General features: G+C 64.7%; 41 protein-coding genes, 4 tRNA genes, 1 pseudogene and 1 riboswitch. Of the genes and pseudogenes, 8 read left to right on the forward strand and 38 right to left on the reverse strand.

The genetic code is table 11. The features are described 5' to 3' along the window. Nucleotides 1-793 precede the first annotated feature (793 nt). Nucleotides 794-924, forward strand: a riboswitch (glycine riboswitch). Between the two features lie 111 nt (nt 925-1035). Beyond that, nucleotides 1036-2634 (forward strand): sodium:alanine symporter family protein, encoded by a 1599-nt coding sequence (locus G7Y50_RS10100; RefSeq protein ID WP_255464149.1) that lies wholly within the window; start codon nt 1036-1038, stop codon nt 2632-2634. Nucleotides 2635-2869: 235 nt separating this feature from the next. Here G7Y50_RS10100 and G7Y50_RS10105 read toward each other — a convergent pair whose 3' ends face one another. The 3 genes from G7Y50_RS10105 to G7Y50_RS10115 form a co-directional block, all read right to left on the reverse strand. Beyond that, on the reverse strand, nt 2870-3397 hold the full coding sequence (locus G7Y50_RS10105) for a shikimate kinase (protein ID WP_165056549.1): 528 nt from the start codon (nt 3395-3397) through the stop codon (nt 2870-2872). Nucleotides 3398-3406: 9 nt separating this feature from the next. Then, nucleotides 3407-4345 (reverse strand): DMT family transporter, encoded by a 939-nt coding sequence (locus G7Y50_RS10110; protein WP_165056550.1) that lies wholly within the window; start codon nt 4343-4345, stop codon nt 3407-3409. 349 nt (nt 4346-4694) lie between these two features. Beyond that, nucleotides 4695-6686, reverse strand: a complete 1992-nt coding sequence (locus G7Y50_RS10115) for a DUF2207 domain-containing protein (protein ID WP_165056551.1) — start codon at nt 6684-6686, stop codon at nt 4695-4697. Nucleotides 6687-6815: 129 nt separating this feature from the next. Here G7Y50_RS10115 and G7Y50_RS10120 point away from each other — a divergent pair. Beyond that, nucleotides 6816-6906, forward strand: a tRNA-Ser gene (locus tag G7Y50_RS10120). A 245-nt stretch (nt 6907-7151) separates the two neighbouring features. Here the strand turns inward: G7Y50_RS10120 and G7Y50_RS10125 are convergent. The 3 genes from G7Y50_RS10125 to G7Y50_RS10135 form a co-directional block, all read right to left on the reverse strand. After that, nucleotides 7152-7517, reverse strand: a complete 366-nt coding sequence (locus G7Y50_RS10125) for a guanylate cyclase (protein ID WP_241156611.1) — start codon at nt 7515-7517, stop codon at nt 7152-7154. Between the two features lie 136 nt (nt 7518-7653). Beyond that, the gene (locus tag G7Y50_RS10130; RefSeq protein ID WP_241156612.1) at nt 7654-8706 is read right to left on the reverse strand and encodes a 4-(cytidine 5'-diphospho)-2-C-methyl-D-erythritol kinase; all 1053 of its coding nucleotides are present in this window, start codon (nt 8704-8706) and stop codon (nt 7654-7656) included. Next, a complete protein-coding gene (locus tag G7Y50_RS10135) occupies nt 8703-9230 on the reverse strand; it encodes a nucleoside deaminase (protein WP_241156613.1) in 528 nt (175 codons plus the stop codon). Before G7Y50_RS10135 ends, G7Y50_RS10130 begins: the two co-directional genes overlap by 4 nt. A 201-nt stretch (nt 9231-9431) precedes the next feature. On the opposite strand from G7Y50_RS10135, the gene G7Y50_RS10140 reads away from it, so the two are divergent. Then, a tRNA-Ser gene (locus G7Y50_RS10140) sits at nt 9432-9519 on the forward strand. A 71-nt stretch (nt 9520-9590) separates the two neighbouring features. On the opposite strand, the gene G7Y50_RS10145 is transcribed toward G7Y50_RS10140, so the two are convergent. The 4 genes from G7Y50_RS10145 to G7Y50_RS10160 all read right to left on the reverse strand — a co-directional run bounded on the left by G7Y50_RS10145 (nt 9591) and on the right by G7Y50_RS10160 (nt 13010). Continuing rightward, the gene (locus G7Y50_RS10145) at nt 9591-10364 is read right to left on the reverse strand and encodes a zeta toxin family protein (RefSeq protein ID WP_165056568.1); all 774 of its coding nucleotides are present in this window, start codon (nt 10362-10364) and stop codon (nt 9591-9593) included. Beyond that, entirely contained in the window at nt 10364-10933 is a 570-nt protein-coding gene (locus G7Y50_RS10150; protein WP_165056552.1) for a helix-turn-helix domain-containing protein, read from the reverse strand. The genes G7Y50_RS10145 and G7Y50_RS10150 overlap by 1 nt, the downstream gene beginning before the upstream one ends. A 274-nt stretch (nt 10934-11207) precedes the next feature. Further along, a complete protein-coding gene (locus G7Y50_RS10155; RefSeq protein ID WP_165056553.1) occupies nt 11208-11456 on the reverse strand; it encodes a hypothetical protein in 249 nt (82 codons plus the stop codon). 201 nt (nt 11457-11657) lie between these two features. Continuing rightward, nucleotides 11658-13010: a citrate/2-methylcitrate synthase gene (locus G7Y50_RS10160; RefSeq protein WP_165056569.1), complete on the reverse strand. Its 1353-nt coding sequence runs from the start codon at nt 13008-13010 to the stop codon at nt 11658-11660. Between the two features lie 324 nt (nt 13011-13334). Between G7Y50_RS10160 and G7Y50_RS10165 the strand changes: the two genes are divergently transcribed. From G7Y50_RS10165 to G7Y50_RS10175, 3 genes are all read left to right on the forward strand, one after another. Continuing rightward, nucleotides 13335-13411: transfer RNA gene (locus G7Y50_RS10165), tRNA-Arg, on the forward strand. Between the two features lie 231 nt (nt 13412-13642). Beyond that, nucleotides 13643-15010, forward strand: a complete 1368-nt coding sequence (locus G7Y50_RS10170) for a magnesium transporter (RefSeq protein ID WP_165056554.1) — start codon at nt 13643-13645, stop codon at nt 15008-15010. A gap of 4 nt (nt 15011-15014) precedes the next feature. Next, on the forward strand, nt 15015-16427 hold the full coding sequence (locus G7Y50_RS10175; protein ID WP_165056555.1) for an NRAMP family divalent metal transporter: 1413 nt from the start codon (nt 15015-15017) through the stop codon (nt 16425-16427). 132 nt (nt 16428-16559) lie between these two features. On the opposite strand, the gene G7Y50_RS10180 is transcribed toward G7Y50_RS10175, so the two are convergent. From G7Y50_RS10180 to G7Y50_RS10290, 23 genes are all read right to left on the reverse strand, one after another. Continuing rightward, entirely contained in the window at nt 16560-17213 is a 654-nt protein-coding gene (locus tag G7Y50_RS10180) for a molecular chaperone (RefSeq protein WP_165056556.1), read from the reverse strand. Between the two features lie 51 nt (nt 17214-17264). Next, entirely contained in the window at nt 17265-18305 is a 1041-nt protein-coding gene (locus G7Y50_RS10185; RefSeq protein WP_165056557.1) for an alcohol dehydrogenase catalytic domain-containing protein, read from the reverse strand. Nucleotides 18306-18434: 129 nt separating this feature from the next. Then, entirely contained in the window at nt 18435-19175 is a 741-nt protein-coding gene (locus G7Y50_RS10190; protein WP_165056558.1) for a 4Fe-4S dicluster domain-containing protein, read from the reverse strand. After that, nucleotides 19175-21727, reverse strand: coding sequence for a molybdopterin-dependent oxidoreductase (locus tag G7Y50_RS10195; RefSeq protein ID WP_165056559.1), 2553 nt, complete (start codon nt 21725-21727; stop codon nt 19175-19177). The genes G7Y50_RS10190 and G7Y50_RS10195 overlap by 1 nt, the downstream gene beginning before the upstream one ends. A 186-nt stretch (nt 21728-21913) precedes the next feature. Beyond that, nucleotides 21914-23962, reverse strand: coding sequence for an NADH-ubiquinone oxidoreductase-F iron-sulfur binding region domain-containing protein (locus G7Y50_RS12205; RefSeq protein WP_165056560.1), 2049 nt, complete (start codon nt 23960-23962; stop codon nt 21914-21916). Then, entirely contained in the window at nt 23952-24527 is a 576-nt protein-coding gene (locus tag G7Y50_RS10205; protein ID WP_165056561.1) for an NAD(P)H-dependent oxidoreductase subunit E, read from the reverse strand. The genes G7Y50_RS12205 and G7Y50_RS10205 overlap by 11 nt, the downstream gene beginning before the upstream one ends. Then, nucleotides 24511-25785, reverse strand: a complete 1275-nt coding sequence (locus G7Y50_RS10210; protein ID WP_165056562.1) for a CdaR family transcriptional regulator — start codon at nt 25783-25785, stop codon at nt 24511-24513. Before G7Y50_RS10210 ends, G7Y50_RS10205 begins: the two co-directional genes overlap by 17 nt. Before the next feature lie 262 nt (nt 25786-26047). After that, nucleotides 26048-26440 (reverse strand): Rrf2 family transcriptional regulator, encoded by a 393-nt coding sequence (locus tag G7Y50_RS10215; RefSeq protein WP_165056563.1) that lies wholly within the window; start codon nt 26438-26440, stop codon nt 26048-26050. Nucleotides 26441-26677: 237 nt separating this feature from the next. Continuing rightward, the gene (locus G7Y50_RS10220) at nt 26678-28228 is read right to left on the reverse strand and encodes a sodium:solute symporter (RefSeq protein WP_165056786.1); all 1551 of its coding nucleotides are present in this window, start codon (nt 28226-28228) and stop codon (nt 26678-26680) included. 126 nt (nt 28229-28354) lie between these two features. After that, nucleotides 28355-28528: a hypothetical protein gene (locus tag G7Y50_RS10225; RefSeq protein WP_165057053.1), complete on the reverse strand. Its 174-nt coding sequence runs from the start codon at nt 28526-28528 to the stop codon at nt 28355-28357. A 1322-nt stretch (nt 28529-29850) separates the two neighbouring features. After that, nucleotides 29851-31086, reverse strand: coding sequence for a phenylacetate--CoA ligase family protein (locus tag G7Y50_RS10230; protein ID WP_165056788.1), 1236 nt, complete (start codon nt 31084-31086; stop codon nt 29851-29853). 821 nt (nt 31087-31907) lie between these two features. Beyond that, nucleotides 31908-32186 (reverse strand): helix-turn-helix domain-containing protein, encoded by a 279-nt coding sequence (locus G7Y50_RS10235; RefSeq protein ID WP_165056789.1) that lies wholly within the window; start codon nt 32184-32186, stop codon nt 31908-31910. Nucleotides 32187-32678: 492 nt separating this feature from the next. Next, a complete protein-coding gene (locus G7Y50_RS10240) occupies nt 32679-33203 on the reverse strand; it encodes a signal peptidase I (protein WP_165056790.1) in 525 nt (174 codons plus the stop codon). Between the two features lie 22 nt (nt 33204-33225). Further along, complete coding sequence (locus tag G7Y50_RS10245; protein WP_165057056.1) at nt 33226-34182, reverse strand: MucBP domain-containing protein; 957 nt, start codon at nt 34180-34182, stop codon at nt 33226-33228. A gap of 55 nt (nt 34183-34237) precedes the next feature. After that, the gene (locus G7Y50_RS10250; protein ID WP_165056580.1) at nt 34238-35131 is read right to left on the reverse strand and encodes an LPXTG cell wall anchor domain-containing protein; all 894 of its coding nucleotides are present in this window, start codon (nt 35129-35131) and stop codon (nt 34238-34240) included. A gap of 13 nt (nt 35132-35144) precedes the next feature. Next, nucleotides 35145-35978, reverse strand: a complete 834-nt coding sequence (locus G7Y50_RS10255; RefSeq protein WP_165056579.1) for a hypothetical protein — start codon at nt 35976-35978, stop codon at nt 35145-35147. Further along, a complete protein-coding gene (locus tag G7Y50_RS10260; protein WP_165056578.1) occupies nt 35978-36592 on the reverse strand; it encodes a hypothetical protein in 615 nt (204 codons plus the stop codon). The genes G7Y50_RS10255 and G7Y50_RS10260 overlap by 1 nt, the downstream gene beginning before the upstream one ends. Nucleotides 36593-36610: 18 nt before the next feature. Beyond that, nucleotides 36611-37792, reverse strand: coding sequence for a DUF5979 domain-containing protein (locus tag G7Y50_RS10265; RefSeq protein ID WP_165056577.1), 1182 nt, complete (start codon nt 37790-37792; stop codon nt 36611-36613). Further along, nucleotides 37782-39119: a class C sortase gene (locus G7Y50_RS10270; protein ID WP_206214833.1), complete on the reverse strand. Its 1338-nt coding sequence runs from the start codon at nt 39117-39119 to the stop codon at nt 37782-37784. The genes G7Y50_RS10265 and G7Y50_RS10270 overlap by 11 nt, the downstream gene beginning before the upstream one ends. 193 nt (nt 39120-39312) lie before the next feature. Beyond that, nucleotides 39313-40890: a SpaH/EbpB family LPXTG-anchored major pilin gene (locus tag G7Y50_RS10275; protein WP_165056576.1), complete on the reverse strand. Its 1578-nt coding sequence runs from the start codon at nt 40888-40890 to the stop codon at nt 39313-39315. 327 nt (nt 40891-41217) lie between these two features. Next, the gene (gene lepB, locus G7Y50_RS10280) at nt 41218-41832 is read right to left on the reverse strand and encodes a signal peptidase I (protein ID WP_206214834.1); all 615 of its coding nucleotides are present in this window, start codon (nt 41830-41832) and stop codon (nt 41218-41220) included. Next, nucleotides 41829-42833: a hypothetical protein gene (locus tag G7Y50_RS10285; RefSeq protein ID WP_165056575.1), complete on the reverse strand. Its 1005-nt coding sequence runs from the start codon at nt 42831-42833 to the stop codon at nt 41829-41831. Before G7Y50_RS10285 ends, lepB begins: the two co-directional genes overlap by 4 nt. A gap of 114 nt (nt 42834-42947) precedes the next feature. After that, a complete protein-coding gene (locus G7Y50_RS10290) occupies nt 42948-48185 on the reverse strand; it encodes a SpaA isopeptide-forming pilin-related protein (protein WP_165056574.1) in 5238 nt (1745 codons plus the stop codon). Between the two features lie 1054 nt (nt 48186-49239). Here G7Y50_RS10290 and G7Y50_RS10295 point away from each other — a divergent pair. Together G7Y50_RS10295 and G7Y50_RS10300 are read left to right on the forward strand one after the other, a co-directional pair. Then, entirely contained in the window at nt 49240-49608 is a 369-nt protein-coding gene (locus tag G7Y50_RS10295) for a hypothetical protein (RefSeq protein ID WP_165056573.1), read from the forward strand. Continuing rightward, nucleotides 49605-49934, forward strand: coding sequence for a type II toxin-antitoxin system RelE/ParE family toxin (locus G7Y50_RS10300; protein ID WP_165056572.1), 330 nt, complete (start codon nt 49605-49607; stop codon nt 49932-49934). The genes G7Y50_RS10295 and G7Y50_RS10300 overlap by 4 nt, the downstream gene beginning before the upstream one ends. A 76-nt stretch (nt 49935-50010) precedes the next feature. On the opposite strand, the gene G7Y50_RS10305 is transcribed toward G7Y50_RS10300, so the two are convergent. From G7Y50_RS10305 to G7Y50_RS10320, 5 genes and pseudogenes are all read right to left on the reverse strand, one after another. Further along, entirely contained in the window at nt 50011-50610 is a 600-nt protein-coding gene (locus G7Y50_RS10305; RefSeq protein ID WP_165056571.1) for an indolepyruvate oxidoreductase subunit beta, read from the reverse strand. Then, entirely contained in the window at nt 50607-53105 is a 2499-nt protein-coding gene (locus tag G7Y50_RS10310) for a thiamine pyrophosphate-dependent enzyme (RefSeq protein WP_241156616.1), read from the reverse strand. The genes G7Y50_RS10305 and G7Y50_RS10310 overlap by 4 nt, the downstream gene beginning before the upstream one ends. A gap of 539 nt (nt 53106-53644) precedes the next feature. Beyond that, nucleotides 53645-54115, reverse strand: a complete 471-nt coding sequence (gene purE, locus G7Y50_RS10315) for a 5-(carboxyamino)imidazole ribonucleotide mutase (protein WP_165056570.1) — start codon at nt 54113-54115, stop codon at nt 53645-53647. Nucleotides 54116-54230: 115 nt separating this feature from the next. After that, nucleotides 54231-55892 (reverse strand): annotated as a pseudogene (locus G7Y50_RS12090) (DUF6020 family protein); the annotation flags it as partial. 138 nt (nt 55893-56030) lie between these two features. Continuing rightward, nucleotides 56031-56106 (reverse strand) — tRNA-Phe (locus tag G7Y50_RS10320). Nucleotides 56107-56315: the final 209 nt, after the last annotated feature.

The raw sequence follows: 56315 nt of genomic DNA on the forward strand, positions 1-56315 counted from the left end.
CCGTTCTTCATCATCTTGGCGCCGCAGACGCCGCATTTTGGGCTAGACACCGCTCACCCCCGACCCGGACTGACTTTTTTCTCGAAAAAGTGTCCCCGAACAGGGGTGTCAAGTGCTTTTGTTACACGCTTTCTTGCCTATAGGGAAGTTGGTCGGCAACAACTCCGGAGGCATGTATGTCTAGCTTGAACTGGGAAGATAGGGTAATTCTTTACACACTTTTCTGCCTATATCCCGCCAACTGGCGAGAAATGCGCGATCTGATACCCCCAAAAGCCTGCCAGCAGAAAGCTCCTTTCGACAAGGCCCGCAAAACCCCTGTTCAGAAGAAATCGCTCTTGCTCAGTCGGGTACTCGAGCGATCTGATACCCCCAAATGGGTATCAGATCGCGCATTTCTCGCCCTTCCCTAAGCAAAAGCGCGCATTCCCTTGTCCGCGCGGAATTGCCCGCGAGACTCCCGCACGCCGTCCTCCGCGCATTCCCGCGCGCCCGCGAACCCTCTGCGCTCCCGCGCGCCCATGTTCTCTCGCGTGGGCGACGTAAAGTGCACCGTCAACCACATCATCCTCCGCGTCCCCGCCCGCGCGCCCGCAACCCTTCCCGCAGCCCGCCGCCTCCCCGCGCCCCGCCCTTCCCACCCTTCGCACTCACGCCGAAACCGCCTCCTTCCCCATTGACAATCGCGATTCCCGCTATAGAATATGAGCACTTACATAGCGTTTCCCCGCTGAAGCGCTCTGGATCCCCTGGCTGACGGCACGTGCCGTCAGCCGAAGGGAAACAGGGCGTGGATGGGGTCTCTGGAGAATCCCGGCAACGGGTGCCGAAGGGGCAAGGCGCTTGGGGAGGCTGCCGCGCATCGCACGCCGCAGCCGCACCGCAAGCGTTGAAACTCTCAGGCCAAAGGACAGAGTGAAGCAATGAGCTTAATCGCGCATTTCTTTTCCCTTCTTCGGGTGTCCTCTGGAGGCTTCGCCGCACTCAACGCGGAGGACTCGCAGGTAACGAGGAACCGAAGGAAGGACAGTTCAATTGGAAAGCTTCTTTGAGTCGTTCAACGAGATCTTGGGCGTTATCGACGACTTCATCTGGGGCGTGCCGCTCATGGTGCTCATCCTGTTCGGCGGCCTGCTGCTCACCTGCCGCCTGAAGGGCCTGCAGTTCAGCCAGCTGCCGCGCGCGCTCCGCTACATGATCAAGAACGAGGAGGGCGGCAAGGGCGAGGTGTCGAGCTTCGCCGCGCTGTGCACCGCGCTGTCGGCCACCATCGGCACCGGCAACATCGTGGGCGTCGCCACCGCCATCGTGGCGGGCGGCCCGGGCGCGCTGTTCTGGATGTGGCTCGCCGCGCTGTTCGGCATGGCCACCAAGTACTCCGAGGGCCTGCTCGCCGTGAAGTACCGCTCCGTGAGCGCAAACGGCCACGTGCTCGGCGGCCCGTTCTACTACATCGAGCGCGGCATGGGCATGAACTGGCGCTGGCTCGCCAAGCTGTTCGCGTTCTTCGGCATGTGCGTGGGCCTGTTCGGCATCGGCACGTTCACGCAGGTCAACTCCATCTCCGGCGCCATCACGGGCTTCTTCGACCCCGAGGGCGCCCACACCGTGAGCCTGCTCGGCATGGACTATTCCATCGCCACCATCGCCGGCTCGCTGCTTCTGGCGCTGCTGGTGGGCCTCGTGCTCATCGGCGGCCTGCGCCGCATCGCCAGCGTGTCCGAGAAGGTCATCCCCGCCATGGTGGTCATCTACGTGGGCTTCTCGCTGGTCCTGATCGTCGCGAACATCACCGCGCTGCCCGCCGCGCTCGCGACCATCTTCCAGAGCGCGTTCGGCCTGCAGGCCGCTGCCGGCGGCGCGCTGGGGGCCATCATCATCGCCATGCAGAAGGGCATCGCGCGCGGCATCTTCTCGAACGAGGCCGGCCTGGGCTCGGCGCCCATCGCCGCCGCTGCCGCGCAGACCAAGGAGCCGGTGCGCCAGGGCCTCGTGTCCATGACCGGCACGTTTTTGGACACCATCATCGTGTGCTCCATGACGGGCCTGGCCATCGTGATGACCGGCGCCTACCAGCTGCCCGGCCTCGAGGGGTCGGCCGTGACCACCGCCGCGTTCCAGGCGGGCCTGCCGTTCATCCCTGGCGAGGCGGTGGCGTTCATCATGATGCTGTGCCTGGTCCTGTTCGGCTTCACCACCATCCTGGGCTGGGACTACTACGGCGAACGCTGCCTCGAGTACTTCTCCAACGGCTCCATGAAGGCCGTGAAGGCGTACCGCTGGCTCTACATCCTCGCCGTGTTCATCGGCCCCTACATGACAGTCTCCGCCGTGTGGACCATCGCCGACATCTTCAACGGCCTGATGGCGCTGCCCAACATGATCGCCCTGATCGCGCTCTCGGGCGTGGTGGCGAAGGAGACGCGCGGCTACTTCGCGCGCCTGAAGGCCGCGAACGGCGTGGAGGCCGCCATGGCGCCGCGTCCCGACGACTCCGAGGACTGGAAGGTGCCGAAGGACCGCTCCGGCGCGGGCGCGGGCGCGGGCACCGCGGGCGCGGGCGCGGGCACCGCGGACACCGCGGGCGCGGGCGCGGGCACCGCGGACTCGGAGCTGGAGCCTGCTACAGCCTAGTAGGCTCCAGCCTAACGCGTCGAAGGACCGCAGGTAGCGCAGCAGCACGGTCTTGAGCTTGAGCTAACTTCGATCTTCGTCGCTGCTTCGTGCGATTTGGCGCGTTCTAACGGCGAAAACTCGACGAAGATCGCCAGAGCGACGCCAACGCGCATGAAAGAGGGCCTGTCCCCAGAAAAAGGGCCTGCTCCCCATTGTGAATAGCAACGGGGAGCAGGCTCTTCGGCATCCTTTGCTACCTGAGCGCGTCGGCCACCTTGCGGGCCGCGGCGGTGATGGTGAGGTCGTTCACGTCCACCACGATGTCGGCGTAGCGCTCGTACAGCGGCTTGCGCTCGTCGTACAGGTCGCGCAGGCTCATGCCGATGCCGCCCTTCATCACCACGCCGCGCTCCGAGAAGTCGGTCAGGCGCGCGCGGAGCTCGTCGTAGCTGATCTGCAGGTACACAACGCGCCCGATCTCGCCGAGGTGCCTCATGGCCTCCTCCGAGTACACCGCCGAGCCGCCCGTGGAGATGATGGTGTGCTTGAAGCTCATCTTGGAGAGCACCTGGTTCTCCACGTCGATGAAGCCCTCGGGGCCGCACGCGTCGATGAGGCGCTGCAGCGTGTTGTCGCACTGCTGCTGGATGAGCAGGTCAGCGTCGACGAAATCGTAGTTCATGATCTTCGCCAGAACGACGCCGAGCGTGGACTTCCCTGCGCCGGGCATGCCGATGAGCACGATGTTGTCGCGTCCCGGCTCGTCAATCTTCTCCTTCATGGCCCTTCCTCACTCCTTCGCCGGCTCGGCGCCCTCGGGCGCCGCCGGCTCGTCTTTCCGCTTCCCGAACCTCTCGGGCAGAACCTCGCTTACCACAATAGCACCAAAGATGAGCGCGAAGCCCGCGATCAGGCGCGGCGTCATCTGCTCGCCGTAGAGCAGCACCGAGAACAACACGCCGAACACCGACTCCAGCGACAGGAGCAGCGAGCCCTGCGCGGGGGGCACGTGGGCCAGCGCCACGTTCTGGAACACGAGCGCCACGCATGACGCGAATACCACCAAGTAGAACAAGTTGAACAGGAACTCCGGCGTGAGCGCGGCCACGTTCGGCGGCGTCTCCGTGAGCGCGCCGATCGCGATGCCGCAGATGCCCCCGACCCAGAACTGGTACACCGTGAGGGCCAGCACGTCGCGGCCCTGCGCGAACTTCGACACGCACGCGATGTGCACCGCGAAGAACACCGCGCACAGCAGCGTCATGAAGTCGCCGAACTCCACCGTGAGCGCCCCCGATGAGAGCGACACCATCCCGACGCCCGCCACGCACATCACAGCCGCCACCAGGTTGAACGCGGTCGGCCGCCTCTTCGCGATCAGCCAGAACACGAACGGCACGATCACGCAGTACGTGGCCGTGAGGAACGCGTTCTTGCCGGGCGTGGTGTGGGCGAGCCCGATGGTCTGAACCCAGAAGGCGAGGAAGTTCAGCACGCCCAAGATGCCGCCCGCCACCAGGTACTCCCTGGTCAGCGCAACGCGCATATGGCGGAAAAACACCGCGGTGAGCACCACGGCCGTGAGCGCGAAACGCACGCCGATGAGCCAGGCGGGCTCGAGCACGCTCACGGCGTCCTTCATCACCACGAAGCTGAAGCCCCAGATGACGGTGGCCACGACGATCATGAGCTTGTACACGATGGCGGGGATGTTCCTCTTTGCGTTCATAGGCCGCCTATTATAGCGGACTTGCCGGCGAAGCCGCGCAGAGCATGAACGAATGTTTCACGTGAAACACTCGGGCAGCGCGCTTGGGATGGGCATGGGGAGGGCGGGCGCGGGAAGGGAGATACGCGGGGCAGGGCGCGACGGGGCGCGGTAGGCGAGACGGGCGGGCGGACGCGGAGCGGAAGATACGTGCGGCAGGCGAAGCGGCGCCCGTTAGGGCATGCGCGGGGCGGGACAGACGAAGCGACGTGCTCGAACGTGCGCGAAGCGAGTGCGAAAGGCCGCGTCCCGCCGCACGTCTCGCCACGCCCGCCGCACGTCTCGCCACGCCCGCCGCACGACCCACGCCCTAACGGGCGCCGCCGCCTGCGCCGAAGCCGCCGCCCCCACCGGCGGAGAAGCCGCCGCCGCACGCGCCGGCGCTGCTGCCCGTGGCGTTGAGGTTGACCGCCGCCGCACGCGCGCCCTCGTACGTCTCGTCGACCGAGGCGTTGATCGTCTCGCTCGCGCTGCGCGCCGCCACGCTGCTTGCGACGTACCACATGTACCACGGCATGAGGAATATGCCGCCGAAGTCGGGCGCGGAACGGAGGTCGGCGTGCGCAACGGCCGCCTCCCAGTCCTTCATCGCCGGCCCCGTCACGCCGAACAAGAAGGCGTACACCATGAGCTCGCTCATCTTCTCCTCGCTCTCAGGCGGGAAGTCCGCGCAGCTCGACGCGTCGCGCATCCAATTGCGCAGCGCCTTCGCGCGCGCCGCGATGTTGTTGCCGCGCTCAGTGCGGCGCGGCATGTAGTTGGCCAGCAGCCCGAGCACCACGAATGTGGGAACCGCGAGCGCCGCCGCGAGCAGCTCGTCTGTCACCGCGGTCATGAGCAGGCCGATCACCAGCACCACGACCGCCGCGGCCGCCAACGCCTTGCGCAGCGTGTAGCCCGCAGGCTCGAAGAACTCCTGCTTCGCGACCTCCTCGGACAGCGCCGCCTGCCACCCCTTCATGCTCTCCACGTAGGCTTCGGGGTTCCGGTCGGCGTGCTCGCGCAGGGACACGAGCCAGAGGGAGGGCTCGCCCGCGGCGACGTCCTCGAACAGCAGCTTCAACGTGGCGCGCTCGACGGGGTCGGTGACCTTGCGCGCCTGGTCGTCGACGCGCACGATGCGGTAGCCCTCGACCTCTTTGCCGAAGCTGTCAGGGTGGGTGCCCGCCTCGATGCGCAGCACGTCGCGGCGCGCGAGGTCGAGCAGCGTGGCGGTGAAGTCATCGGCGCTCTCGTGGTTCCAGCGCCACAGGCGGCCCACCACCGCCGGCCGCATGCCGTGCTCCGGCACGTCGCGCCAGTACTTCTCGGTGAAGTCGGGCGTGTGCTCGCGTCCGAAGCGCAAGAACAGGATCGCGCCGACCGCGAGGATCAGCGCGCACGCGACCACCAGGCCGATGCGGATCCGCAGGTCGTTGACGCGCTGGTTGTTGGCCTGGTCGGTCCACGCCTTCTCCTCGGCCAGCACGGTGTCGAGGCGCGTGGTTCCCTGGTTCGCCAGGCGCGCCTCGGCGTCGAGGTTCGTGAGCCACGACACGGGGAACACCACGCGCGCCTCGGCGTACTGCCCCGCGACCACGCGGGAGACGTCGTAGGTGACGGTGCCGTCCTCGTTGACGGATACCACGCCGTCGAGCGGCCCATGCCCCCACGCGCGCACGTTGCCGCCGGGCTCGACGGTCACGCCAGGGGGGACGGGCAGCACGATGGTAGCCGACACGTTCTCGGAGTCCACCTCACGGCCCTCGCCCACGTACTTCCAGTAGACCTCGGCGATGTCGTCATACGCCTGCACGCCGTTGGCCACGACGTAGTCGATCTCGAAGATCATCTGCGTGTCTTCCCGGTCGAAGAACGCGTAGAGCGTGTTCTGCGCCCGGTCGAACGACCAGGAGTCAGTGCCGGGGCCGCCCTCCTCGCGCCAGCCCACCTTGAACGGCACGGGGTCGAGCGCCAGCCACTCGCCCTCCACGCTGCCTGCGGCGTCGACGTGCGCCATGCGCACCGCGTTGACTGTGACCTCGGCGTTTTGCGGCAGGCCCTGGAACTCCCACCAGACCGCGGTGAACGCGCCGTCGAAGTCGAACGCGCGCTGCTCCACCACGTGGAGCGAGCCGTCGGTCTGGGCCTGAGCCGTGAGGTTCACGCTCGGGCAGCTGTAGGACTTCGCCAAGGCGGACGCGGGCGCCGCCAAGCAGGCCAAACACGCGAGAAACATACATGCGGCGAGCGCGAGGGCGATGCGCACCGCATGGGCGCGAGGTGCGGGCGCCGTCTGGGAGGCGCGAAGCGCAGCTTTCACCTCAGAACCTCCTTGGTCTTTCGTTCGAAAACCACCGTTTGGGGAAATTAGCCCCCATTATACGCCCCGCGGAGATGTGTTTTTCGTTGCATTGGCCGCAGAAGTCGGGTATGATTCTTTATTGCTTGCGGAGAAGTGACCGAGAGGCCGAAGGTGCTCGCCTGCTAAGTGAGTATGCCCCAAAAGGGCATCTAGGGTTCGAATCCCTACTTCTCCGCCATGTTTTTTCTACGCCCCACCTGGGGCGTTTTTCATATCTGGAAGACGGTCAGGGACTCACCCCGTGTGCCCAGAAAATCGTCTGGTCCCTGGTCGCAAGAAAAACCCTCGGGTGGATGAGCCCGGCGGAATATCGCTTATCGTTAGGGTATGCTGCCTAGGGTGTCCAGGAAATCGTCCAGCTCCTCAACCCTCGATTGTTCGCTGACGGTATTCAACCACTGCGTGGAACCCCCCCCTTGCTCGCTAGCGCTCCCAGGGCCAGCGGAGCTTGGTGGACGCCTTCTGCGACTTCTTCTTGTAATGCGGATTGTGCTTCAGGAACACGTGGTTGCACCAGCGCGTGACCAGAAGGCCCACGACGCCCACCATCACGCAGCTCACCGCCAGGTCAAACACGCCGCTGTTGCTCTCGAAGAGCGCGTAGAGCGACGCCAGGCCGAAGAACACCGTGATCGCGCCGCACAGCCACGTGAACGTCGTGACGAGGATCTCCTTCGCGCGCGCCGGCGAGTGGCGGTACGTGACCACCAGGTAGATCACCGCCGCGAGCGCCGCCAGAATCAGGAGAAGCGGAACTATGCGCGTCAGCCGCGCCATCAAACCCAGCATCTCGCCTCTCCTTCCACGCCTTATGCGTCGCCCACGCCGCGCTGACCGTTACCGCTCGAACATATCACACTCTTGCCGCTCGCCGCGCCACGCCGGAATGTTTCACGTGAAACATTCCCGCCGCGCGAGCCGCCCGTTACCGGCGGGGCAGCTTCGCGGAGCGCAGCGACGAGAACGTGGTGGCGCGCGCCCACCATCCGCGCGCCTGCGCGGCGGCGGCCACGGCGCAGGCCGCCGCGAAGTCCTTCATGACGGCAAACGTGGTGGCCCCGCTTCCGCACAGGAGCACCTCGCCCGCGCGCACACCAGGCTGCGCTTCGAGCCAGGCGCGCACCTCGGCGAGCTCGGGAGAGAGCTGCTCCGAGACGGGCGCCAGGTTGTTCACAAGCGGGACCTCTGCCGCGCCTGCGGCGGCGAGCGCCTGCTCGGAGAGGCGCGCGGAAACGAGCTGCGGGCTTTCGTCAAACGCACGGTACGCCGCCGCCGTGGAGACGCCCGCAGGCGGCTTCACCAGGACGACCGAGTCCTTTCGCGGGGAGAGCGCGCGGCCGAACACCTCGCCCGCGCCCGTGAACAGCGCGCATCCGCCGTAGAGGAAGAACGCCACGTCGGCGCCGAGGCTGCGCGCCACGCCCGCTACCGTATCGTCGTCAGACGCAAGCCCCCAGAAACCAGCCATCGCCACCAGCGCGGTGGCCGCGTTCGACGAGCCTCCGCCCAACCCGCCCTCGTGGGGGATGTTCTTCTCGACGCGAACGGAGACCTGCTCGCGCTGCGTGCGGCCAAGCGCGCAGGCCAGCGCGTCGATCGCCTTGAAGATGATGTTCTCGCGCGCGGGGATGCGCAGCGGCTTTAACCCCGCGGCCGCGGCCTTGTCGGCCAGGTCGATGCTCACGAGCACGTTCTGCCCGGGTCCGCCGACGGCAAGGTGGTCCTTTCCCTCCGCGCCCTCGAACGCCTCCGCTCCCGCGGGCGCGCAGCGCACGTACATCACGTCGTGCAGAGTCACTGCGTGCATGACGTTCGTCACGTCGTGGTAGCCGTCCGACCGGCGCGCGCCCACGCCCAAAAACAGGTTCACCTTCGCGGGCGAGACCAGCTTGATCGACCCCGCTCCCAAGAACGTGTCAGCCGACCACTGGGCGTCGCGGGCAATCGCGAGCATGTCAACTTTCGGAGCTTCGCTCACTTCTTCTTCCTCCTGCTTGCAAAGAAATCTCGCAGCATGCCGACGCACTCGTCTCGCATGACGCCCGGCGTTACCGCGAACTGGTGGTTGAGCCGCTCATCGGCGTGGACGGAGTACAGCGTGCCGAGCGCGCCGGCCTTCTGGTCAGGCGCTCCGTACACGCAGCGGCTGACGCGCGCCTGGTGCATGAGGCCCGCGCACATGATGCACGGCTCAAGCGTCACGTACACCGTGCAGTCGGTGAGCCGCCATGCGTCGAGCACGCGCGCCGCCTCGCGCAGGGCGAGGAACTCCGCGTGGCCGGCGGGGTCACGCATCGTCTCGCGCAGGTTGTGGGCGCGCGCGATGACACGCGGCTCGGCGGTGGGGCGACGTGTGCCGCGGTCGATGGGCCCGTACACCACCACTGCGCCGATGGGGACCTCGCCCGCGTCCGCCGCGGCGCGCGCCTCCTCGAGCGCGAGCCGCATGTAGGCCGCGTCCGCCGCTGCGTCGATCCTGCTTGTGTTCTCTTGGTTGTCCATGAGGTGATTATATCCGTTCGCGCGAGGCTTACAGGGCGCAACGCGAGGCGCAGCCGAAGACACCGCCGTTGCCCGAGGCGATCTGACTCAAGCGAGGCAAACGCTGCCCTTCGACGACGCGGCGACGCGGGTGGACGCGAAGGGCAGCGCGAGGCGCAGCATCTAAGGCGTCGCGAGAATGTGGTATCCTGTAACGCGCACGGAGGCGTGGCCGAGTGGTTGAAGGCGGCAGTCTTGAAAACTGTTGTGCCGCGAGGTACCGTGGGTTCGAATCCTACCGCCTCCGCCATGTGAAACTTCTGGGCCAGCAAAAGCCCTGGCAAGAAAAGCCCACCGCGACAGGCGATGGGCTTTCTGTTGTCAGGGGTGTTTCTTCAAACTCGCCAGCTTCTCCTCCAGGTGGGCGTAGTGCTCCTTCTCCTCCCTCGTCCAAGGGCCGAACAGCACCTCCTGCAACGCCTCGCTGGCCGTGCGCGTCTCGCCCTCCACGGGGTACAGGCGCTCGCGCGAGCGCGCATACAGGCAGATCTCGTCGAACAGACCCGTCTGCTCCAAGGCGCTGAGGTTGCCTACGATGTCTCGGACGATCTTGTCGTGGTGCTTCGGGTCGGTCGCGCGGGGAACCGTGCCCGCGATGCGCATGAGCTCGTAGCGCACCTGGCAGCTGACCAGCGATATCTCGGGCTTCACCGCCATGAGCGCCAGCGAGACGCCGTAGCCGCGTGCGCGGAGCAGCGTGGCCGTCTTGACGGGGACCTCCGCGGTGCGCAGCGTCCCCTCGATGATGAGGTTGTACCTCATGGCTGAGAGCGCGCCGATGAGCGCCTCGGTCATCCTGCCTGCCCACGGCGCGGTATGCGTCACCGCTTCGGGACCGTAGGCTTCGTTGAGCTCGTAGTAGCGCGGGTGGCTCGAGCGGTACTCGTCGCCGTTCACCACGATGGCCCCCTGGCCGAGCTTCTTCTTGTACACCATGTGGAGCGCAGTCTTGCCCGCGCCGCTCTGCCCCCCGAGCAGAACAGCCTGCGGATGCCGATACGGCTTGACGCACGGAGGAGCGATCAGCTTCTTCAACGTCGCGGTGAGCGCCGCCTCGAACTCCGCATCGGTGAAGCGCGCCAACTCGCCTTCCATCATGCGACCTTTGCGTGGTGAAGCTGCGCGAAACGGCCTATGGCCTCGATTTGCCCGCGCAGCTCCGCGAGCTTGATCTCGCTGGCGTATTCCTCCGTCGTGATGTTGTACTTCGCAAGGCTCACCTGGGTGGCGGCGTCTTCGTAGATGAGCGCGCTCGTCTCGTCACCCGCATCGCGAGCAGCGCGGCTCATCCGCCAGAGATCCGCCATAATCTCAGCCGCCTGCTCGTTCAGGATCTCCTGCGTGAGGGTGATCTCGTAGATGTCGTTGATGTCCATGACTTCACCTTCCTCGTCAAACATGACCTCGGAGTAGATGATCCGCTCGGTTCGCTCGCGCTGGTCCTGCGAGATGCGGCTGCCGTCACGCTCAAGGCAGTCGAGCATGAACGCCGGGATGTTGGCCGCGCGGATGAGGTTGGCGTTCGCGCGCGTGGGCTTCTGCCCGTTCTCATAGCGCACGATGCTAGCCTCGCCGATGCCGAGGACGCGCGCGAACGCCTTCTGGGTCAGGCCGTACCTGCCGCGAATGCGCTTGATGTCCTGCGGAGTGAGCTCGTCTCCCATGGCTTCCTTCTTTCTATCATTTGATAGTTTATGATAGGTCTTATGATAGCACCTTGAGGAACGAAAAAGGAGCCCGAAGGCTCCTCTTCAAAGTAATTTCGCGCCCACTTCACATACGGGCGGGCGCCAAAGCGGGGCGGGGCGGCGGGAGTACCGCGCCCTGCAGCTCGCCCGACGAGGCGGGACAGCAGGAACGCCGCACCGTCAGCTTGCCCAATGCCGCGCGGGCACCAGGCTTCGCCCTCGTCGCCTCCCGCGGGCCACCGGTCGCTCCCTACAGCTCCTCGACCAGCAGCGCGTCCGAGTACTCGACGCCGTCGCGCTCGCACTGGAGCTGCTTGCGCCGGCGCATGCACACCGACGCCACGCCGCCGGCCGGGTTCAGAAAGTAGCTCTTGTAGCCGCAGTTTCCGTAGCCGCTGCACGAAAGGCACTTGATGTCCTTGAGCTCGAAGCCGTCGAGCACCGCGTCCGTCAGCGTCCTGATCTTGCCTCCTGCCGGAGTCTTCGGCGCATCTGCCATGTCAATCCCCTCACCCTCGGGTCGTTTCTCGCTGCGGGGTATTATAGCGCGCTCGAGGAAGACGAGGGGGAACGCAGCGGCAAACGAACCCGCCGGCGCAGGTCAGGCGCCCGCGGGGAACCAGACGAGGGGCGGCGGGGAAAGCGGAACCACGGGCAGGGGCGGGAAGCCCGCCGGCGCATTCGAAGCCCCGCACGCCGCTTACCGCTCGGCGATGGGCTTGTACTCCCGGCGCGTCGAGTGGGTGTTCTTGTACGCGGGGCGGATGATGCGCTTGCCCGCGCTGATCTCCTCGAAACGGTGCGCCGCCCAGCCCGCCATGCGCGCGCAGGCGAACAGCGGCGTGTAGAGGTCCTCGGGAATGCCCATCATGGCGTACACGAAGCCCGAGTACATGTCCACGTTCGCGCACATCGTCTTCTTCGTGCCGCGCTCGCGCACGAGCACCTCGGGCGTCAAGCGCTCGATCGCGCACAGGAGCTCGTACTCGGCCTCGTACTCCGTGCCGCGAGCGAGCTGCTCGGCGAAGCGCTTGCAGATCACCGCGCGCGGGTCGGACAGCGTGTACACTGCGTGCCCCATGCCGTACACGAGGCCCGTCTTGTCGTACGCCTGCTTGTTCACGATGCGCGCGAGGTAGGCCGCCACCTCGTCGTCGTTGTCCCAGTGCTCGACGTTCTCCTTGATCTCGGCCTGCATGGCGCGCACCTGGTGGTTCGCGCCCCCGTGGCGGTGCCCCTTGAGCGAGCCGATGGCCGCCGCGTACGCCGAGTACGGGTCGGTGTCGGCCGAGGACAGCACGCGCGTGGTGAAGGTGGAGTTGTTGCCGCCGCCGTGCTCCGCGTGCAGGCACAGCATGATGTCGAGCATGCGCGCCTCCTCGCCGGTGAACTGTCGGTCGGGGCGCAGCATGGACAGGATGGTCTCGGCGCTCGACTGCCCCGGGATGAAGCGGTGCATGATCATGGACTCGTGCTCGTAGCGGGCGCGCTTGGAGTAGTACGTGAGCACCATGATGCGCGGCAGGCGGCTGATCAGCGACAACGCCGTGTGGATCTCGTGGCTCGGCGTGCGGTCCTCGGCGTGCTCGTCGTAGGCGTACAGCTGCAGCACCGAGCGCGCGAGCACGTTCATGATGTCGGGCGGCGTGTCGCGCATGAGCATGGAGCCCGTGAAGCCGTCGGGCAGCTCGCGCTGCGAGTCGATCACCTCGATGAAGCTCGCGAGCTGCGCCTGCGTGGGCAGCTCGCCCATGAGCAGCAGGTAGCACAGCTCCTCGTAGCGGAAGCGCTGACCGGAGATGTGCTCGCCCAGAAGGTCGTACAGCTCGTAGCCGCGCAGGCGCAGCGAGCCCTCGTCGGGACGGCGCTCGCCGTCGCTTATCACGTAGCCGTGCACGTTGGAGATGTTCGTCATGCCCACCAGCACGCCCGTGCCGTCGGCGTTGCGCAGGCCGCGCTTGACGTCGTAGCGCTCGTAGAAGCTCGGGTCGATGCGGTTGACGTCGCGGAAGTTGTCGTACAGGCGCACGCGGCGCGCCTCTTCCTCGCTGATCTCGATGGGCTCGACCTCGTCAACGCTCGCAGGGTTCACCACGCGAATGGGCGTCTCGTCAATAAGCAGCGCCACAGCAGCCTCCTTTCGTCTTTTCCCGCAATTCTACCGAAGCGCAGGGGAGCCTTGCGCCAACCCATAACTTGCGCAGCAAAAAACCAGCTCGGCGTAACGCGGCTGAAACGTTGCCGCAGGCAGGAGGGACGGGGCGCACCGCCCCGCATCCCTCGGCACCCAGCCGTAATGAATGCGGAGAAATCTACACAAATTAGCGGTTGACTTCCCTACGGGGGGATGTTTTAATACTCCTTGCTGTTCGGAAGTGCGCCGTTACCTCAGCTGGATAGAGGGACTGACTACGAATCAGTACGTCGGGGGTTCGAATCCCTCACGGCGCACCACTTTTTCAGCAAGCAGAACCCGCAACGACTGGCATTCAGCACGTGCGGTTTTTTTGTATCCGGAACAATGTAAGGAGAACGTACTTGAAGGTTCGAAAACCGAAGCCTCACAGTATGTAATCTTCCGACTTCCCTCCCTTCGCGTCGGCAGTCGGAAGACGACTGCGGCGACATGACCTGCACCACCGCGCACGCCAGGCTCATGCCATTCAACACGTAAGGGACTATCACATGCTCTATCTGTCGCAAATGGCGGGAAAGCCCGTCGTTGACCAGTCAGGCGAGAAGATCGGCACGATCTCCGACCTGGCCATCTCAACGGGCGAGGTGTTTCCGCGCATCACGAGCCTGGCCTTCCAGGGGCCGGGCAGAGTGCCGTTCATGATCTCGTGGCGCAAGTACGTCGACAAGTTCGACGACGACGGCATCACGCTCTCCGTCGACGCGCACGACATCCGCTTCAGCTACCTGCAGCCCAACGAGGTGCTGCTCGCGCGCGACCTGCTCGACCGCCAGATCGTGGACACGCAAGGCATGAAGGTCGTGCGCGTGAACGACCTCAAGCTGTCGCAGTCGGGCACGCAGCTGCGCCTGCTCGGCGCCGAGGTGGGCGTGCGCGGCATCCTGCGCGGCCTGCACCCGCTCGTCGAGCGCGGCGTGGTGGCGGTGGCGAAGCTGTTCAAGAAGCGCATCGACGAGCAGATCATCGCGTGGAACTACATGGACCTGCTCGACCGCGACCTCTCCAAGGTGCAGCTGTCCGTCACGCACCGCCGCCTCGACGAGCTGCACCCCGCCGACGTGGCCGACATCCTCGAGCAGCTCGACCCCCAGCAGCGCGCCGCCGTGTTCGAGCACCTCGACGACGCCCGCGCCACCGAGGCCATCTCCGAGATGGAGGACGAGCTGCAGGCCGAGTTCATCGACGACCTGGACGACGCCCGCGCCGCCCGCCTCATCGGCGACATGGACCCCGACGACGCAGCCGACATCGTGCGCGACCTCCCCTACGAGAAGGCCGAGACGCTGCTGCGCCTCATGGGCATGGAGGACGCCACCGAGATCCGCCGCCTGCTCGGCTACAAGGACGGCACCGCCGGCGGCATGATGACCACGCAGTACGTGGCCTGCCCCGCCGACACCACCGTGCGCGGCGCCATCGAGGCGCTGCGCGAGCTGCCCGACGACCACCCCACCGTGCACTACGTGTACGTGACCGACGACTACGACAAGCTCGTGGGCGTGCTGTCGCTGCGCACGCTCGTGCTCACCGACGACGACACGCTCCTGCGCGACGTCATGTACGACGAGATCATCTCGTGCAGCCCGAGCGAGACCGAGGAGGACGTCGCAGCCGACATCTTCAAGTACGACATCCCGGCCATGCCCGTGGTGGATGAGCGCGGCGCGCTGCTCGGCATCGTCACCACCGAGGACGCGTGGGACGCCATCGAGGACGACGTGTCGAGCGAGAAGACGCAGGCGAGCCTGCTCAAGGGAATGGGCATCGCGCTCGCGGCCCTTCTGTTCCTGACGCTCTACACGCTCACGCTCATCCAGATACTCGACGCGACCGGCTTCCGCGGCTTCGGGGCGTGATCGCATGACGTTCAGCGGGAAGAAGCTCGGGCGGCTCGCCGACATCGCGCGCAAGCCGAAGGCGACGTCAGCCGAGCTCAGCAAGGCAGCCGGTGCAGGCGCAGGCGCAAGCGATGCGGGCGCGGGCAGCGCGGGCGCGGGCGGCGCCAACGCGGGCATCACCGGCGCGGAGCAGGCGCCGACCGAGAAGCCCAAGAGCAAGCTCTGGCTCATCCTGGCGGCCATGGGTCCCGGCATCATCACGGCCATGGCCGGCAACGACGCCGGCGGCATCTCCACCTACTCCACGGCCGGCGCGACCTTCGGCTTCGGCACGCTGTGGGTCATACCCATCATGTGCGTGCTGCTCATCGTGGTGGAGGTCACCGCGGGGAAGATGGGCGCCGTCACGGGCAAGGGGTTCGCCGCGCTCATCCGCGAGCGCTTCGGCATCCGCCTGACCGCGCTCGCCATGCTGGCCCTGCTCGTGGGCAACGTGGCCACCACGTTCTCCGAGTTCGCGGGCATCGCGAGCGGCATGGAGATGTTCGGCGTGTCGAAGTACGTATCGGTGCCGGTGGCGGCGTTCGCCGTGTGGCTTTTGGTGGTGGGCGGCTCGTACAAGCGCGTGCAGAACGTGTTCCTGGCGCTGTCGCTCGTGTTCGTCACCTACATCGTGGCGGCGTTCATGGCGCAGCCGAACTGGGAGGAAGCCGCGCTGGCCACGGTCATCCCGCACCTGCAGGGCCAGACGAGCTTCATCTCGCTCGTCATCGCCATGGTCGGCACCACCATCGCGCCCTGGATGATGTTCTTCTCGCAGAGCAACGTGGTGGAGAAGGGCCTCACGCCGAAGGACCTGTTCTCGCAGCGCGTCGACGCGGTGTCGGGCACCATCGCGGCGTGCCTGGTGGCGTGGTTCATCATCGTGACCACGGGCGCGGTGCTCTTCCCCGCCGGCATCCAGATCGACAGCGCCGCCGACGCCGCCCGCGCGCTCGCGCCCTTCGCCGGCCAGTACGCCGAGGCGCTGTTCGCCATCGGGCTTGTGGCCGCGTCGTTCCTGGCGGCCTGCGTGCTGCCGCTCACCACGGCGTTCGTGATCTGCGAGGCGTTCGGCTGGGAGGCTGGCGTGTCGTTCAAGTGGAAGGAAGCGCCGCTGTTCAAGAGCATCTTCACGTTCGTGATCGCGTTCTCCGCGCTCGTGGTGCTCATCCCGAACATCAACCTGCTGTCGGTGATGCTCACCGCGCAGTTCGTCAACGGCGTGATCCTGCCGGTGTTGCTGGCGTTCATGGCGATCATCGCCGCCGACAAGCACGTCATGGGCGAGTTCCGCTCGAAGCTGGTGTCGAAGGTGCTGCTGTGGGCCACCGTCGCCGTCGTGGCCGCCCTCACCGTGGCCCTCTTCGTGATGCAGCTCCTGGGGATGGCGTAAAGGGGCTCGGACGCGGGAGCGCGGAGGAGCGCGGATGCGCCGAAGGGCACCGCGAGCTCCGCGGCGCGAAAGCACAGCGAGGGGCGCAGGACGGCTTGATTCCGCTCCCCTGCGCCCCGCGCCAGCGTCACCCTACAGAACCAGCAGGACCGCCTTCACCAGGTTGGCCATTCCGCTGTAGAAGCCGTTGCTGTCGTCGTGCGAAACCAGGTCGTCACACGCCTGGCCGACCCACTTGTCCAGGTGGTCCTCCTTGAGGACCTGGGCGAAGGCGAAGAGCTGCCGAGCCCCCTGCTCGTCTCCCCTCTTCGCAGCAGCGCCGGCGTCGCGGTTGAGCTTCACGTACAGGGCCAGCTCCATGGCGAGATGGTCCTCGGGCTCGGCGAAGTCCTGCGGCTTCGCGAAGCCGACCTCCTTCATCAGATCCGCGATGGCGAAGTACTGCTTGCTGTAGAGCGTCTTCTCCGTGCTGCGATACACCGACTCGAAGGGGGCGATGGGGTCAGTTGACACGCCGAGGAACAGCTCGGCGTACCCCGCGTCGAGGTAGTCCTTCCAAAGCGCCTGGTCCTCGGCTTCCTCGCGCGAGCGCAGGGCCTTCGTCAGCTGGCGCCGCGCGCGGTCAGCCAGCTTCTGCGCCTCTTCCGGCAAGCCCTCCAGGGGGCTCTCCGCATACGTCTCGATCGAGCCGAACAGAGCCTCGTCCGCCTCGCGCTCGAACGCGCGGGCAGCGATCGACAGCGCCTCGACGAGGCGCTCCCTCTCCTGCAAATCAAGTGACCCCATGAGCCTCTCCTCCTTGTTCGTCGTTCCTTCTCGCACCTGCCGCGCCGGGCATCAGTCCAGGATGCACACCGGCTTCAGGCAGTCACGCTGCTTCTTCGCCCACAGGCACTCCTCCATCTGCTCGAGGCCGTGGAAGACGTGCGTCGCCAGCGGCGTGGGGTCGAACTTGCCGAGCTCGATCATCCGCAGGTAGCGGTCGAACAGCACGCGGCCGCCCGTGCACTGCCAAGCGCGGATGTTCTGCGTCTTCATGCCCGAGTTCCACGCAGCGGGCGGGATGACCACGTCGTCGTAGTAGGCGTTGAGGCTGCACACCTCGCCGCCGCCGCGCGTGACGTCGAGGGCCTGCGCCACCACCGAGGCGGGTCCGCCGCCGATGATGCTCACGTCGACGTTGCCGCCGTTGAGCTCCCTGATCTGCGCGACCACGTCGCCTTCCTTGTAGCTCACCACGTCAGTCGCGCCCCAGAGCCGGGCGATCTCCGCGCCCTTCGGGTTGGTCCCCACCGCAAAGATGCGCCCCGCGCCCTTGAGCGCCGCGGCGGCTATCGCGCAGAGGCCGATGGGGCCGATGCCGAACACCACCACGGAGTCGCCGAGCATGATGGGCGTGTTCTCCACGCCGTGCCACGAGGTGGACACCATGTCAGTCACCATGACAGCCTGGATGTCTGTCACGTTGTCGGGGATCTTCGAGCAGTTCATGTCGACGTCGCGCACGCGGAAGAACTCGCCGTACACGCCGTCCCGGTCGAGGCACCAGTCGAAGGCCATGCCCCCGCGGCTGAACTGCGCCCATCCCTGCTGCGCCTCGACGGAGCGCCACGAGGGCGTCACCGGGGGCACGCACACGCGGTCCCCTGGCTTGAAGTACTCGACTTCGCTGCCCACGCGCTCCACAACGCCGACGCCCTCGTGCCCCACGAAGCGGCCGACCGCCGGGGGCATGATAAGATCCTCGATTATCTCGTAGTCCGTCTCGCACACCGAGACGGCCGTTGTGCGAACGATCGCCTCGTAGGGGCCGGGCTCCACGTCGGGACGCTCCCCCAAGGCGACCTTCCCCTTCTCAACAAGCTTCAAGCCCTTCATACCGCACTCCCTTCGTTGCCAAAGTCTCCATCAGGGCGGGGCCGCGCCGCCGCGCCGCATCGCCGCGCCGCATCGCCGCGCCACGTCGCCGTCGCGCCGCACGACGCGGCCCCGCCTTTCGCAAAGGGCCTAGCCTTCTTCGTTCTTGGAAAGGGCCAGCGCCTCCTGCACGCTCGCCGCCTTCATGACGAGCTTGCCGTAGCCGATGCGCTCCTCAGCGCTCTCGACGTCCTCGTACTCGAACTGGGGCGGCAGGTCTTCGCCGCGGTCGCGCAAAAGCTCCATGGCGCGGTCGACGTCGTAGGGCACGATGTCCTTGCGCGGGTTGACCGGCTTGAACACCACGGCGGGCTTCACGAAGGTGCCGTCGGGCATGTCAGGCAGCGCCTTGAGCGTGCCGTACTTGGCCTCCATGTCCTCGAGCGTGCCGAAGTCGAGCGCGCGGCCCGGGCACGACATGACGCACACGGGGAGCTCGCCCTGCTCGAGGCGGTCGTAGCACATGTCGCACTTGCTCATGGGCGTGCCGGCCGCGTCGTCCTCGTACTGGGGGGCGCCGTAGGGGCAGGCCTTCCAGCAGTTGCGGTCGCCTTCGCACAGGTCCTCGTCAAGGAGCACGGCGCCGTACTTGTCCTCCTTGAACAGAGCGTGGTGCGTGCACGCGTCAACGCACACGGGGTTCTCGCAGTGGTAGCACGTGGCGAACAGCGTGTTCATGCGCAGGGTGGGCCAAACGCCCTTCTCCCACTGAAGCAGGCGCAGCCACTTCACCGGACCCGGCTGGATGTCGTTCCAGTCACGGCAGGCGACAACGCACGCATGGCAGTTGTAGCAGCGGTTCTGGTCGAAGAAAAACGCGTACTGGGTCATTATTCCACTCCTTCGCACTCGATGCTGAAGCCCTTGCCCTCCACGTTCGTGATGTCGATCATGCCGGCGCACAGCAGGATGCCGCGGCGATGGTTGTAGTCCTCAGAGGGGATGAGGAAGTTGCAAGAGCCGGCGCGGTCGATGCCCTCGGGCATGATCTCGGTCTTGAGGTGGGACGGATCGTAGTTGCGCCCGAAGATCATGCAGGCGATGCCCGGGGTCAGGCGGCTCGTGACGTAAGCCGGCACCAGGCACTGGCCGACCTCGTTGTGGGCGAGCACCATGTCGCCGTCCTTGATGCCGCGCTTCGCCGCGTCGGCGGCGGAGATCCACACGTCCATGCGGTACTCGTCGCGGAACCAGGGGTTCTCGTCCTGGCAGAAGTGCTGGCGGTAGAACGCGTGCGGCGTGATCATGTACAGCGGGTGCTTGTTCACGAGCGCGCTCAAGGGGCTGACCTCGGTCTGCTTGTAGTGGCCGATGGGCTCCATGAAGCCCTGGCCCAGGCACTTGGTCTTGTAGGCGACGTCGTGGTAGTCGTGCTCCTCGATGAAGCGCGAGATGATCTCGATCTTGCCCGACTCCGTCTGGAACGGCTTCTTGCCCTCGCACTCGTCGCGCAGGCACACCCAGTAGTCACCCTCGACGGGTCTGATGAAGTAGGGCTCCTTGCGGAACTCCTCCCACGTGGGCGGGTCGAGCGGCTTGATCTCGTCCTTCTCGCGCCACGCCTCGAAGTTCTTGCGCGCCATGTCCTCCAGGACGCCGTCGAGGTCCTCCCACTTCACGCCCTTGATCTCCGGGCAGTAGTAGTCGGCCACGCACGCGCCGTCGGGATCGCCCGGGATCTGGATGCGCTCGGCGACCTCCTTCAGGATCCACAGGCGCGAGCGGCACTCTCCCGGCGGGTCGATGACCTTGCCCATGCCGATGAAGTAGTTGCCCGCCGCCGGGGAGAACGCGGTGTTGAACGAGTAGCCCTGCAGCACGAAGTTGTCGCCGCCGCCGCCCTCGAAGAACTGGTGGGCGAGCGGAAGCACGAGGTCGGAGTACCACGTCATGGTGGTGGCCCACGTGTAGGCCGAGTAGGCCACGAACGGGGTCATGAGGACCGCCTGCAGGCGGGCGCTCGAGTCGTAGTAGTTCGGGATCATGTTGCGCGGGTTGACCGTCTGCCAGATCATCTTGATGTTCGGGGCCGTCTCGTTCTGCGGGCAGCCGACGATGCGCTTGTAGTCGGCGAGGCTGATCTCGCCGTCCTCGTAGCGCTTGTGCTCGAGGATGGCGCGGTGCCAGATCTCGCCCTCGATGACGCAGTGCTCCTCCACCTTGTCGAAGCGCTCGCCGTAGAAGTTCATGTCGGGGACGGGGAAGTGCTTCTGCACGCCGAAGTCCATGCCCGTGCCGATGCAGCCGTTGCGTCCGAGGTTGCCCGTGAGGATGCGCAGGTAGTTGTCGAGGCGCGCCGGGTCCTCGCCGCCGAGGATGCGGGTTGCGGCCCACACCATGCGCATGTACACCGGGCCGTCAGCGCACAGGCGCGCGATGGCCGCGATGGTCTCGGCGGGCACGCCGCAGATGGCCTCGGCCCACTCGGGCGTCTTCGCCACGCCGTCGTAGTCGCCGAGGATGATCTTCTTCCAGCGCTCGAAGCCCTCGATGTCGACGTTCTTCTCGATGAACTCCTTGTTCTCGAGCCCCTCGGTTATGATGACGTAGGCCATGGCCTCGAGCATGGCGGAGTCAGTGGACGGACGGATGGGAATCCACTGGTCGGCCAGATGCGCGGTCCAGGTGTAGCGGGGGTCGATGTAGATCAGCGGAATGCCCTTGTCGCGCGCCAGGTTGAAGTAGTACGCGAACTCGGGGTAGTTGAGGTACACGTCGAAGCCCCACAGGACGATCGCCTTGGAGTCGAACAGGGTCATGGCCTCCGTGCCGCCGTCGAAGGTGGCCGCGTCCATGGTCAGCGGGCGGCCGAACTGGTACGTGTCGGCCAGGTCGTGCGGCTCGTAGGAGTCGACGCCCCAGATGGCCAGCGCGCCGCCGGGCATGAACTGGCCGATGTAGTCAGTGGACCCGCCCATGAGGCCGTCGCAGTACACGCTCATGGGGCCGTACTTCTCGCGGGTCTCGACGTACTTCTCGGCGATCATGCTGAGCGCCTCGTCCCAGCTGATGCGCTTGAACTTGCGCGACCCCTTCGGGCCGACGCGCAGCATGGGGTACTTGATGCGGTTGGGCGAGTACACGTCCTTCCTCCAGCCGCGGCCGCGCGTGCAGGCGCGGTGCTGGAACATGCCCTTGCGGAACTCCTCCTCGTCAAAGTAGGCGTCCTCGCGCGCCACGTTCGGGTGGACGATGTTGTCGGTCTCGATCGCCGTCAGCACCCCGTCCTTCTTGTGGCACTTGAGCAAGCACATGTCGAAGCAGCCGTTCTGGCAGCACGTGCAGTACTCGATCTCCTCGTCGACGTGCTTCTTCATCAGCTTCGCGCGCACTGCTTCAAGTTGTCCCTCGTCGGGACCGAAGTTGTTCTTGAGCTCCGTCATTGTTGCACTCCTCTCGTTTTCTCTCCTTGACTTCGCCTCGGGCCCGCAACCCCCTTCCGTCTCCCGCGGCCCGAAGCCCTTTCCTTCCCTTGCGCCAAGCCGCCAAGCGGCAGCTTTTTCTCATAGTTCCAATCGCCCGCCGGCCGCCTTCGGCCGCCGGGGCGTCCCTGCGCCTAACGAGGCTCGTCACCGCGCCGGCGTCACCTTGCGGACCGCGCCGTAGGGGCACGAGACCACGCACATCCCGCATCGCTGGCAGAGCCGCCCGACGATGTTGCCGGGCTTGCCGAACCGCCCCTTTATCGCGTTGCCGGGGCAGGTGAGCAGGCAGCAGCGCTCCCCCTGGCAGCGCACCTGGTCGATCTCGTACGAGACGAGGTCGCGGCACACCAGGCCGGGGCACGCGCCGCGCACATGCGCAGCGAACTCCTCGGGGAAGTAGCGCAGCGCCGACAGGACCACGTTGGCGGCGCTTCCGCACAGGCCGCACAGCGCGCTGCGCGCGATGGCCTGCGCGGCCGCACGCAGCTCCTCGACCTGGCTCTCGCAGGCGGATCCCTGCGTGAGGGCCTCGAGGATCTCGATGCAGCGGCCGGCGTGGGCGAGACACGAGCAGCATTGGCCGCAGGCCTCGTCGCGGGAGAACCGCATGAAGTACAGCGCCATGTCGACGACGCATTGGTCGTGCCCGATGACGACGAACCCTCCCGAGCCCATGATGGCGCCGAGCTCGACGAGCGACTCGTAGTCGATGGGCGCGTCGGCGAGGGACGCTGGCAGAAGGCCGCCCGAGGGCCCGCCGATCTGCACGGCCTTGAACTCCCCCGCGCGCCCGATCCCGCGCGCCAGCGCGCCGACCGACGTGCCGAGCGGCACCTCCGCCAGCCCGCAGCGCTCCACGTCTCCCACGACGCTGAAGAGCTTCGTCCCCGGGCACGCCGACGTGCCCACGCTCCGGTACGCCTGCGCGCCGCGCGCGACCACGAGCGGGACGCTTGCGAGCGTCTCGACGTTGTTGACGCAGGTGGGCCTTCCCTTCAGGCCCTTCTCGGCCGGATAGGGCGGGCGCTTGCGCGGGCGGCACACGCCGTCCTCGAGGACGCGCAAAAGCGCGGTCTCCTCGCCGTTGAGGTACGCGCCGGCGCCGCGCACCACCCGGACGTCCAGGCTGAAGCCCGAACCGAGGACGCGCTCCCCCAGCACGCCCGCGGCATACAGCTGGGCAACCGCCTCTTCGAGCGTGCGGCAGGCGAGCGGGTACTCGGCGCGCACGAACAGGTAGGCGCGCCGCGCGCGGACGGCGTAGGCGGCGATGATGACCCCTTCGAGCACCCGATGGGGGTTGCTCTCGAGCAGGCTCCGGTTCATGTACGCGCCCGGGTCGCCCTCGTCCCCGTTCATGACCACGAGGGAGAACGCGTTGTCCGCGCCGTCCGCGCCGTCCGCGTTGCCTGCGCCGTCCGCGCTGTCCGCGCTGCCTGCGCCGTCCGCGTTGCCTGCGTTGTTGTCCGCGCTGCCTGCGCCGCCTGCGTCGTCCGCGCTGCCTGCGCCGCCTGCGTCGTCCGCGTTGCCCCCGGCGGCCTTGAGCGCCTCGACGGCCTGGGCGCACTGCCGCCACTTCGCGCCCGTCGGAAAGCCCGCGCCGCCGCGGCCCCGCAGGCCGGACGCCTCGACGAGGGCGATGACCTCCTCGGGGCTCGAGGAGAGGGCCTTCTCGAGGGCCTCATAGCCCCCGAGGGCGCGATACTCCTCCAAAGAGCGCGGGTCAATGCAGCCGCTCTCGCCCATGACCAGGCGAACCTGGCTCTCGAGGGCCTCCTGCATGTCGAGTTCTCCAGCGAGGGCGCCCGGGATATCCGGGGCTCCCGGGGCGCCGTCGCTGCAGCCGCGCGCAAGCCGCGCGATCTCGACGGCTTGGCGCGCATCGACGTTGCCGAAGTAGCGCGAGCCCGCACCCGGCCTGCTCACGCCCACCAGCGGCTCGGCGTAGCACAGGCCCATGCACCCGACGCCCACCACGTCGACGTCAGCGTCCGCCAGCTCCTGGCGCAACGCAGCGTACACGTCCTTCGCCCCGGCGGCTATCCCGCACGACCCCAGGCCGACCGTGACGCGCACCCTGCCCGCCTGGGCCGCGAGCGCGGCGGATGCGTCAGCCATGCCCCAACTGGCCTCTGCGGCGCGGCCAGCCTCCGCGACGCGGGCCGCCTCGCGGGCCACCTGCTCATTCCCCACAGCGACCCGCCTCCTCGAGCGCGACGCGCGCATGCTCGATCACGCCGTCGGCGTTCGCCGTCTTCACCCGGCCATAGGCCGTCCCGGCGACAACCGCCACGGGCGCGACGCTGCACGCGCCGACGCAATGCACGAGGCGCAGCGTGAAGAGCCCGTCGGGCGTCGTCTGGCCGACCTCGATTCCCAGCTTGTCCGCGATCGCCTGCGCGAGGCGAACGGCCCCTTGGGTGTGGCAGGCCGTCCCGTCGCACACCTCGATGACGACCTTCCCCACCGGCTCCGTCGAAAGCGTCTTGAAGAAGCGCGCCGACGCGACGAGCTCCTCGTACGGCACGTCGCAGAGGTCAGCGATGGCGCGCAGCGCCTCTTCAGGCAGGTAGCCGCACTCGTCCTGCACGTCGTTGAGCAGGCCTATGACGCGGCCGACGTCATCCGGATAGCGCCGCGCAAGCTGCTCCACGCGCTGGGAGAGCATCTGGCCGGGCACGTCAGCAGCGGGACGAGTGCTTGCGCCGTCAGCGACAGCGGCAGCGGGGGTGGCGAACGCGTCAGGCACGGTGCCCACCTGTTCCCTCGCCGTTTCCCCACGGCGCGTGCGCGCGCGCCGACTTCCCCGCCTCGATGCCCGCGGCGTGGCGCTCAAGCAGGAAGTAGAGGAACAACTCCTCCTGGGCCCCGTCCCCTCCGACGGCGAGCTCGATGTGCTCCAGGCGATACAGGAGCGTGTTGCGGTGGATGTTCAGGGCGGCAGCCGTGGCCTTCTTGTTCCTCCCCGACAAGATGTAGTGCCGCAGCGTCTCAAGGTACTCGGTCCCGTTCTCCGCGTCCTCCCTTCGCAGCGCGCGCACGACCGTCGGCACGACGAGCCCCAGCCCGACGCGGCTCGTCACCTCGTCAAGCACGATGTCCAAGAGGAAGTCGTCGTAGTGGTAGACCGTCTTGTCGGGCTTTAGGGCCTCCCCGATGCGCAGCGCGCTGTCAGCCTGCCACCGATGGTCGGCGAGGTCGTCGATGCAGGAAAAAGGACGACTGCAGCCGCACACGGCCCCGAGCTTCTTCATGGCGCTCGCAGCCGCGTGGTACGCCTCGGAGTTGCGGTAGTCGGCGGGAACGCTCCCCGTCAAAAGGTAGAGCGTGCCGTCGCAGACCGCTTGGGCAACCGACCCGAAGTACTGCTCGAGCTCGCTTCCCAGATACCGCTCAAGCGCCTTCTCGTAGGGGTTGCGCATCTTGGCGCTGATGAGCAGGTACGGCCCGGGGAGCTGGCTTGTGAACTGCGCGCGCATGCTCGCGCGCTCCTCGCCTTCGCACAGCGTCCCGCCCAACATGCCGTAGAGGAACGCCGTGGAGAAGTCCAGCCGCTTCGACCGGGCGCCGACCTCCATCTCGGCGAGGAAGGAGTACGTCTCGGCGATCGCCTCAATGGCCGCGTAATGCCACGGCTCCACTTCGCAGCCCGTGGTCAGCGCGCTCACGAAGCCGGCGACCGAGTCCTTCGTGCGGATGAGCGCGGTCAGGCGCGCCCTGCCCGCATAGTGGCCCCAGTCGGTCAGGATAGGAGCTTTGGCCTCCATGTGCCGGGCGAAGTGGTCGTCTTCGCGAAACGTCTCGAGGAAGCGCGGCTCTATCTGGAAGTTGACGCGGTTCGCGTCCCACTGCTCGTCGCCGAGCGGCTCGTTCGGCCACTTCGCGATCACCACGAAGGCGGCGTCCGTGGCAACCACGGGCATCTTGAGGAAGCCATGCGAGACCTTCGCGATCTCCATGGCGCTTCTCTTGCTCAAAGCAGCAAAAAGGGAGCCGTACAGTTCTGCGTTGACCATAGCCACCCCCACTCCTCTTTCACGAGCGGAGACAAGATTCCTCGTCTATCTTGCATCTGCCCGAGACCCAGCCACGCGCATTGAGGACAGCATACACGCGCGAAACGGCGCATACCATATTCACGCGAACGAATCAACGGGCCTCGTTTGGGCAAATGCACAAGCGCGTTGTTCAGGGGCTTCGCTTCGGAATCATCGCTTGGCGCCTGAATGCTTGAGCATATTTATAGGCAGAGGGGGAGAAGGGTTTTTGGATGCGCACTTATTCGAACAGCTGGTCGAGCGTCATGCCTTCGAAGTAGGCGACGTAGCTCTCGAGCACGCGCTCGTAGGCGCGGCGCACGTCGGGCGCGATTGCGGCGTGCGCGCGCTGGTCGCGCCGCTCACGTGTGGAGTCCTTCGCGTCCTCGTCGAGCGCCTCGATCACCTGCAGAAGCGTGATCTCGGAGGGGTCCTTCGCCAGGCGGTAGCCTCCGTTCTTGCCCGGGCGCGCCTCGATGATCCCCGCGTTGCGCAGAAGCTGCGCGAGCTGGATGAGATAGTCGCGCGGAATGGACATGCCCTGGGCGATGTCGCGCGACGAGCAGGTCCCTCCCTGCGCGGCAAGGTACAGAACGGCGCGCAGCCCGTAGTCTGTCGAGGCTTTGAGTTGCACAGCACCCTCCTAACGTAAGCGTTTGGAAAGACTGTACCCGAGAAGAGCCCCGCAGCCGGCTGCGCGCCGCAGGTGTTTCTAAGTTGTAAGCGAGGGCGCGAGCGCAGTTCGCGAACGAGGCGCGGGCGGGCGCCTGCACGGCGCGGCGCGCGGGCGGGGCGCACTCCGTACGCGTCCACCGCCCGCGCCCGCGCGCCCGCCGCCCGCGCCGCCCGCGACCGCCCTCGTTCCCTCGCGTTAGCTCGCGGCCGTCTCCGCCTCGAGCTCGCGCTCGTACTCGCGGTCGGTCGCGCCCTTCACGCTCGGCGGCTTCACGTCGAACGGGACGCTCGGCGTCACCAGGCTCACGAGCGGCACCACCGCCAGCGACAGCAGCATGCACAGCGCGCCGCAGTTGATGGGGCTCGCGATGAGCGGCGCGCCCGCGAAGCCCATGCCCATGTTGACGGCCGTGAGGCCCACGCCGATGGCGAACGAGCACCACACCGACGCCTTCGAGATGCGCCCAGAGTACAGGCCCCACAGGAAGGGGCCGAGGAACGAGCCGGCCAGCGCTCCCCACGAGTAGCCCATGAGCTGGGCGATGAACACGATGCTCGAGTGGTACTGCAGAAGGGCGATGGCCGCCGAGAGCACGATGAACACCACGAGCAGGCCGCGCATGCACACGAGCTGCTTCTTCTCGGACATGTCCCTCACCACGTTGTCCTTGATGAGGTCGATGGTCAGCGTCGAGGACGACGTGAGCACCAGCGACGACAGCGTCGACATGGACGCCGACAGCACGAGCACGATCACCAGGCCGATCAGCACGTCAGGCAGCGTGGAGAGCATGGTGGGGATGATGGAGTCGTAGATGGGCGTGCCGTTGGCGGCGTACTCGATCTGGTCGGCGTACAGGCGCCCGAAGCCACCGAGGAAGTACGAGCCGCCGGCCACCACGAACGCGAACAACGTGGAGATGATGGCGCCCTGCTTCACCGCCGGGCCGCTCTTGATGGCGTAGAACTTCTGCACCATCTGCGGCAGGCCCCACGTGCCGAGCGAGGTCAGGATGACCACGCCGATGAGGTTGAACAGGTCAGGCCCAAAGAAGCTGATGAACGCGCCCTGCATGTCGGTCCCCGGCGCCTCGATCTGCGAGAGCGAGATGACCGCCTCGGAGAAGCCGCCGTTGCTCATGATGACCGCCGTGATGACCGCCGTGATGCCCAGGAGCATGACGATGCCCTGGATGAAGTCGTTCATGACCGTGGCCATGTAGCCGCCGACTACCACGTACACGCAGGTCACGATGGCCATGCCGATTACGCACACGTCATAGGGCAGGTTGAACGCCATGCCGAACAAACGCGACAGGCCGTTGTACACGCTCGCGGTGTAGGGGATGAGGAAGACGAAGATGATGGCCGCGGCCGCGATGCGCAAGGCCTTCGACTGGTAGCGCTTGCCGAAGAACTCCGGCATGGTCTGCGCGCCAAGGCGGTGCGTCATCTCGCGCGTGCGGGGGCCGAGCACCCACCACGCCAGAAGCGAGCCGAGGATCGCGTTGCCGATGCCCGCCCACGTGGCCGCCAGGCCGTACTTGAAGCCGAACTGCCCCGCGTAGCCGACGAACACGACGGCCGAGAAGTAGCTGGTGCCGTACGCGAACGCGCTCATCCACGGGCCGACGTTGCGCCCGCCGAGCACGAATCCGTCCACCGTCGAGGTGGTCTTGCGGCAATACAGGCCCACGCCCACCGCGATCGCGATGAACACGAGGACCAGGAGAATCTTGACTGCCATTGCTTTCCTTCTTCTTGTGCGCGCCGCCAGGCGGCGCATAGTCGAACAGGTTTTTCTCGGGAAGGCGCACACGACCTCCGCCCCGAAACGAGTGCAAAAAAATAGCACCGGGGCGAAACCCGTGTGCTACCAATATCGATAATATCGCTGTGAGATCTGGGCGCAGGACGACTTCTGGGCGAAGTGCTCGCTCATGATGGCCTGCTCAGCCTCGCCGGTACACTTCTGCGCGAAGTGCTGCGTCATGATGGCGCACCCGTCGATGCTCGCAATGCCGATATGTCCTCCCAGGAAAAACATGTGAACCACTTTACCACATTAAAGCGCCCTGCGGGAGTTTTTTTCGAGGAGTGCGGGTGCGAGAGGATGCGCATGCGGCATCGTAGTGAGGACGGCTCCGAGCCCGCGAGAGAGTGCAAAGCGCTGACGCGCTTGCTTTTGGCGCCATGGGGCTTGGGCGCTCCCGCGCATTATGACGCGGGCACGCGCGCTTGAGCTCGCAAGAGTTTTGCATCCCCGCTTCGTCCCAGGCAGAGCGCCCGCGTCAGGTATCCATCCCGTGCCATCCCGGGCAGCTTTGTCCCCCCTATGCCGCCAGAGCAGTAGGTCGCTTTCTCGCGTCATTCCGGGCAGAGCACCTGCGTCAGGCGCCCTCCTCGTGCCATCCCGGGCAGTGGGTTGTTCTTGTGTGTCATCCTGAGCGGAGCGCCCGCAGGGCGCGGAGTCGAAGGATCTGGTCGCGAGTGGATGGCGCGTGCGGGCGCGCCGTGCCCGGGGCCGGATCCTTCGACCCGCTTCGCTCGCTCAGGATGACACGAGGGGCTGCTCGCCCAGGGATGGCATGGGAAGGGATGGCGCTGCAGGGTTCCTGGGGTCTTCACGCCGAGGGGCGTGCAGATTTTTCGAGCTGTTTTGGCAGAAATCTTCAGATATTGGTCGTCTTATCATTGGATTATGGGGGTCAGCCCGCGGGCGAGAATTCCTGACCTGCGGATACGCTGAGAGTCGCGAGGCGCGGGCCTCCTGGTTGGTGATGTTTCGGCCTCGGAGAGACAAATATCTGAAGATTTCTGCCAAAATGCCCTGTCAAATTTGCACGATGCTCTGGCTCCGGCCTCGGCGTCGCGTGATGTGCGCGACCGTGCGGACGCGCGCGCTTGCGCTCGCAAGAGCCTTGTATCCCCCGCTTCGTCCCAAGCAGAGTACCCGCGTCAGGTATCTCCCCCATGTCACCGAGCGCATACCTGCGCCATCCTCCCGTGTCATCCTGAGCGCCCGCAAGGCGCGGAGTCAAAGGATCTGGCCGCAGGCGGGTTGCGCAGGCGGGTTGCGCGGGCGGGTTGCACATGCGGGCGCGCCGTGCCCGGGGCCAGATCCTTCGACTCGCTTCGCTCGCTCAGGATGACACGGAGAGGGACGCTCACTCGGTGACGCGAGGAGAGGACGCTCGTCCAGGATGACACGGGGAAGGCTGCTCACTCAGGACATGAAGAAAGACTGCCACCCATGATATGAGGAGGGCACTTGCCTGGAAAGACGCAGGAGGGCACGCCGGGCTGGGGTGCGCCCTCCTGTTCGTCGCTCTCCTTGCGTTCGCCGTCCTTCTCGTCGGCTTTCTCGCCTTAGTACCGGGAGTCGAAGATTCGCTTGGTCTTCTTTTCCGAGCGCGGGAGCTCGCCCATGGGGACCCCCTTCGCATCGGGGGTGCAGCCGAGCTTCGCCTTGAAGATCATGGCGAGCTCCTCTTCGCAGCGGGCCTTGTCCTCGCCCTCGAGCGGCGTCTCGAACAGGACCGTGAGCACGTCCTTGCCCGAGATGTTCTCGATCATCACCTGGTACTCGGAGCTGGTGCCGTTGGTGATCTGGATGACCTCCTCCACCTGGGCGGGGAACATGTTACAGCCCTTGACCTTGAACATGTCGTCGGTGCGGCCCGTCAGCGTGGCGATGCGCGGGTGGCGGCTGCCGCAGGCGCACTCACCTGGGACGATGTGCGTCAGGTCGTGCGTGCGGTAGCGGATGAGCGGCGCGCCCTCCTTCTGCAGCGTGGTGAGCACCAGCTCGCCCTCCTCGCCGTCGGGCAGGACCTCGCCCGTGTTCGGGTCGACCACCTCGATGTAGACGTAGTCGTCCCAGATGTGCATGCCCGAGTGCTCGTCGCAGCTGATGCCGATGCCGGGGCCGTAGATCTCGGTGAGACCGTAGATATCGTAGATCTCGATGCCGAGCTCGTTCTGAATGCGGCTGCGCATCTTCTCGCCCCAGCGCTCGGAGCCGATGACGCCCTTGCGCAGCTTCAAGCGGCTGCGGATGCCGCGCTTCTGGATCTCCTCGGCCAGAAGCAGCGCGTACGAGCTGGTAGCGCCGATGACCGTGGAGCCCAAATCCTCCATCATCTTGAGCTGCTTGTCGGTGTTGCCGGGGCCCATGGGGATGGCCATGGCGCCGAGGCGCTCGGCGCCGAGCTGGAAGCCGATGCCCGCCGTCCACAGGCCGTAGCCCGGCGTGATCTGGATGCGGTCGGTGTTGGTGACGCCCGCCATCTCGTAGCAGCGCGCGAACTGGATGGCCCAGTCGTCGACGTCCTTCTGGGTGTAGGGAATGATGACCGGCGTGCCCGTGGTGCCCGAGGAGCTGTGGATGCGCACCACCTTCTCGTCCGGCACGGCCTGCAGCCCCAGCGGGTAGGCGGCGCGCAGGTCGTCCTTCTCGGAGAAGGGCAGCTTCTCGAAGTCGGCCTGGGTCTTGATGTCGCCCATGTCGACGCCTTCGAACTTCTTGGCGTAGAAGGGGCTGCGCTCCTTCAAGTTGGCGAGCTGCTTCTTCAGCATGTCGAGCTGTGCGGAGGTCATTTCCATGATGGTCTCTTTCTGTGGAGGCCGCAGCGCGCGCAGGCGCGCGACGGCGGCTTGACGAACGGAACGCGGCGGCAACGCGAGACGTGCGCTGAATGAGCAGATGCGAAGCCGACCGGAAAAATGCGCGGCGCTTCAAACCCGGCGCACGCCGCGCCTAAGCGCAGCCCGCGGGCTTGAAGCTAAAGCCATCGCCCAGCCAACGCGTTGCGCGCGGCGAGCAGAGAAGAGATGTCGTCCATCAGAAGCATGTTCGCTATTGTACGCTAAAGCACTCGCGGCGCAACCGGTCGCAAGTGCTTTTTCGGCAAGAAATTGCGGAACCGTTTCCCGACGTCGAAGTCTGGGCGTGTTCCGCCTGCAGCTGAATCTTACCACGGAAGCACTTCCTTGAGAACGCGTAGGCCCTGTGTCATCCTGAGCGAGCGAAGCGAGTCGAAGGATCTGGCCCCGGGCATGGCGCGCCCGCATGCTCCATCCGCTTGCGGCCGGATCCTTCGACTCCGCGCCCTGCGGGCGCTCCGCTCAGGATGACACACAAGAGCAACATGCTGCCCAGGACGACACGGGGTGAGTACCTGATGCGGGCGCTCCGCTCAGGATGACACGGGGGAAAGGCAACCAGACACCCGGGAGGGCGCGAAGAGTGAGTGCAAGCGCGTGTCCGCGTCATGGTGTGCGGGAGCGCCCAAACATCGTGGCGTTAAAAGTAAGCGCGTCAGCGCTTTGCACTTTCTCGCGACAAGCGCATGACCGTCTGCACCGCAGCGCCCGCGGGGCTGGCGGGGGCGGAGCGTGGAGGGCGCCCCGCCCCACTTTGCGCTTTACTGCCCGCCCAGGTGTTGCACGATACGGTAGACGTTGCCCACTTGGGCGCCGTTCTCGTCGTGGCAGGCGATGACCTCCACGAGGCCCTCCTTGCGGAAACGCGCGATGGCGCGGTCGACGGTCTTCTCGCTGCAGCCGACCGCGTGGGCGATGTCGTTCTTGGTGCAGCGCGCCACGCCGTCAAACACCGACAGCTCGACGATGCGGCCAAGGATTCGCTGCTGGGAGTACGTCAGGCGCTTGACGCAGCTTCCCTCGTTCGTTCTCGGGGTCATGCTACCGCAACCCCCTCCGCCGACGACGAACGCCAAGGGAGCTCGTCCCGCAGGTCAACGCGAAGGAGTCTATCCCCTTGTTGTCAACAGCGATCGCCTGGGATGCGGGGACGAGGAAGAGGCGGTTGCACATGCGAGCACAAGGCCCCTCGTTTTTCATTTTGAAGCCCCCCCCCCCGCAATTTTTCTCCGGCTTTCCATCGGTTTCATCTCCCTACTTCCATCCTCTCTGTCTAGCTCTAACAACTCGTTTCGAGGTCAAACCTCGGGTGTATTACCGCAAGCAACCATAGGTGATTGAACACTTTTTTAGGTGATGTGTCTTCTACGATAAGTAGAGATTTCGCTTGATTTTTTGTGCATCCTGCGACTATTGCCACCCCTCCCCTATGCGCGCTCGTCACTGCGCCGCCCGGCAGCGAACCGCGGGAGAGATTCATCCCTATGCTGTTGACACCCCGAAAAGCCATGCCGCGCAGCCTCCGCCCGATCTCAGGCCTGCGCCCGCAGGCGGGCGGCCAGCACGTTGAACAGAACGCCGCACACGGCGAAGGCGAGCAGGTACGCCTTGCCCACGGTCGTGGTGAGCACGGCCAGGATGTCGCCGAGGGCGGGAACGGAAAGCACCATGCTCCCTTGGAAGTTGGCGTACGGCACGCGCTCGAGGTCCACGTCGGCGTTGGCGTCGCCCTTGGTCTCGAGCGCGCCCTCCACCACGTTGTTGGAGGTCACGCGGTGCACCACCGTGCTGTCTTCGTGCGCGAAGGCGATCACGTCGCCCGCGGCCACGTCGGCGGGGTCGCCCACCGCCACGAACACGGCGCTGCCCACTGGGATGGTCGGCTCCATGGAGCCCGACTCGATGCGCATGACCTGGACGCCGGCCGTGCGCGGCAAGACAGCGGGCAGCAGCAGCGCTATCACGCTTATCAGTATGAGGATGCCCGCGCAGTTGCACGCAGCGGCCGCGATGCGGCGGCTGCGTGCCTTCGACGCTGCAGATCTCCTGTTACCCACCTTCGTCTCCGCAGGTCGTGCGCTATCCCTTGCGATTGGCGCCGCGCGAGCGCTTGTGCATGACGAAGAAACGCCACGCGACGACGCCGACGACCGCGAGCACCAGGCAGGCAACCGCTATGCCCACCGGCGAGGCAAGCCCCCACAGCACCTGCGACTTCCCGTCGGAAGCGTTCACAGCAAGCGGGACGGCGTTGTCGTCGATGGAGGCGATCTCCTCAGGAGCGTCGGACAGGGGCACGCCATCCGAGGGGATGTCGGCAGTGGGAGCCGGGTTCTGCTCGACGGCGCCGTCCTGGCCGGCGGCGCCAGCCCCGGCGTCCGTCGCGCCCGCGGCCCCGGCCGCGCTCGCGGCCCCAGCCGCACCAGCAGCGCCGCCCGCGCCCTCGCCCGCAGCCACGGGCGTGTACACGAACTGGAACGCGTTGCGCGACTCGTCTTCCGAAAGAGTGCCGCTCAGGTTGTACGCCTGGGGCCGATAGCCCTCGATGTAGCGGTACGCCACCACCGGGCGGTCGCCCACGTTGCCCTCGTAGCGCTGCGCGGGAGCCAGCTCGCGCCCGCTCTCGTCAACGTAGGTCACCGTGTAGTACGTGACCGAGCCCCTCATGCCGTAGGCGACCACCAGGTCGACGTCCTCGTCAACGATGAAGGACGACGTGTTCGCCACGGCGAGCGCCGTGTCGTTGTCGCGCCCAGCGAGCTTGATCCCCTTCACGTAGTACTTGCTGTTGTCGGCGACGCGCACCATCTCAGGGTGGAAGCTCCACCGCGACCCCGCGGGGATGCCCTCGTACACCTTGCACTCCCCGCCGTCGACCGTCCCCTGGTTGCCGGCGAACACGCGCACTGTGTACGTGTAACCCGCCTTGCCATTGGCGGCATCGACAGCGTCGGCGGCATGGGCGGCACCGGGGCACAGCGCCCCGCACAGGGCCAGCGCCGCGAAAAGGGCGCCCGCCGCAGCCAGTACGGTCATCCAGGCTCCCGCCAAGGCGCCTCCGCGCGAACGACACGAAGCCGCGACTGTTCCGTTAACGCCTCGCATGCTCGCCTTCCTTTCCCGCCGTCTCCTGCTCGCGCCTCCAACGTCGCCCGAACAGCGCCAGCACGAGCAGCACCACGCCGCTTGCGCCCGCGAGGGTCAGAAGCAAGATCGTGTTCGTACGATCGCCCGTCTGCGGGAGCATCGAGCCCGAAGGACCGCCCGACCCCGACGAGCCGGGCGACACCGACGGCGAGCCAGGCGTCCCCGACGTCCCCGGCTGGCCGGGCGTCGCCGCCAGCTCCACCGCGAACCTCATCTTGATGTCGGCCAGCGTGTCCTGGTAGGCGTTGTTGTTCGTCTCGCCGTCAAGGGAGACCTGCAGCGTGACCAGGCCCTGCTCGCCCGACTTCAGCGTGTCGAGCATCAGGAAGCCCTCGAGCGAGCTGGTGGCCTCATGCAGGCCCTCGCCCGAGCTGCCCACGGACTCGCCGCCCACCTGGTCGCTGCCGAACAAGGCCTTCTCCTGGCCGGACGGTCCCTTATACGTGAGCACGTAGCCGTAGCCGCCGCCGTGCGCCACCGACACGGACGCCTCCAGCGACCTGATGACCTCGTTGGCGAGGTACCAGTCGGTGGTGGCCGCGTGGTCGTTCTTGATGGTCACGGCCACGGTGTTGACGTCGCCCGGCTGCATGTCGGACACCGCGTCGGCGAAGTTCATGTTCTCGGGCGCGTGGACCATCTTCTCGTCGGGCGTGAAGGTCACGCTCCAGTCGGTGCGCCCGTTGTACTCGACGGCAAATGCCGCGCCCGTCGGCAGGGCGGCCGTCACGCACGCAGCGCACAGGGCGAGCGCCGCCGCCAGGAAGAACATTCCCGCGCGGGCGCCCGCTGCGGCGCGCGCGGCACCGCAGGCGCCCTTCTCTCTCCTCATTCCCATAGTCAAAGCCTCCTTAGCCCAGGCTCAGCCGGTCGCCCGACACGACCACGTCCGCGCCCCAGGCGCTCTTCGCGGCGTCCTGGGCGTTGTGGTCCTGCACCGCCTCCACGCAGGCCTCCACGCAGAAGGTCAGGCCGTCGTAGTCGTACGTGGTGGTGATGACGGTGCCCTCGCCCGTCGCGCTCTCAGTCTGGGTCACGCGGCTGCTCACCGCCTTGTTGATGGTCAGCGAGTCGGCGAACAGCGGCGCCACCTCACCGGGATCAAGCAGGTGCGCGTAGTACAGCACCGTGCGCTCGGCGGTGGCCGAGCCCTCGTCCACCAGCCACGCGTCGCCGATGTTCACCAGGTTCAGGTCGATCAGGCTGGGGGAGACGTCCGGACGCTTGGCACCGTGGGCGTCCACCCAGTACCTCGTCACGGTCACGCGCACGAACTGGCTGATCGAGCCCGTGTTCTGCACCGTCAGGCGCTCGTCGTAGGCAACGCCGGGCGCAAGGCGGTCGCCGGGCGCGATCATGTGCTCGAGCAGCCGGCCCTCGGCACCGCGGTACAGGTAGTCGCCCGCCGCGCCGGGCTCGGTGAACGGCACCTCGTCGGGCAGCTTCGTGTTGGTCTCATCCCAGTTGTTCTCGGAGAGGTAGTCGCGCCATGCCACGGGCGCGTCGTTCTCCAGCAGCGAGACGCCGATGTTCTTCATCTCGACGTGGGTCATGTAGTCCTCGGAGAAGTAGGTGAGCGCCGCCTGCGCTGAGCCCACCCCCGATATGCCGAGCAGCAGCACCGCCGCCACGAACAGCGCCAGAGTCACCTTCTGCTTGGCGAGGACGTCCTTCAAGCGCTCCATCAGCGCTCACCTCCCTCGGATGCGTCGCCCGCGTTCCCGGTCTCAAGCTTCACGGACCAGTCGGCGGCCTCGGGCTCCACCGTCGCGCCGTCGGGCTGATACTGCACGGGCGTGGTCTCGTAGATCACCACCACGTTGAACGCATCCCCCGGCTGCGGGGCGGGCGCAGCGTCCGCACCCGACACCGGCACGTCGTTTATCCGCAGGTCAAGCACTGGCGTGGTGGCGCCGGGATCAAGGGTTCCGCGGTAGTAGTAATACCCGTCAGCGGCGAGGCTCCAGTTGGCGGCGCCGCCGGGCTCGCTGTACGTGATGGGGTACTCGCTGGGGCCGTAGGCCCTCACGCGCACGTAGACCGCCTCGTCGGACGCGGCGTCGCTCTGTATGGTGACCGACTTCGTCCAGTTCGCGAAGTTCTCCTCCACCGTGGTGGTGTCGCCCAGCTCGAGCGTGTACCCGCCCTTCGCCTGGCAGTACGTGGTGAAGTACGCGCTCGCCGCGCCTACTCCCGCAACCGCGATGCATACGACGGCCACGGCGAACAGCGCAGCCACCCCGGCAAAGCGCGCCTTCCCGCCGGCCTGCGCGCACGTTCTCTCGCACGATAACGCCATTGCAACTCCCCCTTCCCGCTAGTCCTCAGACGCCGCGGCGCCATGGCTGTAGGCGGGGGTAAGCTCCCAGCCGCCTTTGCCGTATGCAAAGCTGTTGGTCACCGACCCGCCGTGCACCTTGGTGGTGTCGTCGGTGTTGGCGAAGCTCACCTGCGCCACCTGGTCGGCCGCGATGACCGCCGTTCCCTCGGAGGCGCCCGCCACCTGGTAGGACGCGCCCGAGTACACCTCGCGCACCGTCACGGTGGCGCCTGCCGGTATCTTGTTCTCGATCAGGACGCTCTGGCGGCCCGGCTGGTCGAACACGATCGAGACCACGTCGTCGTAGACCTTCTCGCCGTCAACGTCGACGGCCTGCACGCTGAACACGAACGTGGCCGCGCTGTCAACGCCGGTGCCATCGGTTTCGAAGCGGTCGAGCGTCTTTATGATCTCAAGCGAACCCATACGCGGGCTGACCTGCGGCTTGAGCATCGTGTGGACGCTGTAGCGCCAGTCGGCTCCGCTGGCGGTGGTGAGCACCTGCCCTGCGGCCGCCTCGCGCGTGGGCAGCGACACCAACACGGGTTCGAAGGCGCATTCCTTCAGCGCCGAGTACGCCACCGTGGCCGTCTTGCCATCCGCCAGCGTGGTGGCATAGTCATCTGCGGAAAGGTCGGCCCCGTGCGCCACCAGCAGGTACAAGCCGCTGGGAAGCCGATCGAAGTCGGCCTCGCACGGTGCGTCCACACCGCCTGCTGCGTGCATGCTGGCATGGGGCGCGTTCGCGAGCGTGGGCTCGGGCGAGCGCAGGTCAGCGAGCGCAGCGGACAGAGCCGCTTGCGCGAACTGCTGCGAAGCCTGCGTGGCCGTCGCGCCGTCCCCCGACTCCATGGCCTTGTTCAGCGCCGCCACGTCGAGGTTTGCGAAAGGCCCGCCCTCAACCGGCGCGTAGGCGTAGGTGTCGTAGCCCGGCACCTGCTCGGCGCGCGCCACCAGGTAGGCGTCCACCTGGATGCCGGCGTCGGGGCCGGTGAAGGACGCAGCGTCCTCCAGGGCGGCCGTCACCTTGAGGCTGCTCGGCTTGCTCAGGTCCAGGCTGGGCTGAGCCGCCGAGGCCAGGCCTGATGCAGCCAACAGGCACAGCGCGGATGCGACCGCAGCCGCCAGGCAGGCAAGCCACCTGCCCTTCCACGTGGCGGCAGAAGCGTTACCTTTCATGGTCTTCCCTCCTTGCGTCGGGGTTATCAACAGCGGGGTTGCTATCGTCTGGGTTGGAGTTGGCGTCGGCAACGCCAGGGTCGTCAGCGTTGAGTTTTTCAACGGGCTCATCCGGCGTGGATGGCTTGTCGGCCGTCTCAGACGCGCGCGTCCCACCAGTCGTCGTCAACCCGTCGGGCGCGATCGACACCGCGCGCTGGTCCTCCTCGGTCAGGCGCGCAGGCTTGCGCCGGCTTGCCACCAGGAGGCCCATGAGCGCCAGAAGCAGGATCGGCACGGCCACGGCGGGCGCCATGATGTGGATGGGCACGCGACGCGCGTCGCTTTCGCCGGCCAGGTCATCGGGAATGCCGTCCACCCGGTGCCCGCGCACCAGCAGCCGATGCGAGTTCACGCCGTAGGGCGTGCAGGTCTGCAAGGTAGCGTACTCGACGCCATCCTCGGCCATGAGCGCGTCGATCTGCGCAGGCTCCACAATGAGCACCTGGTCAACCTGATAGGCCAGCTCGGTGTCCAAAACGGTAATGGTGAAGTAGTCGCCTTCGTGGATCTCATCCAAGTAGGTAAAAAGAATCGCCGAGGGAAGCCCGCGGTGCGCAGACACCACCGGGTGCGTGCCCACATCCCCCGTCGGGAGGTGCGAGCCCTCCAAGTGACCCGCCGCAATCTGCAGCGTGCCCTCGTCAGTGCCGTGGTAGATGGGCAGGTGAACGTCGATCTTGTCGATGGTGACGTACCCGAGAATTCCGTTGCCCGTTACGTTGAGCGCCTGCTCGTACTCGTCGTTGATGCTGGGGGCCCCGTTGAAACGGTCGCCCAGCGTGTCGAGGTGCGCGTTGTAGTCCCGCGCCTGGGAGAAGAGCGCTACCTTCTCTTCTTCGGTCATGCCGGCCACAGCTTCCTGATAAGAGGCAATGGCGCGCGTGGCGTGCATCGAGTTCCACCAGTCGCTCACCGCCGGATAGCAGAAGATGCCGATGCCCGCGATGAGCATGAGCGCAATGATGACGCTCGAAGACGACACGCGCCGCTTCTTCTTGGGAGGCTTGTCGGCAGGGGCGGAAGCAGATGCGTCAGAAGCCGCGCCATCATCAGCAGACGCGCCCGAAGCTGCCTCGTCGGATGAGGGCACAACAGAAACCGCATTGTCGGGAGCAGGTGAAGCGGGCACCTTGGCTTCGGGAACCGAAGCGTCGCCAAGCGCAGATGCGCCTTTGTTGTCGAGGCCGGAAACCGAGACAGACGTCGACGTGCCCTGCGCATCAGGCGCAGAAGCGGATGTCGGCGCGTCTTTGCTGCGAGACGGTATGTTCTTGCGCTTGAACACCGTAACGAAAGCTGCTCCTTGCGAAAACGAGGGGTGGTCAGTATGCGTTATGTCAGGTTGGTTGATTTGGCCAGGAAGAAAAACCCGTTGCTCGCCGCGCGCCAACGCGAAGGCATCAACCGGCGCGGCAAGACGGGAGCGGATATGCCGCTCCCGTCCGTAGCTTGCGGAAGAACCGCAAAAGAGGGAGGTGCTACGCCGTATGCTTGGCAGAACGACGCTTGATGATGAAGGCAGCCAGAGCGCCCACAATCAGAAGACCGCCACCCACATAGAAGATCGTAGTGCCGATACCACCAGTGGAGGGAAGCGTAGAGCCGGTGTTATTAGCAACTTGCGCGGTTTCGGTTAGCTTATTTTGGTTAATCGTAACAGTATCGCCCGTTTGCGTACCTGCCGCGATAGTAATCGTAACAGGATCCTTCAGCAAGTTGTATCCAGCAGGAGCAGCCGTCTCAAGCAGCTTGTAAGTGCCATCTTTCAGACCGTTAAAATCCTCAGCACCCTTGTCGTTAGTGGTTACCTCAGTTGCATGCGCCTGATCGTCTACCCACTCAACTTTTGCTTTCTCGGTATCGGTGGCAGCAGTGTACTTGTAATACTGCTTAGCGCCATCGACTTCCTTGTACAGAACAAACTTGGCACCAGAAAGCTTTGCGGTTTTATCAGTTTCGTCAGTGGGATTAGCTGCATACTTGTCAATAACGATCTTGGCGCTATAGACAGTCTCCTCGTCAGTCCGAGTCGTGGTCTTAGTGCTGTTAGTAGGATCGTTGCTGTACTCCAGCGTCGCATGGTTTTTCTCGATCGTGGCAACGGCGCTCTCATTTACCGTTGCGGTATACTTCACTTCGATCTTGGCTCCAACAGTGAGTTCCTTAACGAAGATGTCAAGAATAAAGTCGTAATCGCCCGCATCTGTGCCAGTCTTGAGCTCGTATTTGGCCGCATCCGTAAGCTCTACATCATCGATATAAACCTTGACATTGTTGTTAAAGGTCAGACCAGTGGACATCTTGTCAGTGATACGATACGTGTACGTAGCAAACTCAGTCGTGTCAGGCACCTTGCCTGTGATCGTATAATTAACAACCTCACCGATCTCGACGGAGCTCTTGTCATCAACCTTGTCGAAAGTCATATCATTCTTGTCGTGAATGGTAACAGTGGGATTGGTGGTTGTCAGGTTGCACAGCGCACCGCTGGTGCTGGAAACAAAGTAATAACCCAGATCCAGGCCGGAAACAGTGGCCTCACCGCCAGCGACTGTCAGGCTGTCACCGGTCTTGCCGGTCTTCTTTGTATTTAGATATTTGGCAAAACTCGGAGCAGAAAAATTGTTTTCCGTGATCGTCACCACATAGGTGGATGGATCACTGGCTGAAGGCGTCAGCGTAATGCCATTAGCGGTGTATACACCATTGGCGCCTGCTTGTGGTGTGCCCTCTGTAAATGTACCATCTGTATTGACCGTACAATACATGTACCCCAGCACATCGTTAAACCAAGCAGAATTCTTGGTGGTATCAGTATTGTTGCCCACAATCGTGTAGGCATATGCGCTCTTGTCTGTGCTATACGTTACATCGAAAATCTTATAGGCCGTATAGGTCTGGTCCTTTTGCGGATTGTCGATGGTAATGGTGCCCGTTTCGGTAGTAGGCGTAGGCTGTGATGTTTCGCCAGCGCCAAAGGCGGCGGCAGGGACCAGCAGCGCTGCCATGAGCACAGCCACTGCTACGCTCGTTAGTTTTCTTAATGCGGATTTCATCTCTTTCCCTTCAATCGTAGTTTGGCGCCGAGGCGCCCTTCCTTGCCGCTTGCGCGGCTTTCCTCACCTTAGGGAGGTGCCCCCTTTCTCACGCTCTCTATAGTTCCTCCTCTCCTGTTCATTTCTCATACTGCATCTATTTCTCACCAAGGCTTTCGCCTGGTCAATTTCTCTTTCTGCGCACATCGCGCGGGTGCTTGCCACGGCCCTAGCGGTTCACACGGATCGCGTAGATCGCACCAGCCGAGCCTTCGCGACTCATGCCCGCGCAGTCTTTCGCCCGCCTGGACTTGCGCCCGCCCGAGCCTTCGCCCGCCTAGCTTTCGCCTAATTCACTGGCCCGAACCGGTTGAGCGGCCAGACGCGAAGTGCCAGCTTGCCGACCATGTCGTCGGGCGACACGCACCCGATCTGGCTGCTGCGGCTATCCACGCTCGTTTGGCGATGGTCGCCCATCACGAAGTGTTTGCCGTCGGGCACCTGGAACGGCAGTCTGATGTCGCACGTCCCGAGCGCCTTGTCGGTTACGTAGGACTCGTCCAGCTCCTCCCCGTTCACCGACACGTTGCCGTCCTTGTCAATGTCCACCCAGTCGCCCGGGCCCGCGATCACGCGCTTCACCAGCACGTTGTTGTTGTGGTAGAACGCCACCACGTCGCCCTGCTGCAGGTCGCTCACGCCCAGCGTCATCACCACGTCGCCGTCTTCCAGCGTGTCGGTCATGGACGAGCCGCTGATCACCAGCGTGGGCAGCATCAGCACCGCCGCGAGCACCGCCACCGCCGCAACCACCACCAGACCCAAGATTGTGCTGGTCGTGATGCGGCGCTTGGTCTGCCGGCTTCGCTCGCGCTCGAGCTCGGCTTTCACCGATTCGGTGTTCACGAACACCGCCTGGCACGTGATCTCAGCCGGGGTCACCGCCTGTCCGTCGTCGCTCACGCATCAGCCGCCTTCGAGCTGTTGCCCGCCCGGCTTTCGCCGGCGGGCGGGGCGGGAGATACGGGGGATGGCTCATCCTGGTTCTGGCTCCCGTCGGCCGCTTGCGCGAGCGTTTCCGCTTCTTGGCTGCCACCAGCCGCAGCCCACGTTGCTGCGTCCCGCTCCCTTTCGGGAGAGGTAGTCGCTGCTGAACGGGCAGGCTGGCCGTCAAGATCCCCACACACCTCTTGCAAGCTGGCGATATACCAGTCCGCCGTGGCGTTGAACGCCTCGAGCGCGCTGCGCACGCCCTTGGCCGCGTTCGTGATAATTCGCGCGTGCCTCTGCTCTTCTTCCTTCGACACCTCCAGTTCATCAAGTCGCGCCTGCATCAGCGCGATACGCTTGTCCTTATCATCAAGGCGCCCTTTCAGGCGCTCGATTTGCTCGTCCTTGGCGTCGAGCTTCTCGCGCAGCCGCGCGTTCAGGCTGGTGCAGCGCTCGAACTCGTCCGCGACGTCGCGCAGGTAGTCCTGCAGGCGCTCGGCGTCCTTGCTCTGCGTCAGCAGCAGCTGCAGCAGGTCCTCGCGGCTGAGACGCGACAGGTCGCGCGACTTCGTGACGATGACGTTCTCCAGGGAGGGAGCCGTCATGGCTTGCTCGGTTGCCAGATCCGCCGGTTGGCCACCGTCCGACCATTTAGCCGCTGGTTGCACCAGCCGATCAGCGTCCGACCACTCGGCCGTTGGCTGCATCTTGGGTGCAGAGAGAGCGTCCACAGGCGGTACGTCGCCCGCCTGCGTCTCAGCCGTCGGCGCATCACTCGCCCACGCCTCGACCACAGGGAGGGTGGTCGATGGCTCTGCGTCAGCCTCCGGCCGCACCTCAGGTTCAGGTAAAACGGCTACGGACGGCGCATCAGCCAGCTGCGAATCGGACGCCTGGCCATCACGCTCTTGCGACCCGGCCACCCGCACATCAACCGCATCGGTCGCCTTTCTCTTCCTGTCGAACAATCCCATGGGCACTCTCACCTCCGTTCCCTGTTTCCTGCGCTTTTACCGAAGTTGACATGGCTATCGCCAACGCTCGAATTCTGAGCGCATACATTTGTTTGCTTTTTCACTAGATTTGCGCTAGACGCGCACGCCTCGTCGTCGCTTCGCCGCGATCCCCACGCCCGCGCACGTCATCAACGCCACACCCAAACCAACATAAACGCTGGTGCCCGAGCCACCCGTTTCAGGCAGCACAACGCCCGCTTTGTTTACAACCTTGACTATGGGAACTGTCTTGGTCGTGCCGTTGGCACCTGTGATGGTGGCCGTTTCAGATTCCAGTTCCGTTCCGACTGATTGAGGCGTGCCCGTTGAGTCCGTATACGTTTCGTCGGTGCTCGCATCTATCGTTTTGGTGCCCACAATCTCACCGTTTTCGGTGCCATGTGCAAGTTCGATGGTGACAGGTTTCGTGAGCAACGCATGTCCGAGCGGAGCCTTGGTTTCGACCAAGTAGTATGTGTCACCAAGAACGTCAGTGGGAACCAGGTTTTCGAATGCTAGCTGGCCCTCGATCTTTCCCTCAGACGCAGCAGGCGTTACTCCCCCATCTGCCTCGACATACGTACCTTCCAACCCATTCACTGCTACGCCTGTCTCACCTTCCCGGGCTTTTCGATAAAGCTTAAACTCGGCACCCGCAAGACCAGATTCGGTCACTTTATCGCTCGCTTTATCACTCGTCTTCCACAGAACGAAATCACTGCTTGCCGCCTGTACAACGGGATTAGGATATTCCTTGGTCTCGATATCTCCGCCATTCTTTTTGTACTTCAGAGTTGCAATGGCGTTCGAATGAAAGCCTGGCTTCTCAGAGCTGGTTGAATGCGCAGCGTCATAATCCGTGTTCTTATCACCCATAACAGGACTTCCACTAGAGCCACCATCCAGGTAATTGCCTTCCGCCACAGAGTAGTCCTGATAGGCTTTAGCGGTGGTCTTCACGTTAAATGAAAGGGTGACCTTAGTACCAGGTTCTGGTATGTAGTCTGGCTTGAAGATCGCTTTAACCTTTTTGTCTGCAGAGACGTAATTGACGGACTGGAGAATGCCCTGGCCTGCGGGCTTAATGCCAGCTGGGCTGGTTTCGTCTTCTGGCCCAAAGAGCACCGTCTCGGTACCCCCAGCATCCTTCACGATGACCTTAAGATCAGGTTGAGCATCATAGTAGTCAACGTAATCGCTCAAAGTGTCCTCGATGGCAAGATCAGAGTACATGCTGTCATACATCACTCTAGTGATGGCTGCTTTTAGCGAGTTTTCATCATCCGCTGGATAATAGTTTTGCGTGCCAGCCATTTCCTCTAAGATATTATGCCCTTTATATTCTTTAATTTCTGACGCAATGCTGATGGTATAAACAGCAAGATTTTCACGACTTTTTATGTACTGGTCAAAATAGGCTAGGGATTGCTCGTACTCTTCTCTCCCATAGTTACTGCCATCACCTAACTTGTATGTGGAGCTGTATATATCTGTAAGGTAATATGTAGGCTCACCATCGGACATAAACAATACTTTTTTCTTATGGCCATTCGCTTTGATCTGTTCGTTGTCCAATTCTTTTCCAGCTTGAATAAACCCCGCACAGTAATGGGTTCCGTTTTTATCTTGTCCAGCGACATCAACATAACCAGCATTTTTCGTCCATTGCAGCAGCGTACCAGCGTCATAATTGGTATTTATGTCGTAGGGCTCGTAGTACTCCCATCGACCCTGGAAGTTCACTACTGCAACATTGTTATTCGGATTCGCAGAAAGAAACTGATATATCAATCCGTCTTTCTTTTTCTCTTCGAATTCATTTTCGTTATCCGTGCCATTCAAAAGCTGTCGAACTGCTTCATCTCGTCGGATAGAGGTTCCATCTGCATTTTTCATGGATTCCTGCATGCTGCCGGACTGGTCGACGACTATCAGCAGGTCGAGGGGTTCAGTCTGAGGGCTGAGCTCGGCGGTCAAATTCAGACGGTAGAGGTCTGTCTTGTCGATGGGATTGCCTTGGGCGTCGGTCGCCTCATCGAGAGTTGTATCGGTGTTATCCACACCGTCACGGAAGGCGTCGATGGTTTTGTTCCATGTAAGCGTTCCGTCGGTATTGGTAGTCGGGATGTCAGGAGTAACAAGCTTATCTCCCTCTACCTGAATGACAGGATGCTCGTATTCAACTGGTGGTTGCTCTGTTCCACCTGACGTAAAGCTGACGGTAGCCTTGTCATTCGAGTGGAAACCCGGCTTATTTGAGCTAGTAGCATTTGTGCCGTAATCGGTCTTGTCATTACCTGTGATGTCGCCGTATGTATTATCGGTCGCATAGTCATCATATGCTTTGTTCGTAGCCACCACGTTAAAGGAAAGAGCGTAGGTGCATCCGGATTCAACCTCATAATCCTGCTTAAACTTTGCTACTACTTTCCTTGAACTGGGGTAATATGCCACACTTTCCAGCTTGTCCTGGCCGGCGGTCGTAATGCCAATATTGCCATTCTCGTCGCGACCATAGAGCAGCGTTTCTTGACCCCCAGCATTTTTCATGACAACCTGAAGGTCAGGTTGGCCGTTGTAGTAGTCAACATACTCGCTCAGGGTGTCTTCTATCTTCAGATTGGTGGCATATGCGCCCATGACGGACTCTAGCAAGTCTTTTTCCAGCTCATCCTTATTGCTGGCGGGAAGATATCGCCCGCCGCTCGCATTCGCCATTTCCTTCAGCGTTGCGTCTTCACCAGGCAACGCTGAACCTCTACCGGTAAAAATACCGACAGTGTAGACATCAACGGTATTATTATTTGGCCAGAATGTGTTTGCAAAGTACTTCTTGGTTTCGTCTTTGCTGGGCCCTGTCACGTCGGGATTCATATATCCGTACCCGCCGCCTTCTTTTTCTCCTTTTTCAACGTCGCCGGTTGGGTAGTAAATCGTCGGAACACCGTCAGAAATGAAGATCAACGCTTTTTTATTATTCGCCGTCGATTGCTTGAATAAATCCTCTGCTTTCTTCAATCCGGCTATATAGTTGGTGTAATGATCCCCTGTTGGCACCAGTATCGGTAGTCCATTTACCTCTTCCCATTTCGTTCGTAATTCTTTTGCTTGCACGTTTACTGGATCACATGTGCCAGATACCCAACCTCCATCGGCGTTATCTTTATTCTTGCTTAACGGTTCTACATCTGTTAGATATCCCGTTGTATCCGCATCTCCAAAAAAGCCCACAACTGCAACTCGGTTCATTTCATTCATACTCAAAAAGCCGTTGATGATTCCTTTATCAGCGCCTGTATCGTTCAGGATCTCCTCAACCGCGACGTCCCTTCTTTTCCGATCCCCCATGTCGTTGCCGCTCATGCTGCTCGACTCGTCCACAACGATCACGAGGTCAATGCCTTGCGTTTCAGTCTTCAGAGTGGCGTCCAGATAGAGACGGTAGAGGTCCTTTTTTTGTTCGGTAGGAGTTTTGTTGTCCAAATCCGTGTCGGGATTGTCCGCACCTGTATCATCGCGGAGAGCGTCGATGGTCTTTTTATGCGAAGTCAGCTTTGCAACGTTTTTGTTAGCAGAAGCAGCTCGGCCGCTCGCGCCAACTCCACCGCCCGCATTCAGCACTTGCGGCTTCATGAACATATCGGAGAAGCTGTTTAGAGTAAAGCTGATGTCTTGGCCATCGTTGTTGTTGGTGGTTTCTGCCTGCACCGTTTCCAGCTCGTCGCCAAAATGGACGATTTCATAGGTTATATCTTGCTGCTGACCAGCGCAGCTAATGGTCACCGCAACCGGCGCAGCGGGCTCCACTTCCTGGACCCCCACATAAAAGCCCACATCAAACAGGCGGATACCATCAGCGGGATCAGCTTCCCAACCGTATTGCGCGGCAGCCTCGGCGTAGCGCTGCTGGTAGTGTCCTGAATCCTTCGCGTATTCGGTAGCCCGCAGCTCAGCACCCTCGGGCAGCTGAGCCTCAGGCTCATAAACCGCCTTCACGGTGTATCCCTCGCCCTGGAAGGTTTGGGTGATTTGGTTATCGCTTTGCGCCTGGGGCTCGCCAGCGGCCTGGCGGGCATCCATCATTTTTTGCAGCACTTCTGCGTTTTCGGGGACCTCTGCGTAGCCCAGGATGCGCGCGTCAGCGCGAGCGTAGTCGGTGCGCTGCACTTTGCCGGCGTGGCTTTCTTTGTCTTCCACATCGCCCAGAATTACGCGAATGCGGTCGGGGTTGCTTTGGTCGGCGGGCAGCAGCGCTTCCACGATGCCAACATGGTCGGCCAAGGCAGTAACTTCCGTATAGGCGGCCGTCACCTGATCTTGTGCTGCTATTTCTGCACTCTGCGCGTCCTGTGCGGCAGCTTCTTCGGCTTGCGCGGCTTCCGCACCCTGCGCCTCGGCAGCTTCAGCCTGTGCCTGTGCCAGAGCCTGTGCGGCCTGCGTGCGGGCAGTTGCCACCTTTTGCGCATCTTCGTCCTTCGCGAAGAACACCACGTCACCCGGCTTGGGCTCATAACCACTTTCCACGGGGTGATACGACCCATATTCTGGACTCTGCAGCGCTTGCGTCCATTCGGCGCATGTCTTGCCGACCGGATAGTCGTTCGCGCCGGCGTAGTGCAGGCAGAAGGCCGCGAAGGACACGCTCCAGTCGGCATAGGGGGTACCGGCCCACGCGCCGTAGCGGGTGTAGCCCTTCTGCTCGCCTTTTTCGTTCGCAGTGAGGTTTTTCTGGCTTTCGGTGTAGTCAAGCTGCGACTGCGCAACGGCCACCACATCTTTGGGCCAGGTGCCAGTCAGATTGGCGGGCAGGGTTGCCTCCCAGTCCTTCGCCGTTTCGACGTCGGCCTTGGCGTCGCCATAGCAGCTTTCGCTGTGGGTGTGCTCGGGGGTGGTGCAGGTGAGGGTCTTCTCGTAGCACGCGTCGGTGTGGGTGTGGCCTGGGGTCTCGGGTTTTTCGCACACGAGGGTCTGCGTGGACTGAGAGCCTGTTGCCTGCGTGGATCCGGAGGCCGCCGAGGGCGTCTGCGAGGCTTCGAGTGCGGATGTCGGCGTCTGCGCCTGCGGCTGCGACACCGCGTAGCAGCCGTTCGCTATCGAGTGCGTGTGAGCTTCCAGCTCCTCCTGCCCGCACTTCAGCGTCTTCTCGTAGCAGGCGTCGCCGTGGGCGTGCTCGACGAACCCGCAGGTGGGGTCCCCCGTCATGGCAATGCCCGTGTTCTTCAGCACCCAGAACACGCCGAGAACGACAAAAACCGCAGCGAACGCCGCCACGGTAAGCGCGATCCTTTGCAGTTTTCTGTTCTCGCGAGCAGCCTCCAGATAAGCCCGCATGGCACCCAACCACCTTCGTACTCCACGCCAGCGCACCTGCGACCAGGGAGTACAGATGCACTTGCGCGCTGACTTGCATGCGCGGCGCGGTCTGGTTCACCGCAAGGCGCTGCTCGTCCAGCATGTCCAGCGTTATCAGTACCGATGATTGTAAGTTAGATGTTACTCTAAGTCCACAATTGGGGAGTAATTGTACCCCCTCCCCCATTATGGGGATTATTTTGTCACCCCTCCCCCATTGGGGGGCGCGGGGATGGTGGGGGCGCTGGGAGCGCGGGGTGGTGCGGGACGCCGGGGGCGCGGGGTGGTGCGGAGGTGCGAAAGCACGGGGAGTGCGGGCGATAGAGAATGTGAGCGATAGAGGGCTTGGGGTCAGATCCTTCGACTTCGCGCCCTTCGGGCGCTGCGCTCAGGATGACACTAAGGGGGGCTTGGAATCTCGCATTGACAGACCGCACGACGAACCACTGCGGCACCGCGCGACGGGCCGTGTGATGGGCTGCCGCTGTCATCTTATTTGTAAGGGGCCTGACTGTATTCCCACCGCGTTTTCTGCGTGCTAGAATCGCTCGCGTACCAGCAAAGTCCGCGCGGGCGGCGCTTCGAGAAAGGAGCGTTGCCATGGTGACAATTCTATATGCCGCTGCTGCGGTCGCCACAATAGCAAACTTCCTTCTGGAGGTTTGGCGAGAACTTCGAACCACGCGAACGGATGACGAAGGGAGAAAGGTGCGGGACCAGAGCTAGCTGATCCCGCCATTTCATACACACCTGCGCCGCCCGTACCCCAGTTAAGAATAGACGGGCTTTGCTGGTACACCCGCATTATAGCAGCGTCGAGCCGCCATGGGAATGCGTCACGGCCCTGTCTTTTTCGCGGATTGCTGGCCGCCGAACACGGCGAGAGCGAAGCGAGCCACACGGGCCACCATTGGGCGGCGCATCTACCTTGCCAGCATGCGGAGAGGATTGCACTGGCCCCATTTGCTTCCTTTATATACGTATCTAAACCGTGTTAAAATACGGATTAAAAGCAACGAGGAACGGAGCTTTCATGGTAGCTGTGGTAGAAGGAAAGATCGCATTCGGCCGCGACCAGGTGGTCACCTCCACACAGGCGAGCAAGAACTTCGGGGAGATGCGCCGCCGCGCCAAGAGCGCGCCGTTGTTCGTCTCTGATCGGAACGACGGGATTGACACCGTGATCGTCGGGTTTGACGATTTCGAGCAGATGGCGGTTGAGCTCGAGCGCCTGCGGGAGGAGCGCCTCTACGCCATCGCGGCGACGCGGCTGACGGAGGGCGACGCTGACCCCAATCGCAGGGGGATACCTGTCGAAGAAGCCATCGGGGGCGATGCGTTCGCAAAGCTTGTCGAAGACGAAGTCGCTGATCCCGTCCCCGATTCGGAGCTCTTCTCATGACGAGCACGCGCTTCAAGGTCGAGTTCTACAACAGGGCGGCTTACAAAGAGTATCTCGCACTTAGCGGATCGACGCGCACGATGGTCGACAAGGGAATCGCCCGCCTCGCCCTGCGCGCCGACGAGATCGGAAAGCCGCTAGCCGGCAAGCTCGCAGGCTGCAAGGAGCTGAAGTTCCGAGCAAGCGGCATCCGCATCATATTCAGGATACGCGAAGGCCGCGTCGAGGTAGTCCAGATCATCGCCATCGATCAGAGGGACAAAAGCAAGGTCTTCGCAAAAGCGTCGCAAAGGCTCAAAAGCGGTCAAGAAGACGAACGCCCTTAGGCGGCACCGTGCCCTCGATTTGACGCTGAGAGACGCGATCGGCTAGGCAAGCCATGGGCAAGGCCTATGCGAGGCCCTATCCTATGGCTTGCAAGGTCTTGTCTACTGCTTGCAGATTCATGTCCACGAAGCGCGGCTTCACGCAGGCAGCCAGTGCGCCTTTGAGCTCCTCGACCGTGACGGGGATATGATTCTGCGCGATGGCGCAGGTCAGAAGCACGGTGTTGAGCGCCTTGCGATTGCCCGCCTGCTCCGTGAGAGCCGCGTCGTCAACGGGCACGAGCGCCTGCCCTGCGCCGAGGGCGCCCTCGATGCCGCGCAGCACGTCCGCCGCACGATAGGGCTCCTTCGACAGCGCCGCCGTCACCGGCTGCACCGGCGTGGTCGCCGTGACCAGCACGCCGTCGGGCGCGAGGAAGGGCAGCACGCGGGCCGCCTCGCCGGGCTCGAACGCGATCACGAGGTCGGCCGTGCCGCGCGTGAGCAGCGGCGCGTGCACCTGCTCGCCGTCGCTGCCCATGCGCACGTGCGAGATCACGCTGCCGCCGCGCTGCGCCATGCCGATCGTCTCGGCCGTGCGCACCTGCCAGCCCTTGCTCTGCGCCGCCTGCGCGAGCACCTTGGCGGCGAGCACCGTGCCCTGGCCGCCCACGCCCGTCAGCAACACGTTGATCATCGGGCGCCTCCTTCCGTTGCCTCGCTTGGCGCGCCCTGCGAGCTTGCCGACGCCGCCGCGCCCTGCAAGCTTGCCGACGCCGCCGCGCCCTGCGAGCCTGCCTGCGCCGCCGAAGGAGATCCTTCGACACGCTTCGCTCGCTCAGGATGACATGCTGCTGCCGTTTCCGCGTTCGCCTCCGCCTCCGCCTCCGCTTCCGCGTTCGCCCCATTCGGCGCGTTCGTCACTTCCGCTTCCGCGTTCGCTTCGTTCGGCGCCGGCACCGTGATCGCCTCGAAGGGGCACACTTGCGTGCACAGCGCGCAGCCGTTGCAGAGGCTCGCGTCCACGAACGCCTGGCCGCGGCCCTTGCTGCGCGGACCCTGCGCGTCAGCGTCGAACCCGATGCCCGGGCAGCCGATCTCGGTGATGCACTTCTTGCAGCCCGTGCACGCATCGGTGCTGATGAGCACCGCGGGCTCGGGCTTCTTCAGCTGGATGCACGGCGAGCGGAAGATGATGGCCGACGGCCCCTCGAAGTCGATGGCCTCGCGCGCCGCGCCGAGCGACTCCTCCAGGTTCAGCGGGTCGGCGAACGTGATGCACTCCACGCCCATGGCCCGCAGCATGCCCTCGATGCTCACCGGCTTGCGCCGAGGGCCCATGAGCGTGACGCCCGTGCCGGGATGCGGCTGCGAGCCAGTCATAGCCGTGGTGGCGTTGTCAAGCACCGCCACCGTGATGTCGTGGCCGTTGTACACCGCGTTCACGATGCCCGTGATCCCGCTCGCGAAGAACGTGGAGTCGCCCACGAACGCCACCTGCTTCTTGTGCGGCTCGGCCACGGCGAAGCCCTGCGCCATGGTGATGCCCGCGCCCATGCACAGGCAGGTGTCCACGGCGTCGAGCGGCTTGGCGTTGCCGAGCGTGTAGCAGCCGATGTCGCCGCAGAGCACCGCGTCGCGCTTGCCGAGCGCGCGCTTCACCGCGTAGAAGCTGCCGCGATGCGGGCAGCCCGCGCACAGCACGGGCGGGCGCACCGGCAGCGGCCCCTCGTAGCGCGCGGACGCGGCCTCCGTGCACGCCTCCTCGACCAAAGTGGCGAGAAATGCGCGATCTGATACCGCGCGTGCGCCGCTTTCCCCTTCCGAAACGGAAGACGCTTCCTCGCCCAAATTCTGACCTGCGGTTTTGCCGAGCGTCGTGCCCGTTGAGTCGCCGCTGCGCACCTCTCCGGTATCAGATCGCGTGTTTCTCGACGCTTCGCCCGAGAAACCGTGCTCATCGAAGAAGCGTGCGATGCGCAGGGCGACGTCCTCGGTAGTGTTCTCGCCGCGGTCGCGCGCGTCGCCCGTGAGCTTGCCGAGCACGCGCACCGGCAGCTGGCGCGCGCCCGCGAGCCTGAGCAGCTCGTCCTCGAGCACGTAGTCAAGCTCCTCGAGCACGAGCACGGCGTCAAGCCCCTCGGCGAAGCGCGCCACGGCGTCAGCCGGGAAGGGGTAGGGCGTGCCCACCTGCATGAAGCGGTACGCGGGGACAGCTGCGCCGGCAGCGCGCGCCTCGCACTCGATGATCGCGAGGGCCTCGCGCGCGTACGCCGCCGACACGCCGCCCGCGAGGATGCCGAGTCGCGGGGCGGGGGCTGCAGCGGTCGCAAGGGCTGCGGGGGCTGCAGCCGCGCCGCTGGCGGTCGCGGGAGTTGTGGGGGCCGCGAGCGAGCCGACGGCAGGGGCGGCGTCAGGCGAGCCACCGGCAGCCACGACCTCAGCTGCGGCCGCACTACTTCCCGCGCTCACGCCGCCCCCTTCGACCACGGGGTTGAACGCCGCAAACGCGGGGTCCTCCGCAAAGTCGCGGGCAATCTCACGCAGGCGCTCGTTGATCTCGCCGTGCGCCTCGAAGCTGCGCCGCGGGAAGATGACCCACTTCGGATCCTTCGCAAAGCCGTCTGTGGGAACGGGGCGCGCCTCGGTTTCGTCGGCCACGTCGAAGAACGTGGACGCGTGGCAGATGCGCGTGGTGGGGCGCACGATCACCGGCGTGTAGTAGCGCTCGGACAGCTCGAAGGCCGCCTTCATCATGGCGAAGCCCTCGTCAGGCGTGGAGGGGTCGAGCACCGGCACCTTCGCGAAGGCGGCGAAGCGGCGCGTGTCCTGCTCGGTCTGCGAGGAGATGGGGCCGGGATCGTCGGCCACGAACAGCACCGTGCCGCCGCGCACGCCCACGTAGTTGAGCGACATGAGCGCGTCGCTCGCCACGTTGAGGCCCACCTGCTTGCACGTGAACAGCACGCGCGCGCCGCAGTACGCCGCGCCCGCGACCACCTCGAGGGCCGCCTTCTCGTTGGTCGACCACTCCACGTGCACGCCGCGCGCCACGCCCGCCGCATGCCGCTTCGCCACCGTCTCGATGACCTCGGACGACGGCGTGCCCGGATAGCCCGCCACCACGCGCACGCCCGCCTCGAGCGCCGCGTGGGCGAACGCCTCGTTCCCCATCAACAGCTTCTTCGTCATTCCGCTTTCCTTTACGCTTCGCGCGACTCCGCGCGCCCCTTCGCACCACCTTGACGGCCCGCCGAGCTCCGAGCCGCCCCACCGGGCCTCGACACCGGCTACTCGCCGAACCTTGACAGCTCCATCAACGACTCCGTGCAAAATAATCTCGGCAAATTGGCAGAAATCTTCAGATCTTTGTCGATTTCTGGTGGCCAAACAAGGTTCCTTCTGTTTGTTCACACATCAGTCGCATATGCCTATAGTTCTGACCTGCCCTTTTACATTTTCACATAATCAAGGGCTCGCGCAGAGGCTCCCAACAGGCCTCGATGTTGACAAAGATCTGACGATTTCTGCCAAAATCGCCTCGGAAAGCTGCACGGCCCGCCTCCGCGATCGAAAACGCCTTTTAGGAGCCCTTCCGATCTTGCCCGTCGCCCTCCGGCGGGCGCCAGGCGTGCTCGGGGCGTCCGCGCCCGACACCACCGCCCGGGGTGTCCCACCGCCCCGCTGGAACCCACCGCTGGGACCCGCCGCCGGGACCCGCCGGCGCGCCCTTACGCCTCGGCCATCGCGCGCTTGAAGTCGATGATCTTCTGCTGCATGGCCGCATCGCCCGTGCCCATCATCTGCACGGCCAGGATGGCGGCGTTCTTCGCGCCGTTGATGGCCACGGTGGCCACCGGCACGCCCGAGGGCATCTGCACCATGGAGAGCAGCGAGTCGAGTCCGCCCAGGTCAGAGGTCTTCATGGGCACGGCGATCACCGGCAGAGGCGTGAACGCGGCCACCACGCCGCCAAGGTGCGCGGCCTTGCCCGCAGCCGCCACGATCACCTTCATGCCGCGCTCGTGCGCGCCGGACGCCCACGCGTGCACGACCTCGGGCTTGCGGTGAGCGCTCGCCACCTTCACCTCGTACGGCACGCCGAACGCCTTGAGCTGCTCCATGCAGGGCTCCATCGCGGCCATGTCCGACTGCGACCCCATGATGATGCCGACCAGCGGCGTCTCCTGAACCTCCGCCATCGTTCCTCCTTCGCGCGTCTGCCGGCGAACCCGCCGGCGCATTTGCCAACGGAGACCATGGTAGCGCATTTGCGGGCCCAGACGCGGCGGGGCGGCGCCTGCGCGCCACGTCAGCCCGCAAAAGCACCGCCACCATGCACACGAGGAGCGGCGCGCCGTTGAAGAGGGGCACGCAGTAGCGCGCGTCGAACACGGGCGCGATCACGCAGAACCCCAGCAGCACGATCGCCGGGACGAAGAGCACGCCGCAGCGCAGGCGTCGGCGCCACATGACGAACAGCAGCGCCGCCGGCAGCCAGAGCGCGTACACCACCACCAGAAGCGGCAGGTCGAGCACGGGAACGTGGGCGATGGCGTCGTAGGCGTCGGCCATGCCGTTGCGCAACCAGTCAAGCTCGTCGGGGTTCCACAGCATGTAACGGTTGTCGGGGCCCATGTGCGTGTCCACCGTGACCATGCGGATGTTGGCCGGCGCGACCGGCGCGGTGTAGAACCCCGCGAGCGACATGAGCGCGCCCAGATACGCATCGGGGTGGCGCAGCCCCTGGGCCGCCCACGTCTGCAGGTAGCGCACGATGTCGGCCGTCGATGCGTCCAGGTTGTAGCGGTACTTCACCTCGTCTTGGAAGTCGAACGTGAACTGGCTGGGGAGGTTGTCGTACTCGAGCAGCGCGTCGATGGCCTCGCGCTCCTCGTCGGTCACGTCGCAGCCGTAGTAGGTCACGTAGTACGCCGTCTGCTGGAAGAGCGGCCCGAGCACCTCCTGCTTGCCGCCCGGCGCCACGTTGAGCAGCGGAAACACCAGCATCGGCAGCAGCGCGAACATGATGGTCACGCAGAGGAGCGCCTGCGCGACGAGCGGCTGCCAATGCGCGCGGTACACCCACGCCGCCGCGAGCGCCGTGGGCACCACCACGTACAGGCCCGTCTTCTTCGTGAGGCACAGCAAAAGCGCCACGAGCGCGAACAGCACCACGGTCCGCGTGCGTGCAAGCGAGGCGCCGCGCGTGCGCACCACCTCGAACAGCATGATGAGGTACGGGATGTAGAAGAGCCCGAACAGGCTGTCCTTCACCATGCACAGCGCCCACGTGGACACGAACGGCATCAGGCAGAAGAACGCGTACGCCGCGAAGCACAGCACAAGCGGGCAGCGCCGCACGCGCAGGTAGGCCACCGCCGCGGTGAACGCCACCACGTGCGCCGCGCCCTGCAGGCACACGAACGTGAACACGCCTGCCATCCAGTTGCCCGTGAGCACGTCGGAGGCCATGCCGAACGCGCCGTAGATCAGCGTGTCGAAGATGGGGTGGTGATCGCAGAAGTAGGCGTCGGTGAGCGTTTTGTCGTAGCACTCCGCGTACGGGATGATGGCGATGGGGTGGTTCTCGGGGTAGCACTGGAAGATCTGGTAGTAGGTGTCCCAATAGGTGCCGCCCGGGTAGTTCGCGATGAGCCAGGGGAGCCAGAACAGCGCCATGACCAGCGCGAACAGCGCGATGCTGCGCGGGCGCCACGCGGGGGTGAGCCGCGCGAGGAGCGGCTCACCATCCCCACCCTCATCCGCACGGCAGCGGATGGCCACGCGGATGAGCCCCTGGTCAACCGCCAGCAAACACACGCCCGCGATGATCGTGGAGGCGACGCAGAGCAAGACGGTGGTCGGGCCGTCGAACAGCGGCCAGCCCTGCCCCACCACGTACGAGACACCGAGCACGCCGAGCACGGCCACCACTGCGGATATCCCCAGAAGCGCAGCCCAGTCACGCGCCGCCATGCCCAAGCGCGCGAAGAGATCCTGGCTGTGACGCTCCTCAAGCGAGATGGAACCTGCCTCCTCAGACTCGGCAACTCGGCATGACTCGGTGTGACGCGGTAGCAAAAGAGCCCCTCAGCGAGGGGCTCTTGCAATTGATGGTGGTCGGAGGGGGACTTGAACCCTCGGCACGCGGATTTTCAGTCCGCTGCTCTACCAACTGAGCTACCCGACCAAAGGCGAGAAACTTCCGTTTCTGACGCGGTGATATATTTTAGCGCCTCGCGCGCCGGTTGGCAAGGACTTTTTTCGGCATACCGAGAATCACCTGGCCGGGGGCCCGGGGGGCGGGAGCTCGGGGACCCGCGCCGACCGCCGCCGCACGCGCCGCCAGGTCCCGCGCCGCCTGCCGCCGGGCCCCGCGCCATCGCGCGCGCCGCCGCG

The sequence above is a fragment of the Adlercreutzia sp. ZJ176 genome (genome assembly GCF_011038975.1).
In the GTDB taxonomy this organism is placed as follows: domain Bacteria; phylum Actinomycetota; class Coriobacteriia; order Coriobacteriales; family Eggerthellaceae; genus CAAEEV01.

What these genes read in the sequence shown, in the direction of transcription:
- G7Y50_RS10105 (WP_165056549.1), bottom strand. Translation starts at nt 3,397, where the DNA reads ATGAAGGAGAAGATTGACGAGCCGGGACGCGACAACATCGTGCTCATC.
- G7Y50_RS10110 (WP_165056550.1), bottom strand. Translation starts at nt 4,345, where the DNA reads ATGAACGCAAAGAGGAACATCCCCGCCATCGTGTACAAGCTCATGATC.
- G7Y50_RS10125 (WP_241156611.1), bottom strand. Translation starts at nt 7,517, where the DNA reads ATGCTGGGTTTGATGGCGCGGCTGACGCGCATAGTTCCGCTTCTCCTG.
- G7Y50_RS10135 (WP_241156613.1), bottom strand. Translation starts at nt 9,230, where the DNA reads ATGGACAACCAAGAGAACACAAGCAGGATCGACGCAGCGGCGGACGCG.
- G7Y50_RS10145 (WP_165056568.1), bottom strand. Translation starts at nt 10,364, where the DNA reads ATGGAAGGCGAGTTGGCGCGCTTCACCGATGCGGAGTTCGAGGCGGCG.
- G7Y50_RS10150 (WP_165056552.1), bottom strand. Translation starts at nt 10,933, where the DNA reads ATGGGAGACGAGCTCACTCCGCAGGACATCAAGCGCATTCGCGGCAGG.
- G7Y50_RS10155 (WP_165056553.1), bottom strand. Translation starts at nt 11,456, where the DNA reads ATGGCAGATGCGCCGAAGACTCCGGCAGGAGGCAAGATCAGGACGCTG.
- G7Y50_RS10170 (WP_165056554.1), top strand. Translation starts at nt 13,643, where the DNA reads ATGCTCTATCTGTCGCAAATGGCGGGAAAGCCCGTCGTTGACCAGTCA.
- G7Y50_RS10175 (WP_165056555.1), top strand. Translation starts at nt 15,015, where the DNA reads ATGACGTTCAGCGGGAAGAAGCTCGGGCGGCTCGCCGACATCGCGCGC.
- G7Y50_RS10180 (WP_165056556.1), bottom strand. Translation starts at nt 17,213, where the DNA reads ATGGGGTCACTTGATTTGCAGGAGAGGGAGCGCCTCGTCGAGGCGCTG.
- G7Y50_RS10185 (WP_165056557.1), bottom strand. Translation starts at nt 18,305, where the DNA reads ATGAAGGGCTTGAAGCTTGTTGAGAAGGGGAAGGTCGCCTTGGGGGAG.
- G7Y50_RS10190 (WP_165056558.1), bottom strand. Translation starts at nt 19,175, where the DNA reads ATGACCCAGTACGCGTTTTTCTTCGACCAGAACCGCTGCTACAACTGC.
- G7Y50_RS10195 (WP_165056559.1), bottom strand. Translation starts at nt 21,727, where the DNA reads ATGACGGAGCTCAAGAACAACTTCGGTCCCGACGAGGGACAACTTGAA.
- G7Y50_RS10210 (WP_165056562.1), bottom strand. Translation starts at nt 25,785, where the DNA reads ATGGTCAACGCAGAACTGTACGGCTCCCTTTTTGCTGCTTTGAGCAAG.
- G7Y50_RS10220 (WP_165056786.1), bottom strand. Translation starts at nt 28,228, where the DNA reads ATGGCAGTCAAGATTCTCCTGGTCCTCGTGTTCATCGCGATCGCGGTG.
- G7Y50_RS10225 (WP_165057053.1), bottom strand. Translation starts at nt 28,528, where the DNA reads ATGTTTTTCCTGGGAGGACATATCGGCATTGCGAGCATCGACGGGTGC.
- G7Y50_RS10230 (WP_165056788.1), bottom strand. Translation starts at nt 31,086, where the DNA reads ATGGAAATGACCTCCGCACAGCTCGACATGCTGAAGAAGCAGCTCGCC.
- G7Y50_RS10235 (WP_165056789.1), bottom strand. Translation starts at nt 32,186, where the DNA reads ATGACCCCGAGAACGAACGAGGGAAGCTGCGTCAAGCGCCTGACGTAC.
- G7Y50_RS10245 (WP_165057056.1), bottom strand. Translation starts at nt 34,182, where the DNA reads ATGACCGTACTGGCTGCGGCGGGCGCCCTTTTCGCGGCGCTGGCCCTG.
- G7Y50_RS10250 (WP_165056580.1), bottom strand. Translation starts at nt 35,131, where the DNA reads ATGGGAATGAGGAGAGAGAAGGGCGCCTGCGGTGCCGCGCGCGCCGCA.
- G7Y50_RS10255 (WP_165056579.1), bottom strand. Translation starts at nt 35,978, where the DNA reads ATGGAGCGCTTGAAGGACGTCCTCGCCAAGCAGAAGGTGACTCTGGCG.
- G7Y50_RS10260 (WP_165056578.1), bottom strand. Translation starts at nt 36,592, where the DNA reads ATGGCGTTATCGTGCGAGAGAACGTGCGCGCAGGCCGGCGGGAAGGCG.
- G7Y50_RS10265 (WP_165056577.1), bottom strand. Translation starts at nt 37,792, where the DNA reads ATGAAAGGTAACGCTTCTGCCGCCACGTGGAAGGGCAGGTGGCTTGCC.
- G7Y50_RS10275 (WP_165056576.1), bottom strand. Translation starts at nt 40,890, where the DNA reads ATGAAATCCGCATTAAGAAAACTAACGAGCGTAGCAGTGGCTGTGCTC.
- G7Y50_RS10285 (WP_165056575.1), bottom strand. Translation starts at nt 42,833, where the DNA reads ATGGGATTGTTCGACAGGAAGAGAAAGGCGACCGATGCGGTTGATGTG.
- G7Y50_RS10290 (WP_165056574.1), bottom strand. Translation starts at nt 48,185, where the DNA reads ATGCGGGCTTATCTGGAGGCTGCTCGCGAGAACAGAAAACTGCAAAGG.
- G7Y50_RS10295 (WP_165056573.1), top strand. Translation starts at nt 49,240, where the DNA reads ATGGTAGCTGTGGTAGAAGGAAAGATCGCATTCGGCCGCGACCAGGTG.
- G7Y50_RS10300 (WP_165056572.1), top strand. Translation starts at nt 49,605, where the DNA reads ATGACGAGCACGCGCTTCAAGGTCGAGTTCTACAACAGGGCGGCTTAC.
- G7Y50_RS10305 (WP_165056571.1), bottom strand. Translation starts at nt 50,610, where the DNA reads ATGATCAACGTGTTGCTGACGGGCGTGGGCGGCCAGGGCACGGTGCTC.
- G7Y50_RS10310 (WP_241156616.1), bottom strand. Translation starts at nt 53,105, where the DNA reads ATGACGAAGAAGCTGTTGATGGGGAACGAGGCGTTCGCCCACGCGGCG.
- purE (WP_165056570.1), bottom strand. Translation starts at nt 54,115, where the DNA reads ATGGCGGAGGTTCAGGAGACGCCGCTGGTCGGCATCATCATGGGGTCG.